Below are 57,671 nucleotides of genomic sequence, written 5' to 3'. Positions count from 1 at the left end.
GCGGGGCCAATTTCACGATCTTGTTGGCGGTCGTACTCGGTGCGTTGCGGTTGCTCACCCTTGGGCCGCGCGTCGGTGCCGCGGTCGCGGCCGCGGCGTTGCTGATGTTCATCGTTGTGGCACGTCCGGATCCGAGTGTGCTGCGGGCGGGAGCAATGGGAGCGATTACTTTGCTCGCCTTGGTAACCGGTCGCCGCAAGCAGGCACTGCCCGCGCTCTGCACTGCGGTCATCGGTCTGCTCGCGCTGTGGCCGGAACTGGCGGTGCGTGCCGGATTCGGACTGTCGGCACTGGCGACGGCCGGACTGATCCTGTTGGCACCGAGTTGGGCGGACTGGTTGCGCTCTCGCGGCTGGTGGCGGGTGCCAGCCGAGATCGTCGCCGTATCGGCCGCCGCATTCCTAGTGACGACACCGCTCGTGGTCGCGCTGACCGGGCGGCTCAGTGTAGTCGCGATTCTCGCGAATATCCTGGTCGAACCCGTAATCGCACCGGTCACGGTGCTTGGTGCGATCGGCACCGTATTCGCGGCGGCCTGGCCGCCGCTGGCCGAACTGATACTGCGCTGCGCGCAACCGCCCCTGTGGTGGTTGCTGTTCGTGGCCGAACATGCGGCGAACGTGCCGGGCGCGGAGGTCTCAATGCGCGGTGGTCTCACCGGTGGGGCCATCGCCTGTGCTGCAGTAGTTGTCGTTCTGCTGGCATTGCGGTCGGCGATGCTGCGCCGCCTCGCCGCTGCTGTACTGCTCGGTGTCGCGGTCGTGCTGATTCCGGTGCGGGTCTGGCATCCGGGCTGGCCGCCCGCTGGCTGGGTGTTGGCCGTCTGTGATGTCGGTCAGGGTGACGGACTCGCATTATCCGTCGGTAACCGCACGGCTGTGGTCATCGATGTCGGACCGGACCCGCGCATCATGCGCAACTGTCTGAACCGCCTGCGGATCAACCGAATCTCGCTCCTCGTGCTCACCCATCCGCACGCCGACCACATCGCCGGACTGGCCGGCGCCTTACAAGGTCGCACGGTCGATGCCTTGGCGGTCGGGCCCGGCGAACTCTCCGGAACCGCCGCCGACGTCGAATCGGCAAGCACCAGCGACCGCCGAATATCGAATTCGACCAGATCCGAGGTGGATTCAGTGGAGCCAACGGGTGCTTCCCGTGAGCGACTTGCCGAGGAACGGCACGCATCGGTCAGCGGACCGGAGCAAGTCGCCAGTCTCGCATCGCACGCTCACATCCCGGTGCTGGAGCTGTCCTCCGGAGAGGTATTGCGTTTCGGCGCTCTCGAATTGAACGTACTCGCCCCGGCACCACTCGCACACCGCCCGCCCGGCCCACCGAGCGCCGACGATGCCAACGACCGCTCGATCGTCATCGCCGCCACCACACCCGCGGGCCGGATCCTGCTCACCGGCGATATCGAGGCCCCGGCGCAACAACGACTGCTCCACTCGGGCGCTCCCGTACAGGCCGATGTTCTGAAGCTGCCGCACCACGGATCCCGAACGACCACAAAAGAATTCATCGCCGCAGTCCATCCCCGACTCGCCCTGGTCAGCGTAGGTGCCGACAATACCTTCGGCCACCCGAACCCGAGGGTGCTCGCTGATCTGGCCGACCTGGGTGTCGCCGTCGCGCGAACCGATCGACAGGGCGACGTACTGGTCCTGGGTGAGAGCCGTCAGCTGCGAACCCTGACCACCAGATGAGCCAGAACGCCGTCCCGATAATCCGCGCGCCGACACGGACAAGCTGGACCCCTGCGCCGCGTTCGGTCGGGGACCGGTGCGGTCGTGCGGGAGGATGTGTCGCCCTCCATCCTCGGCGTCCGTCGGCCGACCGCGCGCTGAGACGGCGGATCAGAGTTTCTGGTCAGCGGAAATGCGGGCGGTGCCGCATCTCGCCAACCCTGCGCCAACTGCTTTGCAGCGACATCGTCTTCGACGGCAGCTGCGGATCGGACTGGCCTACCTCGCCGCCGACGGTCCGCTGAGCATGTGCAGGCCTTGACGTCGGCATACGCGCCGGTGGCCGGCAGGAGAAGTTCCGGGCGGTGGACAAGGCTGATGTGGGCGGTGCCGTGAAGGCGGCGACCTCGTCGATCCGCCGCGCCTGATCCTCGAGGTCCGCCTGCTGGTCGTGCGGACGTGTCGGTGACGAACCGTAGGATGCTCGCGTGAGCGAGCGTGGCGAGCGAACCAAAGACATACCACCGTCGGACACTACGGAGCCGAGTACTGACGAGGTGCAGTCGTGAGCGAACGGACTGCGGCAGTGCACCTGGTGCTCGGTGATGAAGAGCTGTTGGTGGAACGGGCGATCGCGGGGATTACGGCGCAGGTGCGGGCGGATGCGCCGGACCCCGATGCGGTGCCCGTCGATCGGCTGCGGGCGGGAGATGCCAGCACCGCTGAATTAGCGGAGTTGCTGAGTCCGTCGCTGTTCGCCGAGGATCGGGTGCTTGTGCTCGAGTCGGCGGCGGAGGCCGGTAAGGAGGCGGTCGCGGTTATCACGGCCGCCGCTGGCGACCCGCCTGAAGGCGTCGTGCTCGTGGTGCTGCACTCCGGGGGCGGTCGGGCCAAGGCCCTGGCTCCCGCGCTGCAGAAGTCGGGTGCGCAGGTGCACGATTGCGCCAAGCTGACTAAGGCGGCCGAGCGGGTCGAGTTCGTGCGCGGCGAATTTCGTACTGCCGGGGTGCGGGTTTCGAGCGAGGTCGTGCAGGCGATGCTGGAGGCGGTCGGCTCGGATCTGCGGGAATTGTCAGCGGCCTGTTCGCAATTGGTCGCCGATACCGGCGGCAAGATTGATATCGCCGCCGTGCGCCGCTACTACTCGGGCAAGGCCGAGATCTCGGGTTTCGATGTCGCCGAACTCGCGGTCGCGGGGGATCGACCCGGTGCCATGGAGGCGTTGCGCTGGGCAACCGACCGCGGCGTACCGCATGTGCTGCTCGCCGACGCACTCGCCGACTCCGTCCATACCATCGCCCGCGTTGGCTCCGCGGGCCGCGGTGACCCGTTCAAGTTGGCCCAGCAATTGGGCATGCCGCCCTGGAAGGTGAAGAAAGCTCAGGCCCAAGCACGGGGTTGGAACCAGGCCAGCATCGGCACGGCCATGCAGGTAGTCGCCACATTGAATGCCGACGTCAAGGGTGGCGCCGCCGACGCCACGTACGCCTTGGAACACGCCCTCACACAAATCCTGGACCTGCACTCCGCAAGCTGAGTGGGTGCCACGAATGCAATCGCGCAGGGGCGTGTCTCCGAACGCAGTGGAAAGGCGTTAGTCCACCGTCGACGTCCGTTGAAGGCTCAGCGTGGGCGCAATAGGCAGCCGAGCTGAACCGTAATCCCGGAATTATCGCTCCGTTGCCGCCAGCTTCTCTGGCCATCGAGGCGGCTGAGCTCGGTGTGCGCTGATGGGGTGGGCGAACTGGCTCGCCCACCCCATCGGGTTGAATCTCAGTCGCGGCCTTCGATTTTCAGGTCGCCGAAGGTGACGCCGCGGGTCATCGGACGGGCCAGCATGTCGTGGGGGAAGCCCAGTTCGATCGCGCTGGCTTGTTCGAGCCGGTCCAGCTGGGCGGCATCGAATTCGACCTCGAGTGCTCCGAGGTTGTCCTCCAACTGTGCCGCCGTGCGCGCGCCGATGATCGGTGCCGTGACGCCCGGATTCTGCAGTGTCCAGGCGAGCGCTACCTGTGACGGTGTCTTACCTAGTTGTGCCGCGACATCTTTCACTACGTCGGCGATCACCAGGCCGCGTTCGCTGAGCGATCCGTTGGCGGCGGCCACGTTCTTGCGGGTGCCCTCGGGTGAGCCATCCGCGTCGTGATCCAAATCGGCGCGGCTGTACTTGCCGGTGAGCACGCCGCTGCCGAGCGGCGACCACGGCACCACACCGAGGCCGAGTTCTTGCGCCATCGGAATCAGCTCGCGTTCGACGGTCCGCTCGATCAGGCTGTATTCGATCTGCAGCGCGATCAGCGGGGACCAGCCGCGCAGGTCTGCGATGGTCTGCATGCGTGCGACCTGCCAGGCCGGTGCGTCGGATATGCCGACATAGAGCACCTTGCCGGCGCGGACCAGATCGTCCATCGCGCGCAGGATTTCCTCGACCGGGGTCAGGAAGTCCCAGGCGTGCAGGTACAGCAGATCGATGTAGTCGGTATTCAGCCGACGCAGACTGGCCTCCACCGAACCGACCATGCTCTTGCGGTGATTACCGCCGGAGTTGGGATCGGTGGGGCTGCGCAGCATCGTGTATTTCGTTGCCAGCACCAGACTTTCGCGATTAGCGGCACTGAACTCGCCGAGCAACTGCTCGGAGGTGCCGTTGGTGTACTGGCTCGCGGTATCGATGAAGTTGCCGCCGCGCTCGACATAGGTGTCGAAGATCTTGCGGGCCTCGTCCTTATCGGCGCCCCAACCCCAATCGGCGCCGAACGTCATGGTTCCGAGGGATAGCGGAGACACCCGAAGACCCGAGCGGCCGAGCAACCGGTAGGTATCGAGGGTGCGGGCTCCGGACATGTCGTGCTCCTGTCGTTCGTACTTCGTTTCCGGTGCCTTCGAGTCTGGAACGGTTCGAGAGCTCGGGTAAGGGAAGGTCTTTCCTGGGAAGGCCAGTCCTAGTCAGCCGTAAGATCGAGGGCAATGACGAGCACGGTGAATGCGACACAGCGGAGCGAGCTCAGGCACGCAAGCGGTAGCCTGCGCGACCACGCAGGGCCGGGGAGCTCCACGAATTGGGCACAAGCACTCGCGGAGTTCCTGCGCGCTCGGCGTGAGCGCTTGAATCCCGACGATCTGGGTCTGCCCCCGCGCAAACAGGCTCGGCGCACCCCGGGCCTGCGCCGTGAGGAAGTCGCCGAGTTGGCGGGTGTGAGCACCGACTACATCGTGCGGCTGGAACAGGGACGCGGATTACGCCCATCCGCGGACGTTCTGGAAGCGCTCGCCCGCGCGCTTCGCCTGGACACCGACGAGCGCGCCTACCTCTTCGACCTGGCCCAGCAGCGCCAGCCCAATGCCGGAAAACCGAGCACCGTCCCCGCGCCCGCGCTGGAGCTGCTGGTGCACGATCTGTCGCCGCTGCCGGCGATGCTGATCAACCACCGCTACGACATCCTGGCGTGGAATCCGGAAATGGCGCGGTTGGTCGTCGACTTCGGCGCCCTCCCGCCCCGGCAGCGCAACTCCATGTGGCTGTGCCTTTTGGATCCCGCGATGCGGGATTTCTACTGCGATCGGGATCGGATCATTCGCGCGGGCGTGGCCGATCTGCGCGCCGCGTGGGCGGCCCATCCGGACGATCAGGAACTGGCCGATCTGATCGCCGAGTTCACCGCACGCAGCGAAGAGTTCGCGCAGGGGTGGGCCAGGCACGACGTCCGGGTGCAGGGGCGCGGGGAGAAGCCGCTGCGCCACCCGGAGGTCGGGCCGCTGGTGGTCAATTTCGAAGTACTCATGCCGCTGCAGGATCCGGATCAGCGCATCATCATCTACCGCGCGGCCGATGCGGACTCCCAGGCCGCCCTGGACCGGCTGAACGGCGACGTGGATTGAGTACTCAGCGATCCGCACCCGCTCGGTGCGGGTGCGGATTCGCGGGGTTCTATTCGACCGAGCTGAGAACCAGCTCGATGTCGTCTTCGGACTCCTCGTACCGGCCCTCCCACTCCTCGTAGACCGGAATTTCCTCGTCCCGGGTGACGATCCACTCCAGCGAGTAGCCGCCTTCCTCATCGGGGACCATGACGTTCTCGATCTTCAGTCCGATGCCTAGGACCTCGGCTGCGCGGATGATGTCCGGCAGATCTTCGGAGCGAACCGGCGTCTGATTGGCGTACACGGTAACCATGCGCCGAATCGTAGCGGGAACCTCCGACATGTCGCTGCCCGATCCGCATTCGGCTCGAGGAGTGGGATGCCGCGATGACCTGCGGATGCTGGCATGACCGCCACTTTCCTGCCGATTTGCCAGGACAGTCTCGATGACACGGCACCTGCCGGGACGGTTCCGCTCAGCGCCCAGGGAGCGGCATCGCCACCGCGGCAGAAGATTGCTGAACTATTGCTGAAGAAATATCCGAATCCAGCCCACCGAACCGAAAAAGTGATCCTCGCAATAGCCGATCGGGACGACAAAAGCCGCCGTGGTCATCGTGGCCACGGCGGCTGCGTCAACGTATGGACGGTAGCGGTGCGATCAGAGCTTGTTCAGGCCCAGCGCGAGAGCCGACTTCTTGTTGGCGGCCTGGTTGGCGTGGATGACGCCCTTGGAAGCGGCCTTGTCCAGCTTGCGGCTGGCGCTGACGACCAGACCGGTGGCCTTCTCCTTGTCACCGGCCGCGAAGGCCTCCCGGACCTTGCGGATCTCGGTGCGCAGCTCGGACTTGACCGACTGGTTACGCAAGCGCGCCGCCTCGTTGGTGCGGATCCGCTTCATCTGGGACTTGATGTTGGCCACGCCTGTTTCCTCGTGTTCCTGTCGCTGGTGGACTGTGCTGAAAAGTTCGCGAGCGCGCGTTGACAACCGGAGTAATCAGGTAACGCGACGCCGAAGATCGAGGGTACCAGTCGCCGCGTCGCAGGCGAAATCACCACGGCCCCGGCACGCGAAATAGCCACCGCGCGAACGGCTCGACCGACAACGCTACCGACCGCGGTAAGCGCGCCTAACCGGGTTGATGATGCAAGAAATTTACTTGCGTCTCACATGGCATCGATGCTGCGTGTAGCACGATTTTCGCATGACTCCCGCCTCGCCGCTACGTTCGGCACGATCCCCCGCCCCGGCCCGTGGCAGGTCGAACGGGCATGCGAACGGCAACGGCACAGCAACCACATCCGGACTATTCCAGGGCTACCGACCCGGTCGGTACGTGGACGCCTTCGACGAGATGTTCGACAGCCAGGGCCGGGTGCGTCAGCCATATAAGGGAATCTTCTCCGCGCTCGCGCCCATCGACGTGGCCGACCTCGCGGCCCGTTCGGACGCACTCGATCGCGCCTTCATCGATCAGGGCATCACCTTCTCGCTATCCGGACAGGAGCGGCCCTTCCCACTCGATCTGGTGCCTCGGGTGATCGCGGCCGCCGAATGGACCAAGCTGGAGCGCGGGATCAAGCAGCGGGTCACGGCGCTGGAGCTGTTCCTCGCCGATGTCTACGGCGAGCAGAACATCCTGCGCGACGAGGTCATCCCCAAGCGGCTGGTTACCTCATGTCAGCACTTCCACCGCGAGGCCGCCGGTCTGGTGCCGCCGAACGGGGTGCGCATCCATGTGGCGGGTATCGATCTGATCCGCGACGAGCGCGGCGATTTCCGGGTGCTCGAGGACAATCTGCGCGCACCGTCCGGGGTTTCCTATGTCATGGAGAACCGGCGCACCATGGCGCGGGTCTTCCCGGATCTGTTCTCCTCGCACCGGGTCCGTGCGGTCGGCGACTATCCGACCCATCTACTGGCCGCGCTGCGCGCCTCGGCCGCGCCGAATGAGGCGGATCCGACGGTCGTCGTACTCACGCCCGGCGTCTACAACTCGGCCTACTTCGAACATTCGCTACTGGCCAGGCAGATGGGGGTGGAACTGGTCGAGGGCCGCGACCTGTTCTGCCGCGACAATGTCGTCTATATGCGGACGACAGCGGGAGAGCGTCAGGTGGATGTGATCTATCGCCGCATCGATGACACCTTCCTCGACCCCATGCACTTCCGGCCCGATTCGGTGCTCGGCGTCGCCGGACTGGTGAATGCGGCCCGGGCGGGCAATGTGGTCATCTCCAGCGCGATCGGCAACGGCGTCGGCGACGACAAGCTGACCTATGCGTATGTGCCGACGATCATCGAGTACTACCTCGCCGAGAAACCGGTACTGCCCAATGTCGACACCTATCGCTGCTGGCTCGACGACGAGCGCGAAGAGGTGCTCGACCGCATCGATGAATTGGTGATCAAACCTGTCGAAGGGTCCGGCGGTTACGGCATCGTGATCGGCCCGGTGGCGGCGCCACGGGAATTGGCGGCGATCCGGCGCAAGATCAAGTCGGATCCGCGGGGCTGGATCGCCCAGCCGCTGGTGCAGCTGTCCACCGTGCCGACCAAGATCGGCAACGAACTCGTTCCGCGCCACGTCGACCTGCGGCCATTCGCGGTCAACGATGGTGACGACATCTGGGTGCTGCCGGGCGGTTTGACGCGGGTGGCATTGCCGGAGGGGTCGCTGGTCGTCAATTCCAGTCAGGGCGGCGGCAGTAAGGACACCTGGGTGCTGGCCGGGCGCGCCTCGCCCGCCGACCGTGAGCTCGCGGGCGAGGAGTTGGTGAGCGACCCACCGCAGTCCGATCAACGCGAGGTCGGCCCGGAATTGACCCCGACGCAGTCGAATCAGCAACAACAGCAGCAACAACAGGAGCAGCGGCTGGGATCGATGCGGCAGAGTCAGCGGAAGTTCGGTGGGCCCGGATCCGACCGACAACAGCTCGGTGTGCCCGGGCAAATCCAGCAGCTCGCCGCGCCGCGCCGAATCCGCCAGCAGTCCGGGTCCGGGCCCGACCAGCGACAAGGCGGGGGAATGCGCTGATGCTGGCCCGCAACGCCGAATCCCTCTATTGGATCGGACGATACGTCGAGCGTGCCGACGACACCGCGCGCATCCTCGACGTCGCGGTGCATCAGTTGCTCGAGGATGCCACGGTGGATCCGGATCGCACCTCGCGACTTCTTTTGCGAGTGTTGGGAATCGAGCCGCCCGCGGTGGAACTAGATGTCTGGTCGGTCACCGACCTGGTGGCCTTCAGCCGCGACCATGGCAATTCCATTGTCGACTCGATCGCCAACGCCCGCGAAAATGCCAGGGGTGCACGGGAAGTCACCTCCAGCGAGATGTGGGAGTGCCTGAACGCCACCTATATCGGGCTGACGGCCACCGAGAAGGCCGCCCGCAGTCTGGGCCCGCACGAATTCTTTCACTACATCAAGGGTCGGGCGGCGATGTTCGCCGGACTCTCCGACTCCACGCTCAGCCGCGACGACGGTTACCGCTTCCTGCTGCTCGGTCGTTCCATCGAACGCGTGGATATGACCGTGCGCCTGCTGCTTTCGCGCGCGGGCGACCGCACCTCGTCACCGGCCTGGGTGACCGTATTGCGCTCGGCCGGTGCGCACGACACCTATTTACGCACCCACCGCGGCGCACTGGACGCCCATCTGGTCGCCGAATTCATCCTGCTCGACCGGCTTTTCCCGCGTTCGGTCTTCCATTCGGTACGGGTGGCCGAGGCCTGCCTCGCCGAACTCGATCAGCGCCCGACCAGCCGGGTCGGTGCGCGCCACGAGGCTCAGCGGCTGCTCGGTAGGGCCCGCAGCGAGCTCGAATTCCTGCCGCCCGGTGCGCTGCTGGAGGATCTGCAGAATCGCCTGCTTTCGCTGCAGAAGACCTGTCGCGAGGTCAGCGAGGCGATCGCGCTCCAGTACTTCCACGCCGCGCCATGGGTGGCCTGGACCGATCAGCGTGGCAGTCAAGATAACCATGCGCAGGTGGAGGGAGAGCTGTGAGCTGGCGAATCAGGGTAGTGCACACCACCGGTTATGTTTACGACGCCCCGGTCACCCGGTCGTTCAACGAGGCTCGGCTCACTCCGCGCGCGGATAGTAGGCAGAACGTCATCCTGAATCGGGTCGAGACGGTGCCCTCCACCCGGTCCTATCGTTATACCGACTACTGGGGCACCGCGGTCACGTCCTTCGATCTGCACGCCCCGCATACCGAATTGGAGGTCACCGGGTCCTCGGTGGTGGAGACCGAACCGTTCGCCGGTCCGGCCGAGGAGTTCTCCTGGGAGGAATTGCACTCCGCACACATCGGTGACCGTTTCGACGAAATGCTCTCGCCCACCGCCTATGTGCCGCAGAGCAAGAAACTGGCCGCTATCGCGAAACAGCTCGCGCGCGGTGTGCCGCCCGCGAAAGCCGTTGTGCGTGCGGCAGAATGGGTGCACGGCGAAATGCATTACATCGCGGGTACCACCTCGGTGCACACCTCCGCCGTACAGGCCTTCGCCGAACGTCAAGGCGTATGCCAGGATTACGCGCATCTGACCCTGGTTTTATTGCGCAGTATGGGGATTCCGAGCCGCTACGTCTCCGGATATCTGCATCCCGATCCGGCGGCCGAGATCAATACGACCGTCGCGGGGCAATCGCACGCCTGGATCGAGGCGTGGACCGGTGCGTGGTGGGGCTACGACCCGACCAATAATATCGCCATCAACGAACAGCACATTTCTGTTGGCGTCGGCCGCGACTATGCCGATGTGCCGCCGCTCAAGGGCATTTTCTCCGGCAGCGGTTCGACCGATCTGGAGGTCGTAGTGGAGATCACCAGGCTCGCCTAGCGCCGCACCGCCGTAGCGATCGCTTGCGGGTCGGTCGAAAGGGTCAGCGTTGTAGTGCTCACTCGTCTCGCGTAACGTCCAGTTTCATATCAGCCGTGATTTTCGTAGCAGGTCCCAGGTAGAAGCCCCGTTCATAAGGGGAAGATCCTCTCGGAAGGTGGCGCGTATGTCTCCCACTGCTCAGGAAGTCGTCGAGGAAGTCACCGAACTGGAGCCGACGCCGGAGGCCAAGAAGTGGGCCGCCGAAACGCTCGGCACATTCGTGCTGGTCATGAGCGGTGTCGGCACCGCGGTACTGGCCGGTGAGCGCGTCGGTGCGCTTGGCATAGCACTGGCCTTCGGCTTATCCCTGCTGTTTCTGGTCTACGCGATCGGGCCGATCTCCGGCTGCCACGTGAATCCGGCCGTGACCGTCGGGCAGTTGCTGCTCGGCAGGCTTTCGGTGATCTCCGCGGTCGGTTATGTGATCGCGCAACTGATCGGTGGGTTCCTGGCCGGACTCGTGCTGTTCGCGATCGCCAAGAATCTGCCCTCCTACGACCGTGCGGTCAACGGGCTCGGTGCGAACGGCTGGGGTAAGCACAGTCCGTCCGCGGTGCGCGGTCCGCTCGGACAGGTGGTGATCGAGAACGGCTACGGCCTGTCCGCGACGATCATCATCGAGGTCATGCTGACCGCGCTGCTGGTATTCGTGGTGCTGGCCTCCACCGACCAGATCTCCGATATTCCGCTGGCCGGACTGTCGATCGGCGTCACGCTCGCGGTCATCCACCTGATCTCGATCCCGGTGGACAACACCTCGGTGAATCCGGCCCGCAGCCTCGCCGTCGCCTTCTACCAGGACGGCGCCGGACCCCAGGTCTGGGTCTTCGTAGTGTTCCCGCTCATCGGCGGCGTGCTCGGTGCTTTGATCTACGGCCTACTGTTCGGCCGTTCCCGGGAAATGGTGTCTTGAATTCCGATCAATGCCAAGCGTATTCGGCGCATAGCCGGTGGGCGACCAGGTCGAAGGTCTTGCGGGCCAGGATCGCGCCTTCGCGGCGGATGCCGTCTTCCGGGACGTCGAGTACCCGATCGAGGCGGACCCAGCTCGGCCTGCCTTCGTGATCCCAACTGCCGCTGCCGATTCCGACCCAGTCGCGATCGTGGGCGCGCTCCGGATTCGACGACAGCATCAGCCCGAGCAGGGTCCGGCGGTCGCGGCCGACGACGAGCACCGGGCGATCCTTGCCGTTGTTCGGATCCTCTTCGAAGGGCACCCAGGTCCACACGATCTCGCCCGGATCGGCGCGGCCGTCCAACTGCGGGCAGTAGACGATCTGCCTGGCCCGCTCGGCGGTCGGTACCGGGGTCGATGCGGTCGGTCGGATCGCGACCGCTGGCGCCTTACGCGTCGCCAGCGACCCGACCGCGCGCTCGAGCAGCGATGAGCGCTGCAGCTTGTCGACCAGCTTCGGTCCCTGCTGCTTGACGATCTTGGGCCCCTGCTCCTTCGCGATGAGGCCTAACTGCTTGCCGAGCGTGTTCCAAGTTCGGGCCATCCTTGGATGGTAACGGCGCGATCTCGAGTTCTCATCAGCACTGTCTACCGCCCGGTAGCGCGTGTTCGCGCCTCAGGCGCCGGTCCGCTGCCGCGTCCGTGTCGAAAATGGTTGCAGCACAGGATATCTGCTGGTCGAGACGGTATCGAGGTTGCGATCCGCGCCGATCCGGGTGACCGAGTCGAGCATGCGTCGCACCCGGTCCTGGAACTCGTCCGCGTCGCGCGCGCCGTACCAGACCAGTGGATCGGTGAGTGCCGCCGCCGGAAACTGTTCCTCGACAATGGCATCGATGGCGGGCGCGCCCGGTGTGATCGCCCGGACCACCACGTTCTGGGTATAGCCGAATGTCGATTGCGTCTCGATGGCCACCGCGGTATGCCGTCCCTGCCAGTCGCCCAGCCATTGTTCCCGGGTGAGTTCGGCGGGCTTGCGCAGGAAGGCGAGGTTGCCGAAGCCCTCGGTGCGGGTGGGGACCGAATCATCGAGCCGCAGCGGCACCGACTCGGTCACCAGGTAGCCGTGTGTCGCGGTGGCGAATTCGGCGAGAATGTCGGCCGCGGCCGCGGCCTCGGGACCGTAGCTCTGTTCGACCCAGATCGTGACCGCCGCCGCGATCGGCGGGTCCAGCGTCACCATGCGCATCAGTGCGGTCTGGACTTCCGCATCGCGGACATAGACGGTGACACCCGCGACCCCGAGGTCGACCAGTTGCCCGGCCACCGTGGTGCGCAGCGATTCGCACCATGACTCGGTCGCCTCGGCATCGGATCGACGCAGGACGAAAACCAATTTCTCCACCCACCGAAAATACGGCGAATTCTTGGTTAGAGTCGGGCAATTCGTCGCGGGAGAAGGATCCAGCTGTGCAACCGCAGGTTTTTCCAGGGACCTACACCGACGAGCACGGTACCGAGCACATCATGTGGCGGATCGGGCCATCTCGGCACTGGGGTCCGAACCGGTTCGATATCCGCACAGTCATCCGTGGCGTTCCGGTGGCGGGTCCGGACTTCGACGCGCTGGGTCCCTATGACAAGACCGCAGCGCTTCGGGTCGGACTTCCCGTCGACGAGTGGGATGCCATCTCGGGCTGTGCCTTCTCCGGCGAACTGCCCTGCTCGGTGCAGGCGCACGACCAGCGGCGACCCGGTGTGATCCATTTCCGGCTGACACTGCCGCCAGGCGGGGTAGGGGAGTCGCTCGAACTCGCCATCGACATCGACGGGCTGACCTACCAGGGCACCGACAGATATTTCGAGGACGCGCTGTTCCGGCTCGGACAGCAGTTCCCGGACGATGTCCGTCTGCTCTCCTGCATTACCTGCCTGTTCTCCGACTACTCGCCGTACGGCCACGGCCTCACCGGCATGTGGTGTCACCGCGATGCCAAGGACCAGTACCTCGCGGTCCGCACCAAGGACGACTATTTCGAGGTGCCGGTGACCGAGCAGGTGCCCGAGACCTACCTGTGCACCGACTACAGGCACCGCATTCCGGGCACCGGCTATCGCGGCTGAACAGTGGTACGAAACCCACAACGGTGAACCGCTGACAGTGCCGCTACCTCGCGCATGGGACGATAGACGGCAGTTTGCCGATACCCATGAGGAGTGGAGTGCCCGCCAGCTTCGCCGACACGACGTTCACCGATCCCGCCCGGATCCGGAACTTCTGCATCATCGCGCACATCGACCACGGCAAGTCGACGCTGGCCGACCGCATGCTGCAGCTCACCGGTGTGGTCGAGGAGCGGGCGATGCGCGCCCAATACCTGGACCGGATGGATATCGAGCGCGAGCGCGGCATCACCATCAAAGCCCAGAATGTGCGGCTGCCCTGGCAGGTCGAAGGCACCGACTATGTACTGCATCTGATCGATACACCCGGCCACGTCGACTTCACCTACGAAGTGTCGCGTGCGCTCGAGGCGTGCGAAGGTGCGGTGCTGCTGGTCGACGCGGCGCAGGGCATCGAGGCGCAGACACTGGCGAATCTGTACCTGGCGCTGGACAAGGATCTGACGATCATCCCGGTGCTGAACAAGATCGACCTGCCCGCCGCCGATCCGGACCGCTACGCCGCCGAGATCGCCCATATCGTCGGCTGCGAACCCGATGACGTGCTGCGGGTCTCCGGTAAGACCGGTGTCGGTGTGGCGGAGCTGCTGAACGAGGTCATCAAGCAGGTGCCCCCGCCGGTCGGCGATCCGGACGCACCCGCGCGCGCCATGATCTTCGACTCGGTCTATGACACCTATCGCGGCGTGGTCACCTACGTCCGTGTGGTGGACGGCAAGATCATTCCGCGCGAGAAGATCAAGATGATGTCCACCGGTGCGACACACGAGTTGCTCGAAGTCGGCATCGTGTCCCCGGAGCCCAAGCCCACCCAGGGCCTCGGCGTCGGCGAGGTCGGTTATCTCATCACCGGCGTGAAGGATGTGCGCCAGTCGAAGGTCGGCGATACCGTGACCTCCGCGCGCGGCGGTGCCAGCGAACCGCTCACCGGCTATCGCGAGCCGCGGCCGATGGTGTACTCGGGTTTGTACCCGGTCGACGGCTCGGACTATCCGGACCTGCGCGACGCGCTCGACAAGCTCCAGCTCAACGACGCCGCGCTGACCTACGAGCCGGAGACCTCGGTGGCGCTCGGCTTCGGTTTCCGCTGCGGCTTCCTCGGCCTGCTGCATATGGAGATCACCCGCGAGCGCCTACAGCGCGAATTCGATCTGGACCTGATCTCGACCGCGCCCAATGTCGTCTACAAGGTGGAGATGGAAGACGGCAGCGAGCACGTCGTCACCAACCCGTCCTACTGGCCGGAGGGCAAGGTGCGCCATGTGTACGAGCCGGTGGTGAAGTGCACCGTCATCTCGCCGAGCGAATTCATCGGTTCGATCATGGAGCTGTGCCAGGGTCGCCGCGGCGAACTCGGTGGCATGGACTATCTGTCCGAGACCCGGGTCGAGCTGCGCTACACCATGCCGATGGCGGAGATCATCTTCGACTTCTTCGACTCGCTGAAGTCACGCACCCGCGGCTATGCCAGCCTCGACTACGAGGAGTCGGGCGTGCAGGAGTCGCATCTGGTGAAGGTCGACATTCTGCTGCAGGGCGAGGCGGTGGACGCGTTCAGCGCGATCGTGCACCGCGACGCCGCCCAGGCCTATGGCAACAAGATGACCACCAAACTGCGCGAACTCATTCCGCGCCAGCAGTTCGAGGTGCCCATCCAGGCCGCCATCGGCTCGAAGATCATTGCCCGCGAGAACATCCGCGCTATCCGCAAGGACGTGCTCGCCAAGTGCTACGGCGGTGACATCAGCCGTAAGCGCAAACTGCTCGAGAAGCAGAAGGAGGGCAAGAAGCGCATGAAGACCATCGGCCGCGTGGACGTCCCCCAGGAAGCTTTCGTAGCCGCCCTCTCCTCCGACGCCGCCTCCGATAAACCGAAGGGGCAGAAATAGATTCGCCACTCCGGCGGCGTCGGCACACTGCGGGATAGTGCCTCTCAGGGAACGACCATGAGGCAGGATCCGTTGTCAGGTGGGCAGAAACCGAGGATGCGGGCTGTGACTGTGCCGCACGACGACCCGACTCTTGTATCGGAGGAGGGGCCCATCCGCACGACTGAGTTCGAGTCGATCGCTCGTGCCGTCGAGCGTGAGGCCGAAGGCGTGCAGGTTGAGCTCATCGGCGGACGACTGGGGGTCAAACGTGCGCCCGATGGCGACCATGGCCGGATACTCAACTGGCTGCTCCTGCTGCTGATGCCGTTGAACCCGGGACGATTTCTCCATGTCATCGGGCAGGGCTTGGCAGTCGGGTCGTACCGCAAGGGGCGAGCTCGTCCTGACGGCATTCTGGCGCCACCTGATGCGTTCGCTGGCGCGGGTGAGTGGGCCGCACCGGATGCCGTGGTGATGACGGTGGAAGTCACCTCTCATGATTCCGACACCAACCGGCGCGATCGAATTGACAAGCCGATCGCCTATGCGCGAGCTGGGATTCCGCTCTATCTGCTCATCGATCGCGAGGCCGGCAAGGTAGTCGTGCACAGCCAGCCCGATGCAGATGGCTACCAGGACGTGCACAGCTACGCATTCGGGCGCGCGGTGAGCCTGCCGGAGCCGGTCGGCATCGCGTTCGATACCGAATCGCTCAAAGATATGGGCGACTGAGCCTCAGCCACCGTCCAGGGCGGCGATTCGGACGCGCAGGCGGACACCCCCCAGTGGGCTGCGGTCGAGTTCAGCTGTGCCGGAATGGAGTTCGGCTTGTTGTCGCACGAGAGCGAGGCCAAGGCCGGAGCCGGGGGAACCCGGGCCTTTGACGAAGCGGTCGAAGGCGGCGGGGCGCAGGGTTTCGGGGATGCCGGTGCCGTCGTCGTCGATGGTGATTTCGATTGTGCCGGAGTCGGCGCGGTGGGCGGCGATCGTGACGGTGTTCGCCTGACCGTGCTGGACGGCGTTGGCGACTGCATTGGTGACGATGAGCATGAGTCCACCCGGTAGCCCGTTCACTGCGGTCGGGGTGCATTCGGTGAGATCGATGCTGACCTCGGGGTGTCGGCGGCGGGCGTCTTGTACCGCGCGGTCGAGGGTTTCGCACAGTTCGAAGGGTTCGAAGGCGTCGGATTCGGTTAGTTCGCCGACCGCGAGTTGTTCCAGATCGGTCAGGGTGTTCTCGATCTGGCGCTCAGCGAGCAGAACATCGGCGAGTACCGCGCGGTGCTGATCGGCGGGTAATTCCTTGGTGGCCAGGACTTCCAGGTCGGTACGCATCGCGGTGAGCGGTGTGCGCAACTCATGGGCGCAGACCGCGGCGAAGTCTCTGGCGCTGGCGAGTGCGCGATTGGTGTCGCCGTGTGCCGCCTCCAGTCGGGTGAGCATGCGGGTGATGGCATCGGAAAGTTCCTCCGCCTCACGGGCTCCGCGACCGCTCAGCGGCGGGAGCTGCTCCAGGGTGTCGATGCCGTGCGTAGCGGCGGCCAGTCTGCGCAGTGGACGTGCGGCGTAACCGGCAAGGAACCAGCCGAGCACCGCGGCGAGCAGCACGCCCGCGATGCCGATCCCGACGCCGATCAACTGGCTGCGACGGATGGCCGAATCCACCAGTGCGCGATCGGGTTCGAGTCGGACCACTAACCCGGGCGCGCCTGCGACAACGGTGCGGACGTCACCGGGGCCCACGATCACGCGCCCGGGTACGGCAGGATCTAGTGGGGGCAGGGGGATGTCGGGCCCTAGTTGCGGGGCGGCGATTGCGGGATCCGATTGCGCGGTGGTGATTGCAGGTCGCGATTGCGGGACGGGGATCGCGGGACCCGGTCGCGGGGCAGGGGTTGCGGGATCGGGTTGTGGGGTGGTGATTGCGGGACTTGGTTGCGGGGCAGGGGTTGCCGGTTCGGGTTGTGGGGTGGTGATTGCAGGTCCCGATTGCGGGGCGGGGATCGCGGGACTTGACTGCGGGGCGGGGGTTGCCGGACCAGGTTGCGGGATGGCGATTGGCGGACCAGGTTGCGGGGCGCCGATGGTGGGATCTAGTTGCGGTGTGGGGCGGGTCTGTGGATCGGGGAGGGTTCGAATCACTACGTGCGGTGGCGTATCCAGTGGTGGTGCGATGGCGACGCCCATGGTCGAGACCGTGTCGTCGAACTGACGGGAACCGGTGGCGTCGAGAAGTGCCGTGTAGGCGATGCCGAGCGTGACCGCGACAAGCGCCGCGACCACCCCCGACACCAGCGCCACACGAGCGCGCAACGACAGGGACACTTTGGCTTTCGCAGACTTCACTGTCCGGCTCCACCGACTCGTCGGCGCTCGGGTCGTTGTGCTGGAATCGACGCCGCTGCTCGCTCACGATTGCGCTGCTCGCTCATGATTCCTCCGTAGCGCTCATGATTCCTCCCGCAGTACGAATCCCACCCCACGCACCGTATGGATAACCCGAGACGCACCGTGCGCCTCCAACTTCCGCCGCAGATAGGAGACGAACACATCCACCACATTGGTGTCGGTGCTGAAGTCGTAACCCCAGACCGCGGAGAGGATCTGCTCGCGGCTGAGCACGATGCCGATGTTCTCGGCCAGCAGTGCGAGCACCTCGAATTCCCGTTTGGTCAGCTCCACTTGCTGTCCGCTCGCGAAAACCCGATGCCCGGCCCGATCGATGCGCACCTGACCGACTTGGCGTTGGTCGTCACCGGACGGCCGGATCAGCGCGGGTCGACGCCGCAGCAACGCATGCAGGCGCGCGACGAGTTCGCCGAGGTCGAAGGGTTTGGTCAGGTAATCATCGGCCCCGCGCTCCAGGGCGGCGATGCGATCGCTGACCGCGGTGCGCGCGCTCAGCACACAGATCGGAATGTCGTTGCCCATCGCACGCAATGCCGTAACCACGCCAGCCCCATCCAGATTCGGCATATTCACATCGAGCACCATGGCGTCCGGCTCGGCGCTGCGGACCATCGACAGCGCCTCGGCGCCATCCCCCGCAGTGACCACGTCGAAGTCCGAGAGTTCGAGCCCCCGCCGCAGCGAGGCGAGAACTCGAACCTCGTCGTCCACGACCAAGATGCGTTGTCCGGTCATGGGGCCACCATAGAGCCGCCCCTCGGTCAGCTGCCGCTACTGCCGCTCGGCGCAGGACGGGCGGGCTGGATGTATACGACGCCGGGTCGAGCCGGTTCGCCGGGCCGGCCAGGCGCCACGATGACCGGTCCGGACGGATCGATATCCGGGCAGCCGGGCGGTGCGACGAGCGGCGGCAGCGGTGCGTCCGGAGCGCCGAGGCCTCGACGCTCCTGGATCACCACGTGGGGCTCGCCCGGGCCCTGCACGACGCACGTCACCGTCAGGTCCCCGTCGTCCGGCAGCGGCGGATGGGCCCAGGCGGCTCCTGCGACCAGCGCGGTCGCGGTGACGGCGAATGCGGTACCCGTGACGATCGTGGCAATGCGGGCTCGGCCGCGTCCGAGGGGTGCGGTCATGATGCGATCTCCTTCGCGTCGGTGCCGGGGCTGTTCCGGCGAGAACGACGCTAAGCAGCGCAACTTCACCATCTCTTGAGCAATCATTAGAAATCTCTTGCGGCGCAGCCAACTCGGGCTGTACGTGTGGTCGCCGACGAGTTAGTCTCGTCGACACGGTTTCGGGCCGCGGGTTCGGAGCGCTCGAGCAGGTCCGATGGCAACACCGGCCCCAGTTCGGGGTGCCCGCAGAAACAGGGCTTCCGTTCTGGTTTTTCCAATGGCAAGGTTATGTTGCTCGTCACAGTCGTATGCTCTGCGGACCTGCAGAATGTGACAGTTGGGTTTTCCGGAATATCGTTGAATGATCTTCACTCGGTCTGCCCGGCGTGGTGAGGATGCTGGAAACCTGAGAGTGGAGCTTGCATGACGAGTGACCTGCCCTTCGACAGCGATGCCACCGAAGCTGACGATCGTGCGGGCGATACCGCCTATCGCGTTGCCACCGGCGTCGCGCGGGTAGCGCGAGCGGGCGCGTACGTCACCGGCGGCGCGCTGGTCGCCACTAATGGTGGTCCCGCCCCCGTCCATCCCGGCGGCGGGCAACGGCTCGACAGCTGGACTTCGGCCTACACCCGTGACCCCGAACCGGGCGCGCCGAGTCCCGTGGTCACCTTTCCGGATCCGGACCCGGATTCGACTCCGCCCCCACCAGTGCATTCGTCGACGCCCACCCCGCGCGATGTCAGCGTCAACGCGCCGTTCACCATCCCGAATGTGCCCAATTCCGGCGTGTACATCGGGCCTGTGCCGCAGCAGCATTCAGTGCAGCCGTGGCAGAACACCGGGTACGGCAACAGTTATCAGCCCGGGCTCGGTCTCGGAACCGAGAGCGAACGGTCCGGACTCGATCTGCACAGCGATACACCGCAGTCCGGGCTCGATGTCGGTACCGCACACGTGCCGGGCGGCTTCGGCAAACTGCCCGGATTAGACTTCGGTCACGGCGATCACGGTTTCAACCTCCCCGACCCGAACGGCTTCCTCGCTCCGGGTGCGAATCCTTTTACTCTGCCCCGTGTTCCAGTGTCAGCCCACAACACGGCGATCAGCGAGTCGGTGAGCAGTGATGCCGAAAGCACCGACGACGGCGATGCGGACGCGAGTCACCTTCCGTACTACGGCGGAAACATGTTTCACAGCGGCGCCACCGGGGGTAATGGTGCGCTGTTCCACGGTGACGACGCGTACTACGGCAACCACGCGTTCGACGGAAGCGATGCATTCCACGGCGCCGATACGTTCCACGGTGTCGGTAACCCGGAGGCGGTCGGCGTCTTCATCGATGCAGCGGCCGCTTTCAGCGTGCACACCGAACTCGAAGTCGACTTCAGTGTCGGTCCGCACGGGATGTACCTGGCCACACAGTCCAAGGTCGAGGTCGACGGTGCACTGAAGGTCGAGGTCGGCGCAGGTCGGGTCGGTGACAATATCGACAGGTTCTCCGATTGGCTCGGCCAAACCCCCGGCAGCGCCGGACGTTCCGGCCTCGACAACTCCGGTGCGCATGGCACGGTCAACCCGGTCGGCACCCAGCCCGTGGGCGGATCCCAGTACTCGGCCGTGCAGCCCGTCGCGGTGCAGCCCGTGCAGCCGTTCGCGGCGCCGCTGCCCGCTCCGATCGCACCGGCCGTCGCGCCCGTAGCGGTGGCCCCCGCCGTCGTCGCGCCCGCCGCGGTTGCCGCTCCGGTCGCCGCCACCCCGCTGCAAACCACGATTCAGCCGGATGTGGCGAGCACCCCGGTCGCCAATGTCCTTGTCGCGCCGCCGGGTCCGTCGCCGCTGACCGCGCCCGCCGCGACGGTGCCCGCCCTGTTCGAGCCGAGACCGGTTCCGGCGAAGCATCCGGTCGTGGTCGACGATTCGCATCCGACCACCACACCGGTGACCAGCACCCCGACCACCGTCACCAAGACGGTGCCGATCCCCGCCGACAACACCACCGGGCATCCGACCAAGACGCCCGATACGGGAGCCACCAAGCCCGGCCACACGACGGTTCCGGACACCGATGCCACTGGGACGACGAAGATCCCGACGGCGACCCAAGCGCCGACCACCCAGGCTCCCACCACGCACGCGCCGACGCACACCACGACACCGGACGACGACGATGTGACGCTTCCGAGCACCGGCAACGGCGGCACCAGCACCGGCCACACCGGCGGGACCACTCCGAGCACCGTCAACGGCGGCAATTCCATCCCGAACACCCACACCACTCAGCCGGACATCGACGACCCGACCGTGGACGTCCCGACCGTCTCGGTGCCGACGGTCACCCACTCCGCACCGACGGTCGTGCCGACCCCGGATATCGATATCCCGACCGCGAACTCCCCGGCGCCGATCCCGACTCAGCAGCCGCACGTCCCCGCGCCGACGATGCCCGCACCGGTCACGCCGGTGAAGCCGCCGACGCACCCGATCGCCGCCGAAATCAGCGACCCGGCCGATTTCGGGCACCCGGTATACGAGCCCGATCATGCGTCGATGAGCCTCATGGCCGCTGGGCTGTCCACCCCGCTGCTGCACGATCCGGGTATGGACGACGGCCACCATCTCGTGCCGGGCCTGGATATCACGCTGATCTAGGAAGCCGGATGGGGGTCGCGCGCACCCGTCGCGCTCGAGCATGTCATCGTCGAACGCGATATCCGCAAGACAGTTAGGAGGAGCGGTTGTCTGCCGCAGCCGGGCTGGAGGCCGCCACGGTGAAACATCCGGAGGCGATGGCGCCGGTCATCGGAATCCTCGATCGACTGCAGGAGATGACTCGCTCCGCGGGCCGGCAAGACCTGGGTGGCCGACTGAGTATGGTTCGGGCCAGGGTCAGTGATCCACGGCTGCGCCTGGTGGTCGTAGGTGCCGCGAAGAACGGTATGAGCACCCTGGTCAATGGCCTGATCGGGGCGCGGGTGAGCGCCACCGAGAGTGCGCTGAGCGTGCCGGTGATCGCGGAGTTCGGACCGGAACCGACCGCCGTGCTGGTGAAATCGCTTGGTGCGGGCCGGATCGAACGTCAGCCCGTCGATCCGCTGGATCCCGGGCCCGCGCTGGCTGCCGACGGGGTGATCCGCGCCGAATTCACCGAGCCGAGTCCGCTGCTCGCCGAGGGCCTCGTCCTGATGGACGCACCCGGCTCGAACGGCGACGATCACACCACCTGGTCGATGATCGCCGCAGCGGATGCCGTGCTCTACGTCGGTGACGCCGGAACCGAGTTCAGCGCGGAACAGATCGACTATCTCGTGCGCATCCAACAGCTGTGTCCGACGGTCATCTGCGCGCTGAACAAGATCGACCTGCACCCGCACTGGCAGCACACCCAGCAGCGCAATCGCGAGCTATTGGACGCGGCCGGTCTCGGCTTCGCGGTGGCACCGGTCTCCGCGCTGCTGCACTTGCAAGCGGGCAATTATCAGCGCGATATCGAATCCGGCGTGCCCCAACTGGTCGACCACCTGCGCGACTACGTGCTGGCACGGGCCGACAGCCTGGTGCTGGAAGCCGCGGCCAACGACATCCGGCTGGTCGCCGACCATTTGGCCGTGACTCTGCGGACCGAGGCCGAGGCGCTGCGCGATCCGCGCCGCCGGGTGGAGATCACCGAGCAATTGGTCGCCGCCCGCGACCAGGCCGATCAGCTGCGACAGCGCTCGGCCAACTGGCAGGTCACCCTCGGTGACGGCAGCACCGAGCTGATGGCCGATATCGAACATGATCTGCGGCACCGGCTACGCAGCCTGGTGCGCGATGCCGAGGCCGAGATCGTCCGGACCGATCCGGCCCGCCGCTGGGAGGATTTCGGCGCGGATCTGGACGCGCGCATCTGCGAGGCGGTCGAAGAGAATTTCGTGGTGGCGCACTACCGGGCGGTGGAACTGTCCGAACAGGTGGCCGCCAAATTCCCCGCCGATCATCGCACTCCGCCGCTACCGGATCTACGCCTGGAAAATCCCGGTGAAGTGCTCGACCATGTGGCGCCGTTGGAACCGCTGATCAGCGGGAAAGCCGGTTTCCTCGGCCAATTCCTTACCGTCATGCGCGGGTCCTACGGTGGTCTGCTCATGGTCGGTGTGCTCACCAGCCTGCTGAAGATGCCACTGGTGAACTGGTACTCGGCCGCCGCCGCCCTCCTGCTCGGCGCCAATGCCCTGTGGGACGACCGCAAGGCCCGCAAGCAGCGCCGTCAGGCCGAGGCCAAGGTTTCCGTGGCCAGGCTGATGGACGATGTGATCTTCCAAGTCGGTAAGGAATCCCGAAACCGGTTGCGAGCCGTGCAACGCACCCTGCGCGATCACTTCACTGATATCGCCACCGACGTACTCCACGCCGCCGACGAACGTTTACGCGTCGCGGAGGTGGCCTACGGCAAATACGGCGACCACCGTGAAGAACGCATCGCCGACCTGGATGTGCAACTCGGCAGGTTGCGCGGACTGCGCGCCGAGGCTGATGGGATCAGCGCGGCCGCGTAGGTCGGAGGCGGCGCTGCCGCGGAGGCACCGCGTTTCACGCTCGAGCCTGCACCGACTCGTGGCAGGCGACAACGCTGAGCCGAGGTCGGCGAGCGCGTCCCTGACGTCGGTAGAGAAGTCAGCGACTGGCGGACGGGACGACTCCGCTAGCGGGTTATGAGCCAGGCGATGACCACGAGCACGAGCAGGGCGATCAAGGCGAGTTGAACGCGGGAACGCGGCATCAACGCGCCCCGCTCTGCGCGGTCTCGCGCACCGCCACCCGCGGCGCGATCGGCTCGGGCATCAGGACAGGCTCGGGGCCTACGACATCCTCCGCGGTAAATGCCGTCGAGGTCGCACGGTTACGGCCGAGCAGTTGCAGCGAGATCCGCAGCAGCCGGTCCAGCAGGTACGCGATGGCGAAGCTGACCGGAACCATACCGACCAACACCACGATGAACTGTGGGATAAACGGCAATCCCGCGACCCACAGCTCGAAGCCGTCCCACCACCCTGCAATCTGATGCACGGCACCAGCCTAGCGCTGTACCTTTGGCAGCGCCTTCGGCGCTGCGTGTTCGCGGGCTCTGTCTGATTGCGGCGCCTGCGGCGCATGCGCTTCGACGACTCGGACGCGAGACGGGCCGCGAACTCCTCGCTCGTAAGACTCGCTCCGTGGTGGTTGGGGATGGTGGGGGCGTTCGGCGCCTGATGCACGCGCGCAGCAAGGCCGAGTGCCGCGCCTGCAGCAGAGCGCTTCGACGGCTCGGATGCGAGACGGGCTGCGAACTACTCGCTTAAGACTCGCTCCGTTGTGGCTGAGGTCGCGTGGCAAGTCTCGTGGTGCTCAGGCGCGCTGGTCGGGTTTCGGCGCGCTAGGTGGACGACGCGGGCGGGCGGGCCGAAGATGAGGTATGGCGTCTTCCGATGATCTGACCGTCGACGAACCTGCCGACCTGCCTGTGCTCAGTCAGCTGACCCAGGTGCACCAGCACGCCACCTATCCGCCGATCGACGATTACGCATTCCTGTCCGACTGCGAGACCAGCTGTCTGATCGCCAGCAATGGCGGCGTCGAGTGGATGTGTGTGCCACGACCCGATTCGCCGAGCATCTTCGGTGCGATGCTCGATCGCAGCGCCGGACATTTCCGGATCGGCCCGTACGGAGTCAATGTGCCCGCGGCACGGCGGTATCTGCCTGGCGGCATGATCCTGGAAACCACTTGGCAGACCGAGACCGGCTGGCTGATCGTGCGTGACGCACTGGTGCTCGGTCCATGGCACAACAACGATCAGCGCAGCAAGACTCATCGCCGTACGCCGATGGATTGGGATGCCGAGCATGTCCTGCTGCGCACGGTGAAGTGTGTGAATGGCACGGTCGAGCTGGAGATGAGCTGCGAACCGGCCTTCGACTACCACCGCGCTCCGGCCCGCTGGGAGTACACCGGCAAGGTGTACGAGGAGGCCACCGCGGTGCGCACCACCGATCCGACCGCGGGCCCGACGCTGGTGCTGACCACCGACCTGCGGCTCGGACTCGAGGGCCGCGAGGCTCGCGCAAGGACCAGGATGAAGGAGGGTGACGAAGTGTTCGTCGCGCTGACCTGGTCGGAGCTACCCGCACCGCGCACCTTCGAAGAGGCGGCGCAGAAGATGTGGCAGACCACCGAATGCTGGCGGCAATGGATCACCCTCGGCGATTTCCCGGATCATCCGTGGCGCAATTACTTACAGCGCAGCGCGCTCACGCTCAAGGGGCTCACCTACGCGCCGACCGGTGCGCTGATGGCCGCAGCCACCACTTCACTGCCGGAAACCCCTGGCGGCCAACGCAATTGGGACTACCGCTATACCTGGGTACGCGATTCCAGCTTCGCGCTGTGGGGTCTGTACACCCTCGGCCTCGACCGCGAGGCCAATGACTTCTTCGCCTTCCTCAGGGACGCCACCACTGGCGACAACGGTGAATCCGTTCCGCTGCAGGTGCTCTACGGTATCGGCGGCGAACGCGACCTCACCGAGAGCACGCTCGACAATCTGACCGGCTACGACGGCGCCAAACCGGTGCGTATCGGCAACGGCGCCTACAACCAGGACCAGCACGATATCTGGGGCACCATGCTCGACGCGGTGTACCTGCACGTGAAATCCCGGCAACAGGTGCCGGAGTCGCTGTGGCCGCTGCTGGAGCGCCAGGTCCAGGCAACCATCGCCCACTGGCAGGAACCCGACCGCGGCATCTGGGAAGTACGCGGTGAGCCACAGCATTTCACCTCATCGAAAGTAATGTGCTGGGTGGCGCTGGACCGCGGTGCGAAACTGGCCGAACTGCACGGTGCATACGAGCGGGCCACCGAGTGGTACACCATCGCCGACCAGATCAAGGCCGATATCCTCACCAACGGCGTGAATGCCGACGGAGTCTTCACCCAGACCTACGGCGGCGACACCCTCGACGCCTCACTGCTGCTAGTGGTGCTGAACCGCTTCCTGCCGCCCACCGATCACCGGGTCCGCGCCACCGTGCTCTCGATCGCCGACCGGCTCACCGAGAACGGTCTGGTGCTGCGCTACCGGACCGAAACCACCGATGACGGGTTGACCGGTGCCGAGGGCACCTTCACCATATGCTCGTTCTGGCTGGTCTCCGCGCTGGTGGAGATCGGCGAATTGCAGCGGGCCCGGCATCTGTGCGAGCGACTGCTCGGCTACGCGAGCCCACTGCGGCTCTATGCCGAGGAAATCGATTCGCGCAGTGGACGTCATCTCGGCAACTTCCCGCAGGCATTCACCCATCTGGCCCTGATCAACGCGGTGACGCACGTGATCAGGGCCGAGCAATCACACACCTCCGGCGCCTTCCAGCCAGCGCATACACCGGTGAGCCGTCCCACTTAGGCGGTGGGGGACGAGCGATGTCGACTCCAGCTTTTGGGGCGATCAAACCCTGTCAACGAATGCGTCGATCCAACCGTTCTCGTCGACCTCACTCAATGTTCCATCGGCCAAGTGGACTATCGGCTGACTATCCACGGGAGCCAGCGCAAGCTTGCGCGAGTTCCCGTGTGGCGGATTATCAAGCTCGACAGCATCTTCTTCGTTTCTGCCTTCATGGTTCAGCAGGAGGCTCACTCGTGTCCAACACACCGCATCGAGCCGAACGCACGCGGCGTTCTGCATCACGCTTTTGCTCGCACGCTCGAACAAGCCGCGGTTACGTCGCGCCGCATCATTTGACTCCTCGGAGGAATCATTCGTGATCGAAGCCGAATACAAAGCGCGACTGTCCAACCCGGAAGCGGTCCGAGAGCGGCTGCGCTCGTTCGCAGCTGCCGATGAAGTCTGTTATGAAGATGCGTATTTCGATACTGCGGACCGGTCGCTGAACGAGGCAGATCGCGAGCTTCGCCTTCGCACGATCACCGCAGTCGGCGGCGCGCAGCAGCATTTGCTCACTTTCAAGGACGCGGCCGTCGAGGAGTCGACGAGGTCGAAGCCGGAGTATGAGACTCACGTGAGTGACCGGAAGGCCATGGCGGACATCGTGGCTCGGCTCGGCTACGGGCCGTTCATAGCATTCACCAAGCAGTGCGAGAACTTCCGATTCAAATCCGCTGGCCGAGACATTGTTGCGACTGTGGTGACAGTCCCGGAGGTCGACGGGACTTTCCTGGAGCTCGAGACTCAGGTCGAGGATGATGACGTCTTGGATGCACTGCGGGATCTGAGGTCCGTTCTAGCGGAATTGGGCGTCTCACCTGACGAATTGACCACCGAGCTGTATACGGACGTAGTTGCGAAGAGTCGGGGGCTGTAGGCAACGACTTGCCGACCGCCGCACATCCTCCGGATAGATGCGAGGAAATGATTTGCAACTTTCGAAAGATATGCGGTTAAGCACTATTCGCGCATAGTCGGCATTCGCGCATAGTCGGCGCACGGTCGCTGTCGTTCGATCGGCGGTTGTTACTCGTCGGCTTCCCGATCGGTCCCGGTGCGCCAGTCGTTGAACCGCTTGCCGATCTTGGAGACAGTCTCGCCGACCTCCTGACCGACCGTGCTCACCGCCGATCCGACATCGTGCCCGAGATTCCGCACGGTGCGGATCAGCGGATCTTCCGACTGGTCGAAGTTCTGCCGATAGGTGCGCGCGGCCCCCTTGATCTCCTCGCTGATCTTGGTGTTCTTATCGTGTTCGCGGCGTGGGTAATCCCCGCCGAGCATGCGGTTGTATTCGCCGGATTGGATCCAGCGGCGCAGTTCGGCGGCCCGCAGCACCGAGAACGGATGACTCTGCAGTTCGAGATTGAGCAGCTTCAGCACGCCGTCGCGCAGATCGCCGGAGCGCTCGTAGTCGTCGGCCTGCTGCAGGAATGCGCCATGGTTCATCTCCTTGATCCAGGTGCCGCCCGCTGTCTTCATGTGCACCCGCACCGATGCCTCGACATCCTGCCCGCACAGCAGCCCGGCCCGGTCGCCGGACAGTTCGGACTTGCGGCTCCACTCCATCAGCGCGGCCACGATCGCGCGCAATGCCCAGCCGCCCACCGGCATCCAGCCCAGATTGGCCGAAATGCGCAGCAGATGCATGAGCATGGTGCGGTACACCGCATGTCCGGATAGCGCGTGCCCAATTTCGTGACCGACGACGAAGCGCAACTCCTCGGTATCCATCAGATCGATCAGTCCGGTCGTCAGCACGATGAACGGCTGGTCCATCCCGATGGTGAAGGCGTTCACCTGCGGACTCTGCAATACGAACATCTCGGGGGTGATGCGCGCGTCCAGGATTTCCATACAGTCCTGACGCAGCTGGTGCAGCGAACGGAACTGCCGCTCGTCCACCCGAACCGCGGTCGCCAGATACAGCAATCGGTGCTGGCGTTCCTGCAGCAATCCGGACAAGGTTCGCAAAACGGTATCGAACCCGGCGAGTGAGCGCAGCGTCACCAGCGCGGTGCGATCCGCGGGATGTTCCCACGCGCGAGTGCTGATATCAGGGAATTTCGTGCGCACGCGGTCCGGGCTGGTAGTCATGGGATGAAACCCCCCTCTTCCAGGAACTTTGTCGGTGTTTGCCGCCTGCAAGCGGATAGCTGGCATTGATTCGAGCCGGTGGTACTTCCTCTGCTACAGTCTGCCCGTGTCTTCGATTGCCGTCCCGCAGGTCCGCCATGAATTGGCGTTGATCGCTGTCGGCAATCTCGCGGTCGCGGACATTCTCTGTCGCTGATCGGCGCCGGGCGCTGCTGCGCACCCATCTTTCTCTAGACTGGCGCGCAAACTTTTCGCAGCAGTGTCCGTATCCCCGACCTTCGGTCGACAAGTCGCGCCGCAGTTCTACCGACGCGACAACTAGTCCACGTCGCGGCGGAGCACAAGGAAAGGTTCCCACCCATGTCACCCAGATCCTTGCTCCTCGGATCGTCCCGATCGCACCGTCGCCCGGTGATCGCCGCGCTGACGGCCGTGGCAGCCGTCGTGCTCACCGCGTGCGGTGGTGGAGCGAGCGACACGGTGGGCGGTGGTGGGGCCGACGGTAGTGGCGGCACCCTGAACCTGTACGCCTACGCCGTCCCGAAGCCCGGTTTCGACAAGGTCGTGCCCGCGTTCAACAAGACCGACAAGGGTAAGGGCGTCACGATCAACGGCTCCTACGGCGCGTCGGGCGATCAATCCCGCAAGGTCAAGGACGGCGCCGAGGCCGATATCGTCAACTTCTCGGTCGAGCCCGATATCACCCGCCTGGTCGACGCCGGTCTGGTCGATCCGAGCTGGAATGCCGACGCCACCAAGGGTATTCCGTTCGGCTCGGTCGTCGCGATCGTGGTGCGCAAGGGCAATCCGAAGGGCATCAAGGATTGGGACGATCTGCTGAAGCCGGGCGTCCAGGTCGTGACCCCGAACCCGTTCAGTTCGGGCTCGGCCAAGTGGAATCTGCTCGCGCCGTACGCGGCCAAGAGCGAGGGCGGGAAGAACCCGCAGGCGGGTCTGGATTACCTGAGCCAGCTCATCTCCAAGGAGCATGTGCAGGTGCAGCCGAAGTCGGGTCGCGAAGCCACCGAGACCTTCCTACAGGGCACCGGTGACGTACTGCTGAGCTACGAGAACGAGGCGATCTTCTCCGAGCGCAACGGCGACCCCATCGAGCACATCGTGCCGCCGACCACGTTCAAGATCGAGAACCCCGTCGCGGTACTGAAGAACAGCAAGCATCTGGACACCGCGAACGCCTTCCGTGACTTCCTGTTCACTGCCGACGGCCAAAAGGCTTGGGCCTCGGCCGGATTCCGCCCGGTCGATCCGAAGGTGGCCGCCGACTACGCCAAGGACTTCCCGACTCCGCAGAAGCTGTGGACCATCGCCGATCTCGGTGGCTGGAAGACCGTGGACAAGGAACTGTTCACCCCCAACACCGGTTCGGTCGCGGTCATCTATGACAAGGCCACCAAGTAATTCGGTGATCTGAAACACCCCGCGGTGTGTGCGACGGGCCCGGAGGGGGCAGCTCGCGTAACCATAAAGGGCCCCGCGCACGCGGCAAATCGAAGCAGGATACTGGACGATCGTGACTGACAGCAGCAGCGCCGGGATCGGGCATGCGCCCGCTCCGGGCGGCTCCGAAGACGCCACATCAAAAGCGACAAGCCGGGACTGGTCGTGGCTGCGGGTAACCGGCTCGGTGGGTCCGCTCGGCATCGCCACCGCGGTGTTATGGCTCAGCATCATCGTGCTGCTACCGCTGGCGGCGCTAACGGTCACCTCATTCGATGACGGCTGGTCCGGGTTCTGGGATGCCATCACCGCACCCGCGGCCATCGACTCGCTGCGCATCACGGTGCTCGTCTCCGTCGTGGTGGCGATCATCAATGTGGTGATGGGCACGCTGATCGCATGGGTGCTGGTCCGCGACCAGTTCCCGGGCAAGAGCATCGTCAACGCGCTCATCGACCTACCGTTCGCGCTACCGACGATCGTCGCGAGCATCGTGCTGCTGTCGCTCTACGGTCCACAGAGTCCGATCGATATCCACCTCAATGCCACCCAGCCCGGTCTCGTGGTGGCGCTGGCATTCGTCACGCTGCCGTTCGTGGTGCGCTCGGTGCAGCCGGTGCTCATCGAGGCCGATCGGGAGGTCGAGCAGGCCGCGCTGTCCCTCGGCGCGGACAACTGGACCACCTTCCGCCGCATCGTTTTGCCGACGCTGGCCCCCGCCATCATCAGCGGCGGCGGCTTGGCCTTCGCCCGCGCCATCGGCGAATACGGTTCGGTGGTGCTGATCGGTGGGGCCATTCCACGCAAGACCGAGATGGCCTCGCAGTACATCCAGAAGCAGATCGAGATCGACCGGCCGGTGAACGCGGCGGCGGTCTCGGTCGCACTGCTGGTGATCTCGTTCGCGACCCTGCTGGTGCTGCGGCTGTGGGCCGAGCGTACGGCCCGCAAAGAGCAGGAGGCGGTATGAGACTGTCCTGGCCCACCCGCATTTCGCTGCGCGTAGTCGCACTCGGCTATCTGTTCATCCTGCTGGTGGTGCCGCTGATCATCATTCTGTGGCGCACCTTCGAGAAGGGGATCGGCGCGTTCATCGACTCGATCTCTACGCCCGCGGCGATCTCGGCCTTCCAGCTGTCGGTTCTCATCGTGGCGATCGTGGTCCCGCTGAACGTCATCTTCGGCATTGTCACCGCGATAGCCCTGGTGCGCGGCAAGTTCCCGGGTCGCACGCTGGTGCAGGGCATCGTGGATCTGCCCTTCGCGGTCTCGCCGGTCGTGGTCGGTGTCGCGCTGATCCTGCTGTGGGGTGCGGACGGCTGGTTCGGCGGACTCGAAGACATCGGCTTCAAGGTGATCTTCAATCTGCCCGGCATGGTGATCGCGACGATCTTCGTCACGCTGCCGTTCGTGGTGCGCGAGGTCGAGCCGGTGCTACACGAGATCGGCGACGATCAGGAGCAGGCCGCGGCGACCCTCGGCGCGTCTCGCTGGCAGACGTTCTGGCGGATCACCCTGCCCGCGATCCGCTGGGGTCTGACCTACGGTGTCGTGTTGACCGTCGCGCGTGCGCTCGGCGAATTCGGCGCGGTGATCATGGTGTCCTCCGCGCTACCGGGTAAGTCGCAGACGCTGACCCTGCTCGTCCACGGTCGATACATCAACGACCACAACACCTTCGGCGCCTACTCCGCCGCGACACTGCTGATGGGCCTTGCCCTCGTAGTCCTTCTGTTGATGACCCTCCTCGAACGTAAGCGGGGCACCAAGTGATTACCGTGACCAATGCGAAGAAGAACTATGGTTCCTTCGCCGCCCTGAACGATGTCAGCATCGAGATCCCATCGGGGGAGCTGACCGCGCTGCTCGGCCCTTCGGGTTCGGGCAAGTCGACCCTGCTGCGCTCGATCGCGGGCCTGGAGTCGCTGGACGCGGGCATCGTCACCATCGCGGGCAACGATGTCACGCACGTGCCGCCGCAGAAGCGCGATATCGGCTTCGTATTCCAGCATTACGCCGCGTTCAAGCATATGACCGTGCGCGATAACGTCGCCTTCGGACTCAAGATCCGCAAGCGACCCAAGGGCGAAATCGCCAAGCGCGTCGACGAATTGCTCGGCATCGTCGGCCTCGACGGCTTCCAGCACCGCTACCCGGCTCAGCTCTCCGGTGGTCAGCGTCAGCGCATGGCACTGGCACGCGCGCTCGCGGTCGACCCGCAGGTGCTGCTGCTGGACGAGCCGTTCGGCGCGCTCGATGCCAAAGTGCGCGCCGATCTGCGCACCTGGCTGCGCCGGCTGCACGAGGAGGTCCACGTGACCACCGTGCTGGTCACCCACGACCAGGAAGAGGCACTCGACGTCGCCGACCGGATCGCGGTGATGAACAAGGGCCGCATCGAACAGGTCGGCAGCCCGGAGGACGTCTATGACCGGCCCGCCAACGAATTCGTCATGTCCTTCCTCGGCGCGGTGGCCCGGCTCAACGGACATCTGGTGCGTCCGCACGATATTCGCGTCGGCCGCGATGCCAGCATGGCGCTGGCCAAGAACGAGGGCACCGCGGAATCAGCGGGTGTCACCCGTGCCACTGTGGAACGCGTTGTGCACCTGGGTTTCGAGGTGCGCGTCGAGTTGCGCAATGCGGCGACCGGCGATCTGTTCGCCGCCCAGGTGACCCGCGGTGACGCCGAGGCATTGCAGCTCAGTGACGGGGAAACCGTCTACGCGCGTGCCACCCGTATTCCGGAACTGCCTGCGGGATAAGGGCACTGTTCGGTTCGCCGCGCCTTGCGCGGTGACGCTCGGGTCCGCCGCTCACGCCGCGAATTCGACTCGCTTTATGGCTGCGGATTCCGTATCCGTGAAATCCGAGGCCATTATTGGCGTGTCGAAACCGAACTCCGGTTTCCATGTCTCATATTGTGCTGAATGCGAAACACACGCTAGTGGGTTCCGGTGAGTAATCGGAACGTAATTCGATGTGAGCATTCGCAATGGTCGTCGAACGCGGCCCGTATGCGGGCGGCGGGAAGTTGATCGATCACCATGTCAATTCGAAGACAGATGGTTCTCGCGCTGGCCGCCGCCGGCGCGGCGGTGATAATCCAATCCGGTCCGGCAATCGCCGCACCACCACCCGGAACGCCGGTCGTGCGCGCACCGGATGGCCCGGTTATCACCGAGATTCCCGCGGACTCGCCCGAAGTGGCCACGATCGATCCGGAATCGGTGGGGAAGCCGATCCCGAACTCATATTTCGGTCTGACTTCGGCGCAGTTGATACCGCACGGAATCGCGGGTGAGCAACGGCATTTCACGCCGAATCCGGAGCAATGGGATAACGCGCGAACGATTGTCGAAGTGGTCCTGCGGCGCGATATGCCCGCCTATGCGGCGGTGGTCGCGCTGGCCACCGCACTGCAGGAATCGTTGCTGCGCAATCTGACCGAGGCGGCCGATCACGACTCGCTCGGGGTGTTCCAGCAGCAGCCGTCCGCGGGCTGGGGTTCGCCCGAGCAACTCACCGATCCGCGCTACGCGACAAACCGATTCCTGGACGCACTGCTGGTCCACGCGCCGGACTACCAGGTGATGCCGCTGTGGCAGGCGGCGCAGGCAGCGCAGCGCTCGGGCTTTCCGACGGCGTACGCGCGGTGGCAGGAGCAGGCCGCGCAGATGGTGTCGCGATTGCTCGGGCCGCGGCAGGGACCGATGCCGCGGGCGGCGAGTGCCCAAGCGGTGCTGGGATGTTGCTGAATAGTTGCCCACGGCCGCAATGGTTTTGATAGCCCGCACCGGAATCGCTTGCGAATTCCGGTGCGGGCAATCCGAACTCGTTACTGGAGGGATATGCCCCTCGGATCGTGGACTGGTCGGTATCGAAACGGTTGTCGATCGGTTCGGCGCGGCGGGTCCGGCAATCGCGTCAGGTGGCTGTTTTCCCATGTGATAACGGGTATCTATCACCTGGACGGCATGGCGGCCACTAGCTGGCAAACATCAACAGGTCATCGTTGAATTCCGGCACGCCGTAGGGGATCTGGCGTCGGCGGCGACGCGTGGCGTGATGTGCCTGGTGAGGGGGTATAGGGGCTTTGCTACGCAACCCATGTCGGCGGCGGCGGTATCCGGACAATCGTATGTCCGGTAGTTGGCAAGCAGGTCGCGGAGTGGTTGCGTGAATAGCGTTCGAAGCAAATCGGCTCGGCGATCAGAGGATTGCGATGGCGATTGGTCTTGGTTTGAGCATAGGCACGGTGAACACGGTTTCCGCTCTGGCGGAGGAGGGTTCGGCCAAGGCTCCACCTGGTCGCCGCTCCGCCGTCCACCGCTCGCCCGCTGTCACCCGTCGCACGACCCTCACCTTCGACAGTAACGGAATGGCAAGGGTCGGCATGATTCCGCGGCATGGACGTGCCATCACCGAATTCGCCGATCTTGGTCAACGCAACGCCAAACGGGCCAGGGTCGCGCACCGTGCATTGACTGCGGCCGATCTGATCGCGGTCGTCGCGGACTGTCTGATTGCCGAGGCGCGGCGGGATCGGCAAGCGGTCGGCGCAGAGGTCGTGCTGACGCATCCAGTGGGCTATACCGAGGGCCAAGTGGGCGAGTTGCGTGCGGCGCTGGACGCGATCGGGCTGAGTCAGGTCGCGCTGGTGGCCGAACCCGTCGCGGCGGCCGCCTGGCTCGAGGTCGAGCGCGGGCCGCTGATGCCGGGCCTCGCGCTGGTCTACGACCTAGGTGGAGCCAGCCTGGATATCTCCCTGGTACGAGTAGGCGCGGGCTGTCCGCCCAATCCGATTGTCGGCGAACCGATCCGGTCGTCGGAATTCGGCGGCCGAGCCTTCGGTGCGTTGCTCGCCGCACGGGCTGGAAACGGGACCATGCCCGCCTCCGTCTCCGGTGCGGTCACTGGTAGCACCGCAGATGAATTGCGGGCCAACCATATTCGGTCCTCGCTGAAGTTGGTCTATCGCTGTCTGCGGATGGCGGATGTGACCATGGCCGATGTGGACTGTGTGCTGGTGGTTGGTGGCGCGGCTCGGCCGGTCGAAGTGGCCCAGGTGTTGGCCGGTGAACTGGCGCGTCCGGTTATCACGGCCCCGGATCCGGAGCGCACGATCGCCGATGGTGCCGCCATCATGGCGCGTCACGCCGCCGCCGCGGAAGAGGAGGCGGCCGGACATCACCATCGGCGCAAACCGCGCGGAGTACAGCGCGCAGCGGTGACGCGCGCCCTCATACTTTCCCGGCGTACCAGGCGCCGCTTGACCCGGGTGGCGATCGCGGCAGGGATGTCGGCCGCTGGAGTAGCGCTCGCGCTGGCGCTGCCCGCCGACACGGTGGTCGCGGGATTGTCGCAACTCGGGTTGCGGTAGAGAGGCAGACCCGGCGGCGTACCGCAGCGCCGCCGGGGCTGCCGAATATGCGCCAGGTTGACGTGACTCCTCGTAGGTGTAACTATGGGATACAGTAAATGTGTCTTACGAGGAGAGGCAGTGACGACGATGTCTACAGCCGTGACGCCCGCAGTTGATCCCGAACTCGCGAAGGCGCAGGAGTATGCCGCCAAGCTGCTGCTGCTCTCCGAAGGTTCGGTGAACAAGCACTTCGACCCCTTCGAAGACATCGACTGGGACAATCCGGATTTCGCCGCCGATGCCGGTGCGGAGCGCTGGGTGCTGCCGGTATCAGGTGATGCGCTGGGTCGCCACCCCTGGTACCAGGCGCTGCCGCTGGAGCGGAAGATCGCGATCGGCAAGTACCGCCAAGCCAATGTCGCCAAGGTCGGTCTGCAGTTCGAATCCATCCTGATCAGCGGCATGGTGACGCACAGCTTCGGCCTGCCCAACGGTTCGCCCGAATTCCGCTACTGCTCCCACGAAATGATCGAGGAGCACAACCACACCCTGATGTTCCAGGAGATGGTGAACCGGATCGGCATCGACGTTCCCGGTATGGGCCCGCTCGTGCGCAAATTCAAGTACATCGGCGCGCCGGTGGCCGCGCTGTTCCCGAATCTGTTCTTCATGGCCGTGCTCGCGGGTGAGGAGCCGATAGACCATATTCAGAAGGCGATTCTGCGCTCGGGTGAGGACGTGCATCCGATCATGCGCGGTGTGATGGCGATTCACGTCGCCGAGGAGGCGCGCCACATTTCCTTCGCGCACGAATTCCTCCAGCGGCACGTGCCCGAGAAGAATGCGGCCAATAAGTTGGTGCTCTCGATCGTCATGCCGATCGTGATGTTCATCCTAGGCCGTTCCATCTACACTCCGCCCCGGTCATTCTTCAAGGAGTTCGATATTCCGGACGAGGTGCGCAAGGAGCTGTTCTACGGCTCGAAGCAGGCCAAGCAGGAGTTCAGCGACTTCTTCGGCGATGTGCGCACCCTGGCCAAAGACATCGGCCTGATGAATCCCATCGGCAAGGCGGTCTGGAAGTTGCTGAATATCGACGGCCACACCACCCGCTATCGTTCCGAGCCGCTGCGCTCGGCCAAGGCCGGCTGACGTGCCGTACGTCGTCACGCAGTCCTGCTGCAGCGATGCGTCCTGCGTCTACGCCTGCCCGGTCAACTGCATCCATCCCACGCCCGACGAACCGGATTTTCTGACGGCGGAGATGCTGTATGTCGACCCGCAGGCGTGCGTGGACTGCGGCGCGTGCGCGAGTGCGTGCCCGGTCGATGCCATCACATCGTCGAAGAAGCTGACCGACGAGCAGAAGCCGTTCATCGAGATCAATGCCGACTTCTATCGGCAGGCGCGCCCGCGGCCGCTGCTGGCGAAGCCGGTGCCAGCGGCCGAGATCCACACCGAGCGTCAGCCGCTGCGGGTGGCCATCGTCGGATCCGGCCCCTCGGCGATGTACGCGGCCGATGAATTATTGACCCAGCCCGACGTCACTGTGACGGTCTTCGACCGACTTTCGTTACCCCACGGACTCGCCAGATACGGTGTCGCGCCGGACCATGCCAAAACCCGCCAGGTGAATAAGCTCTTCGATATCATCTCGGCGCAGACCGGTTTCGACTCGTACCTGAATGTCGAAGTGGGCAAGCATATTTCGCATGCGGAGCTGCTCATGCACTTCCATGCGGTGATCTACGCGGTCGGTGCGTCCTCGGATCGTAAGCTGGATATTCCCGGGGAGGGATTGGCGGGCAATGTATCCGCCACCGACTTCGTCGCCTGGTACAACGGGCATCCGGATCACGCCGAGCGAGCCTTCGATCTGTCGCAGCGTCGGGCCGTAATAGTCGGCAATGGCAATGTGGCGCTGGATGTGGCGCGCATTCTTGCGAGTGATCCGGAAGCGTTGGCGGGCACCGATATCGCGCCCCGTGCGCTGCGGGCGCTGCGGGAGAGCAAGATCGAGGAAGTGGTGGTGCTCGGTCGGCGCGGTCCGCTCGAATCCGCCTTCACCGTACCGGAATTCGTCGGACTGCTCGGCGCGGGTGTCGATATCGCCGTGGAAGGTGCACTGCCTGCGGTGACCGAGGAACTGCCGTATCAGATCGAGCAGAAGCTACGGCTGCTGCACAGCGTTGCCGAGCGGCCGTTCGGGGCGCGCAAGCGGATCGTCTTCCGGTATCTGTCCGCACCGACCGCGATTCTCGGCACGGACGAGGTCACCGGTATCGAGGTGAGCCGCAACGAACTCGTCACCGATCCGGATGGTCGCGTCCGTGCGGTGACGACGGGGGAGACCGAGCGGTTGGATGCCGGGTTGGTGCTCACGTCGGTGGGTTATCGCGGTATTGCTCTGCCCGGCTTGCCATTCGACGAGCAGGCCGCCGTCATCCCGAACCTGAACGGTCGGGTGCTGGAACAATCCGGTGGCGCGGTGCTGCCCGGGACGTATGTCACCGGCTGGATCAAGCGCGGTCCCACCGGCTTCATCGGCACCAACAAATCCTGTGCGCAGGAGACGGTTCGGCAGTTGGCCGATGATTTCAATGCCGGTCGGTTGCGTGAACCCGCCGGTAGTGCAACAGATTTCGACCATCTGGTGCACCGTCGGCGACCCTCGGTCGTGGCTCGGCGGACCGCGGCGCGAACTGGTATCGTGCGCCGTCTGCTCGCCCGCGCCTGAGCGGCGCACGCGCGCCCATGTCTCATTCGGGCCGTGTAACGGATTTCGCCCCCCACCGACATGGTGGTTGCGCGGTAGGGTCCGTGACGACGGTCGGCACCTCGGCGCACGGCGACGCGATGAGGGCGAATGCCGGACCGAGGTGCCGATTGGCGATTATTTGGCGGTGAACCCACCGTCGATCGCGAGTGCCGCGCCGGTGATGAAGCTGGCCTCATCGCTCAGCAGATAGGCGCAGAACGAGGCGATCTCCTGCGGGGTGCTGATCCGGCCGAGCGGATGCAGTGCGGCGATGGCCGCTTCACCCTCGGGCGTCGCGCCCATCGAGTTGCGGAAAGCTGGCGTGTCGACCGCGCCTGAGACCAGCGCGTTGACGCGAACGCCCTGTTCGGCGGCCTCCAGCGCCACCGCACGAGTCAGCCCGACGACACCGTGTTTGGCTGCCACATACGGTGCCACCGAACCCATGCCGACCACACCGAGGTTCGAGGCGTTGTTGAGGATCGCGCCGCCGCCCGAGGCGACAAGGGCAGGAACCTGGTGGCGCAGACCGTAGAACACGCTGGTCAGATTGAGTTCGAGATCGGCGCGCCACCCCGCATCGTCGATCTGCTCGACCGGGCCGAAGGCGTTGACGGCGCCCGCATTGTTGAATGCCGCGTCCAGACGGCCGTATTCGGTGAGTGCCGCCTGCGTCAGTCGGGCTACCTCGTCCTCGATGGTGACATCGGTCGGTATGAAGATCGCCCGCCCGCCCGCCGCGCGGATATCGGCGGCGACCTGCTCGCCCGCGTCTTTGCCACGAGCGCCGAGCACCACTGCCGCGCCTTCGCCTGCCACTCGTACGGCCACCGCCTTGCCGACACCCGAGCTGGCCCCGGTGATGAGCACGACCTTGTCCGCGAAACGTGTAGACATCGTTGCCGAATTCCCTTCTGGTCCTGTCAATTTCATGGTCCGATGCGATCGCACGGGACGCTGGTTCGTCCGTGCGCTCGCTCATCGCCGAATCCAGTCAAGTGGTTGGGAAGTCGTAGCGCTGGCGGAAATCAGCCGTAGCGTTTGATGTGTCACGTTCCTATGTCGGCATGCTCGTACTATGAAATTTGGAGCTATGGCAACGATTTGGTTACCGACCAGTCGGTGTGGGTTGTCGGTTCTGGGCGATTCTCTTCCGTAGGGTGGATCGGAGGATCGAATCGAGTTACTGCGAGGTAGCGGAATCTGGCTTATCGCAGCGGAATCGGGCCTTCGGTCGCGAAACGCCGAACGTCTAGGGGTCTGGATGAATCTTTCTCACGCGATCTAGCTGGGAATTTGACGCATGGTCAACGGAAGCCAAACGTTTCATATCAATTCGACATCCGAATCGATCCGGTAGCAGCTAACCTGTGGGTGCTGTTTGGGAAGCGACCGCGGCCACACGGATCTCCTGTGTGATGGACGTGGTCTCGGTGCGTTGACGGGATAGCGAATGACTACAGGTCTGGGTTTCAGCATCGGTTCAGTGAACTCCGTTTCCGCCATGGTGACCGGCGAGCGACCGTTGTCGTCGGTGCGGACGCGCCGTACGGCGGTGACCTTCGACAGTGCTGGCGGCATCCGAATCGGGGGAATCCCCCAATTCGACATGGCGGTAACGGATTTCGCTGATCTGGCGCGCGACCCGGAGTCGGTCGTCGTGGGCGGACGACTCTGGTCGCCCGCGAACCTGGTCGCTGCCGTGGTGAACGGCCTGCTCGAATCCTTCCCACCGACCGCGGGAGCCGTGGCCACCTATCCCGCATGCTATTCCGATAAGCAGCTGTCTCTGCTGCAGCAGGCCTTGAATCTGGCCGGTGCCGCCGATGTGCTGCTCATGCCCGAACCCGTCGCCGCCGCGGAGTGGCTCGAACGGGAACGCGGACCGCTGGAGTCGGGATTCGTGCTGGTGTACGACCTCGGTGGGTCAAGCCTCGATGTGTCGATGGTCCGGGTCGGGTCCGACTGGGAGGATCATCCGATCGTCGGAAAGTCCGTGCGCTCGTATGATTTCGGCGGTCGGCCGCTCGGTTCGATGATCGCGCGCTATGCCCGGGTCGCCGATCCCGGCGACAACGGGTCGATGCTGCAGATGACCTCGATTGTCGATATCACGAGTATGCGTGACCAGCACATCCGGGATTCGCTCGATGTGGTGCACGAATGTGTGGAATCGACAGGGCGGTGCCTATCCGATATCAGCTGCATCCTGCTGGTCGGCGGCGCCACCCGTCCGGTCGAGGTCGCGCGTACCCTCGCTGAACTCGGTCGACCGGTGGTGATGTCGTCCGATCCGGGCCAGACCGTCGCCGTCGGCGCCGCCAGCTATGCGGCCCGCACCTTTGCCCCGCTCGCAACCGGCGGACGGCATCGAGCACCGAAGGTCGCCGTATTCTCCAGTGCCGCCGTGGCTTCCGCGGTCGCGGTATCTGCCGTCACAGTATTCGGCGGTCCGAATATTTCGCCGATGCCGTCCCTGGTGGATGCCTCACCGGGCATCTTCCCGATGGACAATTTTCTGTTCGAGCCTGATGTCGAGGCGCTCGCCGAGGCCGGTTCCGCGGCTGTCGGCTGGGCTACCACGGCGGCGGGCTTCGGCTCTTCCGGGCGCCCGGCATACGGGATCGCGCCCGTAGTCCATACAACGCCTCTCGGGCCATCGATCGGTCCATCCGTCGCCGAGGCGCATGGTGGCCGTCACAACGAATCACCGGGTCGAACAGCGCATTCCGGTGGCGTCACCTATGCCAACCCGGCGCAATTCCTGAATCCCTTGCCCTTCATCCGAACTCCGAAGGTGCCCCCCACCGAACTCGTCATTGGCACGCCTGTTCCGAGCGTCAGCCTTCCGGGTTCGGTTCCCGCCCCTGCTAATTCGGCGCCCCCGGGCACCGGGACGAGCCCGGGCACCGCAACTCCGGCAACCGGCGGTACCTCGACTGGTGACGGTGCGCCAGGTACGACGACGGGCGAAACATCCATCGGGACGGGCGGTCCCACCTCGGGCGGCAGCGGGCCCGGCGGCGCGGGTAATGCATCCGGTGGTTCGGTTTTGGGCACCAGCGGTTCGACGGCTGGGGATTCCACGAGTGGCGGTTCGTCGGACAGTACCTCTGGTGGTTCGACAAGTACTGGCACTTCAGGTGGTGCTACCGGTGGCGGTACCTCGGGTGGTTCCGCGAATGGTGGTGGCTCGGGCGCGAATGGTGGTGGTGCTTCGGATGGTTCGGCTTCCGGCACCAGCGGTTCGACGGCTGGGGATTCGACGGGCGGCGGTTCGTCGGACAGTACCTCTGGTGGTTCGACAAGTACTGGCACTTCAGGTGGTGCTACCGGTGGGGGTACCTCGGGTGGTTCCGCGAATGGTGGTGGCTCGGGTTCGACCGGCGGTCACTCCTCGGGTGCTTCGGACACGACTGGTGGTGGTGCCTCGGTTGGCTCCACGAATGGCGGTGCCTTGGGAGGCGCGGCGAGCGGTGGTGCCTCAGTTGGTTCGACTGGTGGTGGTACGTCAGGCGGTTCGACGAGCGGCGGCACGCTCGGCGGTTCGATCGGAGGGGCCTCCGGCATCGGAAAGCCGTCCGGCGGAACCACGTCCGCCGGAAGTGGTTTCGGTGGCACCTCATCCGGCGGTATCTCCTCACACGGTTCCGGCGGCTTCGGCGGTGGCGGTGCCCGCAGGTAGTCCGCGGTAGGGCTCCTCGGGCCCCCGCAGCGCCTCCCCAGCGCGGAGGTGCGCTGCGAACTGCGATCGTTCACTGAGCGCGGGCCTAGGAGGCTGATATGGCATTTCGTGCCGAGGCCCTTGGGTGGATCAGTGTGTGGCGGCTGCGGTGGGCCGGGCCTGTCAGTGGTCTGCGAGCTCGAGCGGTGGGGCAGCGTCTGCGAATGATCACTGGGCAGCTTCGGCGCTGAGTGAAAGCCGCTGGTCGGCAGAGTTATTGGGCCCGCGGCGGACTGCCACGTGCCGTGTGGATCCGGCCCGATTTATCGGGTCCGCACTTCTCGAGGCACTCGTGCGGGGCGGGAGTTCGGTGAAGATGTCCGGATGTTGACGTGCCGGGGTATCGGCGTGGGGTGGGGCACATTCGGACCGGTCGAATTTCGGTGACGCTGAGTGCCATAGCGATGCACAATGAGTTGGTGGTACACGGGGGACCTCAGCTTATTGCGCTGGATGTCGATGGAACGTTGCTGCAGACGGGATCGCCGGTCAGTGAACGGGTGATCGATGCGGTGCGTGCGGCAGTGGGGGCGGGGGCGCATGTGGTCGTGACCACCGGGCGGACATTGATGACGACACGGCCTGTACTGCGCGAGCTCGGCCTGGTCGACGGACATGCGTTGTGTTCCAACGGCGCGGTGCACATCGATGTGGCGAAGGGGGAGCCGGTGGCGGTGCAGAGCTTCGATCCGGGCCCCGCGGTCGCCGCCTTGCGCGCGCTGTTTCCGGAGATGATCTTCGCGGTGGAGAAGGTCGGCATCGGTACCTGGGCGACGGGGGCGAGTCCGAGTGAATTCTCGATCGGCGAATACGTTCTCGTCGATCACGGCGCTTTGAGCAGCGAGCCGACCCCGCGACTAAACGGCTGGTTGCCCGACGGTTCCCTGGAAGAGATGAGGCGCCTGCTCACCCGACTGCGGGTACCCGATGCGAGCTGGGTGCACGGCGAATTCGGCCCGTGGCTTACTGTTTCGCGCCGCGGCGTCTCCAAGGGTTGGGCCTTGGAGAGGCTACGCACCGCACTCCGCATCCCCCGCGCCGCCACCCTCGCCATCGGCGACGGCTACAACGACCGCGAAATGCTGCGGTGGGCAGGACATTCCGTAGCAATGGCGAATGCCCCGAACGAGGTCCGCACCTGGGCCGACGAAGTCGCCGATGATGTCGCCGAAGACGGCGTCGCCAAAATACTGGAACGTTGGTTCGTCCACTGACCCGGACCGATGATCACTATGCGTTGGTAGTGGCAAACATCGAGAGACACCTCAACCGAAGCATGGTAAGCATCGCGATGGGGGAAGTTCACCAGCGGACACCTCAACCAACGCATTCTCTGGCAAGGAAGCCTTGGGTGGGTGGAGGACGGCGAGCACTTCCGCCACCATTGCCTGCGTCAGAGCAAAGCGCGCCTCGGGAGACGTCGGTATGTGCGGAAAACCTCGAGGGCATCGCAGCCGCGAACACTCCGCCATCGCATCTCGGGTAACGCGGAGACAGTGCTTCAGGAGCGGCTGAGGATCTCCAGGTAGTGGGGGTTCTGCATGATGCCGAGGATATTGCCGAAGGGATCGACCACTGATGCGGTGATGAAGCCGTCGCCGCGTGGGGTGATCGGTTCGTATTCCTTGGCTCCGAGGGCGAGCAGACGGTCGAAGCTTGTCTGCACATCATCGACATGCCAGTGCAGGATGGACCCGCCGGGCGCGTTCTGTGCACCAGCGGGGGCGAATTGGCGGTTGATGATTCCGAGTTCGTGCTGGTAGTCGCCGATGCGGAATTCGTAGTAGCCGCCGGGCACCGTGTAGTACGGGGCGTAGCCGAGCAGGTCGGTGTACCAGTCCTTCGCGGCCTCGAGATCATCGGCATAGAACGAAACGGTGGCCATTCCTCGCAACATCTTGGTCTCCTCTGATCGGGGTTTGTGTGATCTATCTTTGCGTTCAAAGTGCTCACCGAATGAGCACTTTTTTCGACAGAATTGTGCTCATGCGAGCAGACCGATTGGTGGCGACCCTTTTGCTGATGCAGTCCCGCGGACGCGTGACGGCTGCCGAGATCGCCGCCGAACTCGAGGTTTCGGTCGCGACCGCGCGTCGCGACCTGGAGGCCCTCTCGGCCGCGGGAGTTCCGGTCTATCCGCAGCCCGGCCGTGGTGGCGGCTGGTCGCTGGTCGGCGGTGCGCGCACGGATCTCAGTGGCCTCACCGAACCCGAGGCGCGGGCGCTGTTCCTACTGGCCGGACCGTCCGCGAGCGCGGTACCCGAGGTCAAATCGGCGCTGCGCAAACTGGTGCGCGCCCTCCCACAGACGTTCCGCACCGATGCGCAGGCCGCTGCCGACGCGATCGTGATAGATCCCGCGCGCTGGGGCGAGCGCGATCAAGCGCGGCCGAAGCTCGTCGAATTGTTGCAGCGCGCGGTGGTCGAGCGCCGCAAGGTGCGGCTGACATATGCACGGGCGGGAGAGCGCATCCGGCGCGTCGTCGCCCCATGGGGCCTGGTCGACAAGGATGCCATTTGGTATCTCATCGCAGAAACCGATCGCGGCAGGCGCACCTTCCGCGTCGACCGCATTGTCGATGCCGCGATAACGGACGAAATCGCGCACCGCCCAGCCGATTTCGATCTGACTACGGCCTGGGAGGAGGTCGTCGACGAGGTCGAACAACGTCGTGCCGCGACATCGGCCACCGCACTCATCGCGTCGCAACTACTTCCGATTCTGTGCAAGCAGCAGGGACGACACTGTGTGGTGGACGGGCCGGTCGCCGATGGACGCGTCCAGGTCCGCATTACCGCACCGACGCCGCGCATGATCGCCCAACAATTGGCGGGCTGGGGTGCCGAAATCGAGGTGCTGGCACCGCGATCCGTGCAGTCGGAGTTGGCCGTGCTCGGCGCCGAACTGGTCGATCGATACGGCGAGTGACCGCCCCGCACATCGAATCCGGCGGCTCGATTCGTGCACCGCGACTGATCGTGCTGTGTGCTTCGGAGAAGACCACTGGGCCGCGCCCGAGCAGACGCGGCCCAGTGCCGGTTCCGATCAGTGTGCGGGTTCGAGAAGCAGCCCGTGCAGCGCGCGCACTATTTCGGTGGCCAGCACCGCATGCCCGCTCATCGTGAAGTGGATGAGATCGGCGCTCATCAGATCCGGTCGCAGCCGCAGCGGATGGTCCCATAACTCCACCAGCACGGCGTCGTATCGCGCGGCCAGCTCCCGGGTGATGTCGTTGAGCGCCGCCATCCGTTCCCGCATCGGGCGCATCGCCGCCATCCGATCCACCTCCCACACATCGGCGAGGGTGAAGGTGCCGACCTGTGCCCCGCTGCGGGCCAGCGCGCCGAAGATCGCGTCGAGATTCGCGCGCAACTCGTCGAGATCGCCGCCGGGAGCGAACAGATCGTTTCCGCCGCAGCTGATGTACACCAGGTCCGGCGTGAAATCGAGCACCTGTGGCAGCTGGTCGGCGCGCACCTGCGCGGATGTCGCGCCGATCCGGCCGGTATTCAGATACGCCAGAGCGGGATTCGCCGCCGTCAATACCGTGGCCACGCGATCGGCCCATCCTACGGTGTCGTATCCGGGACTCGGATCGCCGACGCCCTGGGCGATCGAATCGCCGAGTACCGCATAGCGCTGCCAGGGGGCGTCGGCGAGCAATTCGAGTGCGGCGCTGCTCGACAGCAGCATCGGGTCGTTGGCTTCGGTGCGAATATCGTTGGGTATCACGGTGACTCCTAGCTCTGGGCGGAAGGGACGCGCGCCGGAATCGCGATGACCAATGCGGACGCGACACCGACGCCCGCACAAACGGCGAACAGCGTGTGGAAAGCGGCCAGTGCGTCATCGGCATTGGCGGCGAATACCGCGGCAAGCACCGCGACGCCGAGCGCACCGCCCACCTGCCTGGCCGTCAAATTCATGCCGATCCCGGCCGCAAAGCGCTGCGGCGGAAGCGAACTCGCCGCCGCGGTGCCGAGCAGCGTCACAACAATCCCGACGCCACCGCCGCCGAATAGCCCGGCCGGCACCCACGCCGACCACAGCGCCGGTGTCGGCCCGAAGGCGTCGGTGCTCATCCACACATTGGTGCCGGTGTACATCAGCGCCCCGAGGACACCGAGCCAGCGCCGAGTGCTCGCCGCCGTGACGCGACCGGCGATCGTGGCGGTCACCATCGAAGACACCGCGCCCACCGTCAGTGCGGCCGCCGAACCGAGCACCGAGTACTGCCAGATCGCATCGAGGAACAGCGGTCCGGCGAGCAGCCAGGCGAACATGGTCGCACCGAATACGAACGAGGCGGCATTGGCCAGTGCATATGGCCTGCTCTGCCACAACTCGACGGCGATGGCCGGATTGTGGTGCCGTGCGGAGCGAACCAACGCGGCCAGGATCAGCAGCGCGCCGACGCCGAGCGCGGCGAGTGTGCCCGGCGCGGTCCAGCCCCACTCCTGCCCCTCGGTGACTCCGGCGACGACACCGCCGAGTCCCAGAGCGATGGCGATGGTCCCGATCGGGTCGGGTAGCACACTGCCGGGTTGGCGGGTGTCCGGCACCGGAATGCGCAAGCCAGGCGCGATCAGCACGATCGCCACCGGGATATTGATGACGAATACCGCCCGCCAGCCGAATGTCTCGACCAGCGCGCCGCCGATAGCCGGTCCGACCACGGCCGCGAAACCGCCTGCCGCAGACCAGGCTCCGATGGCGGCGCCGATCTTCTCCCGCGGCGTAACGGTGAGGACGAGGCCGAGCGCGGACGGCACCATCAGCGCTGCCGTCGCACCTTGCAGCAGGCGTCCGGCAATGAGCCAACCCGCGGTGGGGGCGAGGCCGCACAGCAGGGATGTCATGGCGAAACCGACCAGTGCGATGAGGAACAGCCGGCGTCGTCCGAGGGTGTCGGCGAAGCGGCCCGCCGGGGTGAGCAGTGCGGCGAAGGCGATGGCATATCCGCTTACTACCCAGGTCAGCGTGGTCGTCGCGGTGCCGGGGAAGTCGCGGGCGATCGAGGGGAAGGCGATATTGACGACGGACAGGTCCAGGAAGGCGATGAACGCCGCGCCACAGGCGATGACAAGCGTGCGCACGGCGGCCTTCGAGGTCGGCGGACTATCGGTCCGCACGGACACTTCGGTCATGAGGGCAATCCTTCGGGTGGGGCGAATTTAAACGTACGACCGTTCGTGCAATAAAAGTACGACCGTACGTTCGTATTTGCAACCCGGAAGTGGAAGAATGACGCCATGGCAGAGTCGACAAGCACCGCGCAGGACACCGATCAGCGCCTAGCCAAGGGGGCTCGCTCCCGGGCCGCGATTGCCAGACATGCCGCCGACGTGGCCTCCATCGAGGGGCTGACGGGCTTGAGCATCGGCCGTCTCGCGACCGATCTCGGTATCAGCAAAAGCGGCATAGCCACCCTCTTCGGCACCAAGGAAGCACTGCAGGTCGCCGCGGTGAAGGTGGCCCGTGAGGCCTTTGTCGAACGGGTGATCGCGCCGAGCATGACCGAACCGCGCGGCCTACCACGCCTGCGCGCGATCATGGACCGCTGGTTCGACCACATCACCGAGCCGACATTCCCTGGTGGCTGCTTCCGCGTGGCCACCATCGCCGAATTCGACAGCAAACCCGGCCCCGTCCGCGATGCCATCGCCGAGGATCACAGCGAATGGCTCGACTTCTTGGCCAAGCAGATTCGGCACGCTCAGGAACAGGGCGATCTCACCGGCCGCGATGCCGACGCCGTGGCCTTCGAATTCGACGCGGTGATCAGCGCGGCCAATACCGCCCGTCAGATGGGTGATGAGCGCGGTGTCGCCACCGCGTATGCCATCGTGAACGGGCTGCTGCTGGGCTGAGATCCCCTGCGGTGCAACCGTTTCAGCGATACTTAGGTGTCGCGGTTCAGCACCTGTGCTGGATCAGCCGAAGCGGGTGCCTTGAATCGCGGCAAGTCGGTGACGAGCTCGGAAGGCTGAGGACTTGTTCGCAATACTGTGCCGTCGGGACGGACGAGGGCACAGTGCCAGCGCCCGAGCCAGCGTCGCAGGTCGGTCCGAGCGATAACGATGACCCCGCCGCGTTGTTCGATTTCGCGGCGCTGTGCCGGTGTCGGTTGGACAGCGGTGATGATCACGAAACGGCCCGCCGCGATATCGTCGAAACGACGTCCGTCGATAAGTGCGTTCGGGACGAGTTTGCCCGCCAGGCCTCGGCAAAAGCGATGCGCCGCCACAAGTTCGGATCGGTGCAGCGGCGGCGTCTGCCCATTGGTGAGCAGTTCGGCGAAGCCTGGCAGCCGGTGCAACCGCGGCGCGATGAGTCGGCGCAGCAGATTGCCGAATTCGCCGCCGTCGGTCATGGCCCTTCCGGTGAACTTGGCGAGCCGAATCATCGCGTGCGCGTGCGGTTTGCGTTCGATTTCGTAGGTGTCGAGTACGGTCGCGGGCAGATCTGCGGTAAGGACGCCCGCGAGCTTCCAGGCGAGGTTGACCGCATCGCGTAGTCCAGCGCCCATGCCCTGCCCGATGAACGGTGGGGTCAGGTGGGCGGCGTCGCCGAGCAGGAAGATTCGGCCGCGACGCCAGCGGTCGGCGAGCTGGGCGCGGAAGGTGTACTCCGCGACTCGCACGAGCCGCAGCTCCTCGGAGGGAGAGTTCCCGGTCCACGGCGCGATCAGTGGGCGCAGGCTCGTCGAATCGCCGTAATCCGCCGCGGTTTCACCAGGACCGAGTCGGAATTCCCAGCGGTAACGAGTCGTTCCGATCCGCATATAGGTCGCGGCCCGAACAGGGTCGCAAACCTGGTGTACGCCTTCCCATTCTCCGAAATCGGCAGTTGTATCCACATCGACGACGAGCCAGCGCTGCGCGAAGTTCAGGTCGCGCAGCGTGGCACCGATCGCGGAGCGGACCACGCTGTTGGCGCCGTCGCAGCCGAGCGCATAATCGGCCAGGACCGACTCGACGGCACCGGTGACACGGTCGGTGAAATCGACACGCACGCCGTCGTTTTCCTGTGTCACGCCGACTACCTCGACATTGCCGCGAAGGCTGATGCCGGGATACCGGCGCATATTCGCGCGCAGTATTGCTTCGAACTCCGGTTGGTCGAATAGGTTCGCCTCCGGGTAGCCGTTGGCTCCGCCCGCCGGATCGCGATCGAATTGAGCGAGTACGCGCATGTCCGGATCGATCAATCGCAGGCCGAGCGCGGGGCGCGAGATCGCGTCGAAGTCTGCGCCGACGCCGAGACGTGCCAGGATCCGTCGGATTTCGCCGTCGAGATGGACCGCCCGTGGCTGCGGGTATATGCCGTCCCAGCGTTCCAGCACCAGGGTTTCGATGCCGTACTGGGCCAGTAGTGTCGCCGCGGTGAGGCCCGTGGGGCCCGCACCGACAACGACCACAGGAACCGAGTTCACCGGCTCGCTCCACTCACGAGATTCATTGCCGGACCGCGACTTTCCAGCGGATGGCATACCGGCCGAGCACCTCGGCTACGCCACTCTCGACGGCGGGGTCCACGTCGACGGTCGCGACGATCGCGCCGTCTTCTACTGCCGCCGTGACGGCCCGCACTCCGGCGACTTGCGCTAGTGCGTCCTGCAGTTCGCGTCGAGTCGCATCGGCGCGCAGCCCGAGCTTGTACGGCTTACCGACATCGGTAATGGGCAAAGCATCGAGGACCACAACGGATTTCGGCAGTGCGGCTCGTTCGGGGACCTGCTCACTCGCCCAGGCGAGTAGTTCGGATTCAGTGACATCAGCACCAGCTCCGAGCGTCACATAGGCGACAGGTACTTCACCGGCGTGGACATCGGGGCGTCCCACCGCACTGGCGGCGGTCACCTGCGGATGTGTCAGTAGGGCGTCCTCGATCAGCGCCGGGTCGATATTGTGCCCGCCACGGATGATGAGATCCTTGGCGCGGCCGTGCAGGTGGATGAAACCGTCCGCATCGATGTGCGCTAGGTCGCCGGTATCGAGCCAGCCGTCGACCGTGGTGCCGAGTCCGTCGAGGATGTGGCCGTGCTCATCGCGGCCGGTCACATAACCGGCGAAAATTGTTGGGCCACTGATCTCGAGCACTCCGATCACGCCGGCTGGCAGCGGCTGCCGGTCACCCGCACGAACGACACGCACCTGCTGATAGGGCATCCGCTGCCCGACCGCACCCGGGCGCGGAACATCCGGATAGCTGCGGGCGGTCGCGAAAGTAGCCTCGGTGAGTCCATAGCCTTCGACCAGGGTGACATCGGTGTGCGACTGGAAGTTCGCCCGCACCGCGGACGGCAGCGGTGACGCGCCGACCATCGCGTAGCGCAGACTGCTGATATCGGCGTCGACGGGGCATTGCGTGAGCACCGCATAAATGGTGGGCACCGCACTCATCGCGGCAATGCGATAGTGCGCCACGATCTTCCAGAATTCGCCGTACAGCGCGAGATCGCGGTAGCCGAGTGGTCCGGCCCACACCACCGGCTGTCCCTTGAACAGTGGCGCGAGCAGCGTCACCACCAGGGCATTGACATGGAACAGAGGGAGTGCGGCGAAGATCGTCGCATCCGCGTCGAGCAGGGAGTTGGCGGCGATCATCCACGCATTGGCGATCTCGCCGGAGTGGGTGTGCGCGGCGAGTTTCGGTACGCCGGTGGTGCCGCCGGTGTGGAACAGTGCGGCCAGATCGTCGGATACCGGGAGCGGCCCGGCGAATCTGTCCGAATCATCATTGGCGGCAAGCTCATCCAGATAGCCGATGTGCACCCCGCCGATCACCGGCAGCGGGTGCGGCTCGGCGGCGCCGGTGGGACGCAGCACCAGTACGACTTCGAGTAGTCCGTCATGTGCCAGCTCGAGCGCGGATTCCCAGGTGTCGGTGGCGAGTTCGGGGCCCGCCACGATCAGCACGCTGGCGCCGGAGCGCCGCAGCAGCTCCGGGATGTGCCGACCGGACATCGCACCATTGATCGGTGCGGCGATGCCGGCCAGCTGCGCGGCGAGCGTCGCGGGAATCAACTCCGCGCAGTTGGGCGACATCAATGCGACCGCGTCCGCGCGCCGGATGCCGAGCCGGTGCAACAGATTCGCATAGCGGTGCACGTCGGCTAGGAGCTCGGAGTAACTGCGCCGCAATGGCTCTCGCCACCGAGCCGCCTCCGGAAGTATGGTGAGCGCGTTTCGATCGGGCCAGAGTTCGCTGGCCCGGACCAGCAGTGCGTAGGTCGATTCCGGCAGGCCGCGTTCGGCCAGTGGCACGGATTCGATTTCGGCCAGGTCGCTAGGTCCCGAGTAGCGCGGCCACAGCAGGTCCACTGTCGTCATTTTCACCGCGCGTACCGCACAACCGTGCGCTGGCGACCCAAATCGATCGCGCCGTCATCGGTGGCCACGGTAGCCTCGACGACATCGCCGTCGCGCAGATACTTCGGATTCTTGGCCTGACCTTTGAAGAACAGCTTCCACTTCGTCGCTGCCGGGAGCAGCGAGGCAATGATCTCGACCGGTTTCGGCGGGGCGCTGATGGCGGTGCCGATGGGGGTACCGGTGAGCAGCAGATCACCGGCATCGAGCCGCTGGAACCGGGTCAGCGCCCGCAGCGTCTCGACGGGGGTGTAGATCATATCGGCGACCGTCATGTCCTGGCGCACTTCCCCATTGACCCACAGTCGCAACCGCAGATCGACGAATCGCTTCAGCTCGTCGGCGTCCAGCAGCACCAGCGCCGGACCGACAGGTGTGAAGGTCGGATACGACTTCGCCTCGTAGAACTGGGTTTTCGGTAACTGGACATCGCGTGCCGAAACATCATTGGTCACAACGAGTCCGGCGACGTACTCGGCGATTTTGTCGGCGCTGATGGTGGTCCCGACCGGCATCTCCTTACCGAAGACCAGTCCGATCTCGACTTCGTAATCCAGAAGTCGCACATGCGCGGGTCGGATGACATCGTCGAGCGGGCCGCTGATCGAACCGGAGGATTTGCGGAAGAACGTCAACGGCACGGTTGCCGGATCTGCGCCCGAATCCCGCACGTGGGACGCGAAATTCGTCATCTGTGCGACCACCCGGCACGGCGCGGTCACCGGTGACACCAGCGCGAGGCTTTCAATAGGGACGCTCTCGGTATTCGATGCGGCCGCCGTCAGCGCCCGCCGGTCGGCGAGCAACTGACCGGTGGTGGTCGCCGCGGTATCCACCCGCGCGGCCCCCGTCGGCGTCGACACCCACCAGGCGTCGGCGGTTCGGAGAACGGAAATACTCATGAATTGGCAACTTTCAGTAGACCGCGCAGGCGGTGTAGGTCGAATTCGTTGTCCGCGCGCAGCGCGTCGACTATGCCGCGCAGTTCGCGAACCGAGTCCCGGCCGGGTTTGAGGCCGAGGAAGTCCTTGGTGGCGGGCGGTCCCCATTGGGCCAGCCCGGATGCCGTCATCGGCGCCCAACCGGGCTCCAGCGTGGAGTCGAACACGTCACCATCGCTGAAGTGCTCGACCATGAATCCGTCCGGATCGCGCCAGTAGTCGAAGATCTGGCTGCCCTGGATATGTCTGCCGATGCCCCAGGACCGCTGGTAACCGTGGTCGAGCAGGTATTCCCCGCCTGCGGCCAGGACATCGAGGTCGGCGACCTGATAGGCGGAGTGCACGTACCGGTTGACTGGGCCGAGCACCAGCGCGAGCGTGTGATGGTCGGCGGGGGTGCGGCCGCGGTCGCAACGGATGAAGCTCATGATCGGGCCGCGGTCGCGTTGTTTCGGGTAGTAGAGGAAATCACTGACGATCAGGCCCAGGTGTTTCAGATACCAGTCGAGCGTCTGCCGGTAGCGGGTCGTCTGCACCACCACATGCCCGAGCCGCTGCACCTTCGCCGGTTCCCGTGGTGGGCGTTGGGTCAGGTTCCTGCGCGGCGTTTCGTGACCGAAATTGAAAGTGTGCGGCTGCTGGGCGGGCAGGGCGGCGAGCGCAGGGGTATCGGCGACCACCCGCACCCGCGATCCGCTTGGGTCAGGTAGATCGACGGCGACGCCACCGATGCTCTCCGGCAGTGGTACCGGCTCGGATCCGGTGGCTTGCGCGAGCCGGAGCAGGTCCGTCGAGCCTGCCGCTTGGAATGCGGGGCCGATGAACCTCGACCGGCTGCCCCGCCGGATCACCACACACGGCGCACCCGGGTCCGTGCCACGCAACTGCAGTTCATCCGCGGTGCGCAGCACGGTCGTGAAACCGAACGCACAAGCGAAGATTTCGGCGGCCGCCAAGTCGGGCTTCTCGAACTCCAGCCATGCCAGGTCGTGCACCTTGATGATCGGATTCCTGGCCCGCCCTGGATGCTCTCCTGTTTCGGCGCCGAACTCGCTGTGCAGACCCGTATGCGGGTCGTGCTGGTCGATCATCGGCCTCTCCCTTCACTGACTGAATATATCGTCACTTACGAGCAAGTATTCAGTCAAGAAGTATTGAGGAATTCGTCATTACTGACTCGAGGGTTAGGATGGTCGGATGGACCAGGGAGAGGTGATGAGCGAGCAAACCGGTACCGAACCCAATCGTTTGGAGCGGCGCAAGGCGCGCACCCGGGCGGCGCTGGTCAGCGCCGCCCAGTCCTTCCTCGCCGCCGGGAAGCCGAATGTGCCGATCCTGGAGATCACCCAGGCCGCCGATGTCGGGATGGGGTCGTTCTACAACCACTTCGAAAGTCGCGAGGATCTGTTCCGCGCCGCGATCGAGGAGGCGCTCGATCGGCACGGCTCAACCCTCGACATGCTGACCGAGGGGATGGAAGATCCCGCGCATATCTTCGCGCAAAGCTTCCGGTTGACCGGGCGTCTGCACCGCAGAAGTCCCACGTTGAGCAAGGTGCTGCTCAATCATGGTCTGGCCCTGGTCAGTTCCACCAAGGGCCTCGCGCCTCGCGCGCGCCGCGATATCGAGGCCGCGGTTCGCGCGGGACGGTTCCGGGTCCGCGATGTGGAACTCGCCATGACCATTGTCGCCGGTGCCTCGCTATGCCTGGGGCAACTCCTGCACGACAATCCGGACCGCGACGATGCCGCGGCCGCGGACGAGGTCACCGAGGATCTGCTGCGCATGTTCGGCATTTCCGCGGACGAGGCGCGCGAGATCTGCGCACGGCCCTTGCCGTCGATCGATGCGTTGCCGGACACAGCGGCCTGAAGCCTCGAAGCCGCAGCCATCGCGCTAGAAAAGCCCTCCCGCATTGATATCGGCTGCCCATCGGCACCCACGCCCGAAAGCTGGTGCGGCGCGACCGCGAATTCGAAACGTCCACGCCGGAAAGAGGGTTCCGCAGCCGCCGCGCACGTTGTGGTGCTCCAGAACAGGGTGCGCGCGCCCGCGCGCTGCAAGGTGGCCGCGGTCGTCGGCCCGGCATTGCTCGCGCCGATAAGGTGGCCGCGGTCATCAGCCCGGCATTGCCGCGCCGATGACGATGGCGTCGTAATCAGTTACGCCTGCGTCGCCGCACGCTGCAACTGCTCGGTGGCCTCGGCCTTGATTCGCTCGAACTGCTCACCCATTCGTGCGGCCAACGCCTGCGCGGCCGAGAGTGGACGCACCATCACCATGAAGTCGTCGATCTTGCCGTGCTCGTCGAAATGCAGGAAGTCACAGCCGGTGAGCTGCTTGCCGTCGACGGTGGCCTCGAAGACGAAGGCGTGGTCGCGGCCATTCGCGTCGGCGATCTCGCGGACATAGTGGAAGTCCTCGAAGACACCGATGACGGCGCGCAGAATGGCCGCGGTGATCGCCTTGCCCGGATACGGCTTGAACCCGACCGGGCTCGTGAACACCACATCGTCGGCCAGCAGTGCCTCGATAGCGGCTTCGTCCCGGGTCTCCACGGCTGCTCGGAAGGGGTGCATCGCTCCGCCTCTCATAGTCAATTATTTGTCTATAAGATTCGAACAATATCCGCGTACCTTGGTTGATGTCCAGAGATGCTTAGACAAAAATGTGAATATTCAGCGAGAGTGCTAGCCTGAGCGGATGGCGTTACGTGACGCGGTGCTCGCGGCTCTGCTGGAAGGGGAGGCGTCCGGTTATGACCTGGCCAAAGGCTTCGACGCCTCGGTGGCCAACTTCTGGATGGCTACGCCCCAGCAATTGTACAAGGAACTCGAACGGATGGCCGCCGACGGTCTGATCGAGACCCGAGTCGTGCAGCAGGAGCGTCGACCGAACAAGCGGCTACACGCCATCACTGCGGCAGGGCGGGCCGCATTGCATACGTTCATCGCCGAGCCCGCCAAGCCGACCGCTGTTCGCGACGAGTTGATGGTCAAGGTGCAGGGCATGGATACCGACGATGCGCCGACCGTGCGTGCCGCGGTGGCCGAGAAGCTGGAATGGTGCAAGGCGAAACTGGCCCGCTACGAACGCCTGCGCGCCCGCCTACTCGACGGACGCAGCGAGCATGCGTACCTGGCCGAGGCCGAGCGCATCGGTCCCTACCTGACGTTGCTGCGCGGAATCTCCTTCGAGGAGGAGAACATTCGCTGGGCGGAGTTCGCGCTGGCCGCCATCGATAGGCGTACCTGAGGCGTTGAGTCGTTCATAGTCGCTCGTCCGAACGGAACTGCTCGCAGACCGTTCGGGGGAAGATCAGGCAGAGACCCTCGATGCAGCGGTGAGTGCGGTGTCGTAACGGTCCCAAACTATTTCGGACAATGCCGTATCCGGCCCGATGACTTGCGCATGCGCCACATCGGGCGCGGCGGCCAGCAGACGATCGGTGAGCAGCCCGGGCGCGAGGAACCACGGCGCGACGAGCACCTCTTCGGCACCCCGAGCGCGCAGACGCGAGATCGCCTGGGTGATAGAAGGTTCGGTGGTCGCGAAGCATATCTCGGTAAGCCAGCCGGTCATCCCCGCGAGTTGTCGCGCAACCTCGCCGGTCCGCGCATTCGCCGCCGCCGATGCCGCCCCAACCGCCGCAACGACGACTCCCAGCGGCCCTCTGTCACCCGCGGGTCCCAGCGGGCGCATGTCACCCGTGGGTTCCAGCGCGGCCAGTGTGCGGTCGCGCAGGGTAGTGATGAGTCGCGGGTCCGATCCGAGAACATCGGCTTGGGTCAGCCCGAGTTGCGGGTGCGCGGTGCGGGCGGCGGCGAGCAATCCGGGGAGATCGACTCGCGCGTGGTATGCGCTGCCGAGCAGCAGCGGTGCTACGACGGCATGCCTATGTCCCTGCGCGGCAACGGCATGCACGACCTGCTCTACCGATGGCGCATTCAGATCGAGGAATGCGAGCCGCACATCGATATTCGGTCGCGCGGCGGCGATATCGGCGACGACCGCCGACATGGTCGCGGCCGAGCGCGGATCACGACTGCCGTGCGCCACCGCGATGAGTGCCGGTCTCGGTTGCGCATATCCGCTGATCGGCGTAACGCGAACAGGCCCGAACATCGGTCTATTCGGTCCGCGCCCCTGATCCGCCAACCGTTCCAGTTCCGCCCACATGGATCCACCCGGCAGCTGCGCCACCGAGCCGATACCACCGGGCGAATTCACCTCAGACTCCGACCTCGACCGCGGTCAGCACGTCACCGACCAGACCGGCGGCGAGAGTATTGCCACCCGCCGGATCGATGAGTAGGAAGCTGCCGGTGTGCCGGTTGACGCGGTAGTCGTCGGCCGCGATCGGCTCGGCGACGCGCACCGAGATGCGACCGATATCGTTGAGCGCCAACGACTCCGGGCTCGGCTCGGCGGTCAGGTTCTGCTCGTCGAACCGCTCGACGATAGCCCCGACGATCGCCTGAGTGGTCCGGGTGCCGTGCTTGAGCAGCAGGCGCGCGCCGGGACGCAGCGGCTTATCGCCGAGCCAGCAGACGGTCGCGTCGAAGGTGTCGATCGGTTCCGGCGCATCGGCGGGGGAGGCGATGATGTCACCGCGCGAGATGTCCACATCGTCGGTCAGGATCAGCGTGACGCTGCGGCCGACCTGTGCGACGGCGAGCTCACCATCTGGCGTATCGACGCGCTCGACGGTGGAGCGAATACCCGAGGGCAGCACTACGATTTCGTCGCCGGGCGAGACCGAGCCCGCCGCGATCTGGCCCGCGTAGCCCCGGTAGTCCGGGTATTCGGCGGTGCGGGGGCGGATTACGTACTGCACCGGGAAGCGCAGGCCGATGGCGTGTGCGCCCGAACTGTCGGCATCCACCGGCACCGATTCGAGGTGCTCGATCAGCGAAGGTCCGTCGTAGTACGGGGTGTTCGCCGAGCGCGAGGCGATATTGTCACCGTGCAGTGCGGAGACCGGAATCTCGAGCACATCCTCGGCGGCCCAGCCGAGTGTGCTGGTGAGGGTATTGAATTCGGCCGAAATCGCGGCGAATACGGTCGCCGGATCATCGACCAGGTCGATCTTGTTCACCGCGAGCACCAGCTTCGGCACGCCGAGCAGTGCGAGTACCGCGGCATGGCGACGGGTCTGCTCGATGACGCCCTTGCGCGCGTCCACGAGCAGGATCACCAGCTGCGCGGTGGACGCACCGGAGACGGTATTGCGCGTGTACTGCACATGCCCGGGGGTATCCGCGAGCACGAAAGACCGCTTGGGCGTTGCGAAGTAACGGTAGGCGACATCGATGGTGATGCCCTGCTCGCGTTCCGCGCGCAGCCCGTCCACGAGCAGCGAAAGATCTGGCGTGGCAAGACCCTTGTCCACCGACGCGCGGGTGACGGCGTCGATCTGGTCGGCCAGTACGGATTTCGTATCGTAGAGCAGGCGTCCGACCAGGGTGGACTTACCGTCGTCGACAGAACCGGCGGTGGCCAGCCTCAATAGGTCGGACATATCAGAAATATCCCTCTCGTTTGCGGTCTTGCATCGCGGCCTCCGACACTCG

General features: G+C 65.2%; 51 protein-coding genes (1 of these 51 cut by a window edge). 30 read left to right on the top strand and 21 right to left on the bottom strand.

What is annotated here, in order from left to right; translation table 11 throughout:
• Together ACIBG0_RS16850 and holA are read left to right on the top strand one after the other, a co-directional pair.
• A protein-coding gene (locus ACIBG0_RS16850; protein WP_397033343.1) for a ComEC/Rec2 family competence protein crosses the window boundary here: on the top strand, positions 1 to 1,709 show its 3' portion. The gene continues 841 nt to the left of window position 1, outside the view; only the last 1,709 of its 2,550 coding nucleotides appear in the window; the start codon falls outside the window, past its left edge; the stop codon is at positions 1,707 to 1,709.
• Positions 1,710 to 2,253: 544 nt separating this feature from the next.
• Positions 2,254 to 3,225, top strand: coding sequence for a DNA polymerase III subunit delta (holA, locus tag ACIBG0_RS16845; protein WP_397033341.1), 972 nt, complete (start codon positions 2,254 to 2,256; stop codon positions 3,223 to 3,225).
• A gap of 236 nt (positions 3,226 to 3,461) precedes the next feature.
• Here holA and ACIBG0_RS16840 read toward each other — a convergent pair whose 3' ends face one another.
• Positions 3,462 to 4,532, bottom strand: a complete 1,071-nt coding sequence (locus ACIBG0_RS16840; protein WP_397033339.1) for an aldo/keto reductase — start codon at positions 4,530 to 4,532, stop codon at positions 3,462 to 3,464.
• Positions 4,533 to 4,655: 123 nt separating this feature from the next.
• Here ACIBG0_RS16840 and ACIBG0_RS16835 point away from each other — a divergent pair, with 123 nt between their 5' ends.
• Entirely contained in the window at positions 4,656 to 5,567 is a 912-nt protein-coding gene (locus tag ACIBG0_RS16835; RefSeq protein WP_397033338.1) for a helix-turn-helix domain-containing protein, read from the top strand.
• A 49-nt stretch (positions 5,568 to 5,616) separates the two neighbouring features.
• Here ACIBG0_RS16835 and ACIBG0_RS16830 read toward each other — a convergent pair whose 3' ends face one another.
• Together ACIBG0_RS16830 and rpsT are read right to left on the bottom strand one after the other, a co-directional pair.
• A complete protein-coding gene (locus ACIBG0_RS16830) occupies positions 5,617 to 5,862 on the bottom strand; it encodes a hypothetical protein (RefSeq protein WP_397033336.1) in 246 nt (81 codons plus the stop codon).
• Positions 5,863 to 6,210: 348 nt separating this feature from the next.
• Positions 6,211 to 6,471: a 30S ribosomal protein S20 gene (gene rpsT, locus ACIBG0_RS16825; RefSeq protein WP_397033334.1), complete on the bottom strand. Its 261-nt coding sequence runs from the start codon at positions 6,469 to 6,471 to the stop codon at positions 6,211 to 6,213.
• 433 nt (positions 6,472 to 6,904) lie between these two features.
• Between rpsT and ACIBG0_RS16820 the strand changes: the two genes are divergently transcribed.
• The 4 genes from ACIBG0_RS16820 to ACIBG0_RS16805 all read left to right on the top strand — a co-directional run bounded on the left by ACIBG0_RS16820 (position 6,905) and on the right by ACIBG0_RS16805 (position 11,355).
• On the top strand, positions 6,905 to 8,587 hold the full coding sequence (locus ACIBG0_RS16820) for a circularly permuted type 2 ATP-grasp protein (protein ID WP_397033420.1): 1,683 nt from the start codon (positions 6,905 to 6,907) through the stop codon (positions 8,585 to 8,587).
• Entirely contained in the window at positions 8,587 to 9,561 is a 975-nt protein-coding gene (locus tag ACIBG0_RS16815) for an alpha-E domain-containing protein (RefSeq protein ID WP_397033332.1), read from the top strand. The genes ACIBG0_RS16820 and ACIBG0_RS16815 overlap by 1 nt, the downstream gene beginning before the upstream one ends.
• Positions 9,558 to 10,400 (top strand): transglutaminase domain-containing protein, encoded by an 843-nt coding sequence (locus ACIBG0_RS16810; protein ID WP_397033330.1) that lies wholly within the window; start codon positions 9,558 to 9,560, stop codon positions 10,398 to 10,400. Before ACIBG0_RS16815 ends, ACIBG0_RS16810 begins: the two co-directional genes overlap by 4 nt.
• Before the next feature lie 166 nt (positions 10,401 to 10,566).
• Complete coding sequence (locus tag ACIBG0_RS16805; RefSeq protein ID WP_397033328.1) at positions 10,567 to 11,355, top strand: aquaporin; 789 nt, start codon at positions 10,567 to 10,569, stop codon at positions 11,353 to 11,355.
• Between the two features lie 7 nt (positions 11,356 to 11,362).
• On the opposite strand, the gene ACIBG0_RS16800 is transcribed toward ACIBG0_RS16805, so the two are convergent.
• Entirely contained in the window at positions 11,363 to 11,941 is a 579-nt protein-coding gene (locus ACIBG0_RS16800) for a type II toxin-antitoxin system PemK/MazF family toxin (RefSeq protein WP_397033326.1), read from the bottom strand.
• Between the two features lie 72 nt (positions 11,942 to 12,013).
• Entirely contained in the window at positions 12,014 to 12,742 is a 729-nt protein-coding gene (locus ACIBG0_RS16795) for a hypothetical protein (protein WP_397033324.1), read from the bottom strand.
• 65 nt (positions 12,743 to 12,807) lie between these two features.
• Between ACIBG0_RS16795 and ACIBG0_RS16790 the strand changes: the two genes are divergently transcribed.
• From ACIBG0_RS16790 to ACIBG0_RS16780, 3 genes are all read left to right on the top strand, one after another.
• Positions 12,808 to 13,461, top strand: a complete 654-nt coding sequence (locus ACIBG0_RS16790; RefSeq protein ID WP_397033322.1) for a DUF6304 family protein — start codon at positions 12,808 to 12,810, stop codon at positions 13,459 to 13,461.
• 86 nt (positions 13,462 to 13,547) lie between these two features.
• A complete protein-coding gene (lepA, locus tag ACIBG0_RS16785) occupies positions 13,548 to 15,410 on the top strand; it encodes a translation elongation factor 4 (RefSeq protein ID WP_397033320.1) in 1,863 nt (620 codons plus the stop codon).
• 105 nt (positions 15,411 to 15,515) lie between these two features.
• Positions 15,516 to 16,124, top strand: coding sequence for a Uma2 family endonuclease (locus ACIBG0_RS16780; protein WP_397033318.1), 609 nt, complete (start codon positions 15,516 to 15,518; stop codon positions 16,122 to 16,124).
• A gap of 3 nt (positions 16,125 to 16,127) precedes the next feature.
• On the opposite strand, the gene ACIBG0_RS16775 is transcribed toward ACIBG0_RS16780, so the two are convergent.
• From ACIBG0_RS16775 to ACIBG0_RS16765, 3 genes are all read right to left on the bottom strand, one after another.
• A complete protein-coding gene (locus ACIBG0_RS16775; protein ID WP_397033316.1) occupies positions 16,128 to 17,738 on the bottom strand; it encodes an ATP-binding protein in 1,611 nt (536 codons plus the stop codon).
• Positions 17,739 to 17,840: 102 nt separating this feature from the next.
• The gene (locus ACIBG0_RS16770) at positions 17,841 to 18,536 is read right to left on the bottom strand and encodes a response regulator transcription factor (RefSeq protein WP_397033314.1); all 696 of its coding nucleotides are present in this window, start codon (positions 18,534 to 18,536) and stop codon (positions 17,841 to 17,843) included.
• A gap of 26 nt (positions 18,537 to 18,562) precedes the next feature.
• Positions 18,563 to 18,934, bottom strand: a complete 372-nt coding sequence (locus tag ACIBG0_RS16765) for a hypothetical protein (protein WP_397033312.1) — start codon at positions 18,932 to 18,934, stop codon at positions 18,563 to 18,565.
• Between the two features lie 405 nt (positions 18,935 to 19,339).
• Here ACIBG0_RS16765 and ACIBG0_RS16760 point away from each other — a divergent pair, with 405 nt between their 5' ends.
• Positions 19,340 to 21,568, top strand: coding sequence for a hypothetical protein (locus tag ACIBG0_RS16760; RefSeq protein ID WP_397033311.1), 2,229 nt, complete (start codon positions 19,340 to 19,342; stop codon positions 21,566 to 21,568).
• Positions 21,569 to 21,654: 86 nt separating this feature from the next.
• Positions 21,655 to 23,454 (top strand): hypothetical protein, encoded by a 1,800-nt coding sequence (locus ACIBG0_RS16755; RefSeq protein WP_397033309.1) that lies wholly within the window; start codon positions 21,655 to 21,657, stop codon positions 23,452 to 23,454.
• A gap of 223 nt (positions 23,455 to 23,677) precedes the next feature.
• On the opposite strand, the gene ACIBG0_RS16750 is transcribed toward ACIBG0_RS16755, so the two are convergent.
• Positions 23,678 to 23,965 (bottom strand): hypothetical protein, encoded by a 288-nt coding sequence (locus tag ACIBG0_RS16750; RefSeq protein WP_397033308.1) that lies wholly within the window; start codon positions 23,963 to 23,965, stop codon positions 23,678 to 23,680.
• Positions 23,966 to 24,350: 385 nt separating this feature from the next.
• Between ACIBG0_RS16750 and ACIBG0_RS16745 the strand changes: the two genes are divergently transcribed.
• The 3 genes from ACIBG0_RS16745 to cyaB all read left to right on the top strand — a co-directional run bounded on the left by ACIBG0_RS16745 (position 24,351) and on the right by cyaB (position 27,258).
• Positions 24,351 to 26,339 carry a glycoside hydrolase family 15 protein gene (locus tag ACIBG0_RS16745; RefSeq protein ID WP_397033306.1) on the top strand — a complete coding sequence of 663 codons (1,989 nt, stop codon included), beginning with the start codon at positions 24,351 to 24,353 and terminating at the stop codon, positions 26,337 to 26,339.
• A gap of 111 nt (positions 26,340 to 26,450) precedes the next feature.
• Positions 26,451 to 26,678 (top strand): hypothetical protein, encoded by a 228-nt coding sequence (locus ACIBG0_RS16740; RefSeq protein WP_397033304.1) that lies wholly within the window; start codon positions 26,451 to 26,453, stop codon positions 26,676 to 26,678.
• A 19-nt stretch (positions 26,679 to 26,697) separates the two neighbouring features.
• The gene (gene cyaB / locus ACIBG0_RS16735) at positions 26,698 to 27,258 is read left to right on the top strand and encodes a class IV adenylate cyclase (RefSeq protein WP_397033302.1); all 561 of its coding nucleotides are present in this window, start codon (positions 26,698 to 26,700) and stop codon (positions 27,256 to 27,258) included.
• A 149-nt stretch (positions 27,259 to 27,407) separates the two neighbouring features.
• Here cyaB and ACIBG0_RS16730 read toward each other — a convergent pair whose 3' ends face one another.
• Positions 27,408 to 28,478, bottom strand: coding sequence for a M48 family metallopeptidase (locus tag ACIBG0_RS16730; protein WP_397033300.1), 1,071 nt, complete (start codon positions 28,476 to 28,478; stop codon positions 27,408 to 27,410).
• Positions 28,479 to 28,584: 106 nt separating this feature from the next.
• Here ACIBG0_RS16730 and ACIBG0_RS16725 point away from each other — a divergent pair, with 106 nt between their 5' ends.
• From ACIBG0_RS16725 to ACIBG0_RS16685, 9 genes are all read left to right on the top strand, one after another.
• Complete coding sequence (locus ACIBG0_RS16725) at positions 28,585 to 28,674, top strand: Ms4533A family Cys-rich leader peptide (RefSeq protein ID WP_373864843.1); 90 nt, start codon at positions 28,585 to 28,587, stop codon at positions 28,672 to 28,674.
• A gap of 164 nt (positions 28,675 to 28,838) precedes the next feature.
• Complete coding sequence (locus tag ACIBG0_RS16720) at positions 28,839 to 29,897, top strand: sulfate ABC transporter substrate-binding protein (protein ID WP_397033298.1); 1,059 nt, start codon at positions 28,839 to 28,841, stop codon at positions 29,895 to 29,897.
• A 208-nt stretch (positions 29,898 to 30,105) separates the two neighbouring features.
• Positions 30,106 to 30,906 carry a sulfate ABC transporter permease subunit CysT gene (cysT, locus tag ACIBG0_RS16715; RefSeq protein WP_397033419.1) on the top strand — a complete coding sequence of 267 codons (801 nt, stop codon included), beginning with the start codon at positions 30,106 to 30,108 and terminating at the stop codon, positions 30,904 to 30,906.
• Positions 30,903 to 31,709 carry a sulfate ABC transporter permease subunit CysW gene (gene cysW / locus ACIBG0_RS16710; protein ID WP_397033296.1) on the top strand — a complete coding sequence of 269 codons (807 nt, stop codon included), beginning with the start codon at positions 30,903 to 30,905 and terminating at the stop codon, positions 31,707 to 31,709. The genes cysT and cysW overlap by 4 nt, the downstream gene beginning before the upstream one ends.
• Positions 31,706 to 32,701: a sulfate/molybdate ABC transporter ATP-binding protein gene (locus ACIBG0_RS16705; protein ID WP_397033294.1), complete on the top strand. Its 996-nt coding sequence runs from the start codon at positions 31,706 to 31,708 to the stop codon at positions 32,699 to 32,701. The genes cysW and ACIBG0_RS16705 overlap by 4 nt, the downstream gene beginning before the upstream one ends.
• 282 nt (positions 32,702 to 32,983) lie before the next feature.
• On the top strand, positions 32,984 to 33,694 hold the full coding sequence (locus ACIBG0_RS16700) for a hypothetical protein (protein WP_397033292.1): 711 nt from the start codon (positions 32,984 to 32,986) through the stop codon (positions 33,692 to 33,694).
• A gap of 500 nt (positions 33,695 to 34,194) precedes the next feature.
• Positions 34,195 to 35,319 (top strand): Hsp70 family protein, encoded by a 1,125-nt coding sequence (locus tag ACIBG0_RS16695; RefSeq protein ID WP_397033290.1) that lies wholly within the window; start codon positions 34,195 to 34,197, stop codon positions 35,317 to 35,319.
• A 129-nt stretch (positions 35,320 to 35,448) separates the two neighbouring features.
• Positions 35,449 to 36,453, top strand: a complete 1,005-nt coding sequence (locus ACIBG0_RS16690) for a diiron oxygenase (protein WP_397033288.1) — start codon at positions 35,449 to 35,451, stop codon at positions 36,451 to 36,453.
• Position 36,454: 1 nt separating this feature from the next.
• A complete protein-coding gene (locus ACIBG0_RS16685) occupies positions 36,455 to 38,038 on the top strand; it encodes an FAD-dependent oxidoreductase (RefSeq protein ID WP_397033287.1) in 1,584 nt (527 codons plus the stop codon).
• 156 nt (positions 38,039 to 38,194) lie between these two features.
• Here ACIBG0_RS16685 and ACIBG0_RS16680 read toward each other — a convergent pair whose 3' ends face one another.
• Positions 38,195 to 38,956 carry an SDR family NAD(P)-dependent oxidoreductase gene (locus tag ACIBG0_RS16680; RefSeq protein WP_397033285.1) on the bottom strand — a complete coding sequence of 254 codons (762 nt, stop codon included), beginning with the start codon at positions 38,954 to 38,956 and terminating at the stop codon, positions 38,195 to 38,197.
• A gap of 589 nt (positions 38,957 to 39,545) precedes the next feature.
• Between ACIBG0_RS16680 and ACIBG0_RS16675 the strand changes: the two genes are divergently transcribed.
• Entirely contained in the window at positions 39,546 to 41,744 is a 2,199-nt protein-coding gene (locus tag ACIBG0_RS16675; protein ID WP_397033283.1) for an Hsp70 family protein, read from the top strand.
• A 443-nt stretch (positions 41,745 to 42,187) separates the two neighbouring features.
• Positions 42,188 to 42,997 (top strand): HAD family hydrolase, encoded by an 810-nt coding sequence (locus tag ACIBG0_RS16670; protein WP_397033282.1) that lies wholly within the window; start codon positions 42,188 to 42,190, stop codon positions 42,995 to 42,997.
• 287 nt (positions 42,998 to 43,284) lie between these two features.
• On the opposite strand, the gene ACIBG0_RS16665 is transcribed toward ACIBG0_RS16670, so the two are convergent.
• A complete protein-coding gene (locus ACIBG0_RS16665) occupies positions 43,285 to 43,680 on the bottom strand; it encodes a VOC family protein (protein ID WP_397033281.1) in 396 nt (131 codons plus the stop codon).
• Positions 43,681 to 43,769: 89 nt separating this feature from the next.
• On the opposite strand from ACIBG0_RS16665, the gene ACIBG0_RS16660 reads away from it, so the two are divergent.
• Positions 43,770 to 44,711, top strand: a complete 942-nt coding sequence (locus ACIBG0_RS16660) for a helix-turn-helix transcriptional regulator (RefSeq protein ID WP_397033279.1) — start codon at positions 43,770 to 43,772, stop codon at positions 44,709 to 44,711.
• Positions 44,712 to 44,828: 117 nt separating this feature from the next.
• Here the strand turns inward: ACIBG0_RS16660 and ACIBG0_RS16655 are convergent, their stop codons facing one another.
• Positions 44,829 to 45,515 (bottom strand): SGNH/GDSL hydrolase family protein, encoded by a 687-nt coding sequence (locus ACIBG0_RS16655; RefSeq protein ID WP_397033277.1) that lies wholly within the window; start codon positions 45,513 to 45,515, stop codon positions 44,829 to 44,831.
• A gap of 8 nt (positions 45,516 to 45,523) precedes the next feature.
• Positions 45,524 to 46,930 carry an MFS transporter gene (locus ACIBG0_RS16650; RefSeq protein WP_397033276.1) on the bottom strand — a complete coding sequence of 469 codons (1,407 nt, stop codon included), beginning with the start codon at positions 46,928 to 46,930 and terminating at the stop codon, positions 45,524 to 45,526.
• Positions 46,931 to 47,035: 105 nt separating this feature from the next.
• Here ACIBG0_RS16650 and ACIBG0_RS16645 point away from each other — a divergent pair, with 105 nt between their 5' ends.
• Positions 47,036 to 47,653: a TetR/AcrR family transcriptional regulator gene (locus ACIBG0_RS16645; protein WP_397033274.1), complete on the top strand. Its 618-nt coding sequence runs from the start codon at positions 47,036 to 47,038 to the stop codon at positions 47,651 to 47,653.
• 32 nt (positions 47,654 to 47,685) lie between these two features.
• Here the strand turns inward: ACIBG0_RS16645 and ACIBG0_RS16640 are convergent, their stop codons facing one another.
• Genes ACIBG0_RS16640 through ACIBG0_RS16625 form a run of 4 tightly spaced genes read right to left on the bottom strand, consistent with a single transcriptional unit; the run spans position 47,686 to position 53,189 of the window.
• Complete coding sequence (locus ACIBG0_RS16640; RefSeq protein ID WP_397033272.1) at positions 47,686 to 49,275, bottom strand: bifunctional 3-(3-hydroxy-phenyl)propionate/3-hydroxycinnamic acid hydroxylase; 1,590 nt, start codon at positions 49,273 to 49,275, stop codon at positions 47,686 to 47,688.
• Positions 49,241 to 51,118 (bottom strand): acyl-CoA synthetase, encoded by a 1,878-nt coding sequence (locus ACIBG0_RS16635; RefSeq protein WP_397033270.1) that lies wholly within the window; start codon positions 51,116 to 51,118, stop codon positions 49,241 to 49,243. The genes ACIBG0_RS16640 and ACIBG0_RS16635 overlap by 35 nt, the downstream gene beginning before the upstream one ends.
• A gap of 2 nt (positions 51,119 to 51,120) precedes the next feature.
• Positions 51,121 to 52,059, bottom strand: coding sequence for a fumarylacetoacetate hydrolase family protein (locus tag ACIBG0_RS16630; protein WP_397033268.1), 939 nt, complete (start codon positions 52,057 to 52,059; stop codon positions 51,121 to 51,123).
• Positions 52,056 to 53,189 (bottom strand): VOC family protein, encoded by a 1,134-nt coding sequence (locus tag ACIBG0_RS16625; protein WP_397033266.1) that lies wholly within the window; start codon positions 53,187 to 53,189, stop codon positions 52,056 to 52,058. The genes ACIBG0_RS16630 and ACIBG0_RS16625 overlap by 4 nt, the downstream gene beginning before the upstream one ends.
• A 124-nt stretch (positions 53,190 to 53,313) precedes the next feature.
• On the opposite strand from ACIBG0_RS16625, the gene ACIBG0_RS16620 reads away from it, so the two are divergent.
• Positions 53,314 to 53,970, top strand: a complete 657-nt coding sequence (locus ACIBG0_RS16620; RefSeq protein ID WP_397033264.1) for a TetR/AcrR family transcriptional regulator — start codon at positions 53,314 to 53,316, stop codon at positions 53,968 to 53,970.
• A 290-nt stretch (positions 53,971 to 54,260) separates the two neighbouring features.
• Here the strand turns inward: ACIBG0_RS16620 and ACIBG0_RS16615 are convergent, their stop codons facing one another.
• Positions 54,261 to 54,677: a nuclear transport factor 2 family protein gene (locus ACIBG0_RS16615; protein WP_397033263.1), complete on the bottom strand. Its 417-nt coding sequence runs from the start codon at positions 54,675 to 54,677 to the stop codon at positions 54,261 to 54,263.
• 124 nt (positions 54,678 to 54,801) lie between these two features.
• Here ACIBG0_RS16615 and ACIBG0_RS16610 point away from each other — a divergent pair, with 124 nt between their 5' ends.
• Positions 54,802 to 55,353, top strand: a complete 552-nt coding sequence (locus tag ACIBG0_RS16610; protein ID WP_397033261.1) for a PadR family transcriptional regulator — start codon at positions 54,802 to 54,804, stop codon at positions 55,351 to 55,353.
• A gap of 63 nt (positions 55,354 to 55,416) precedes the next feature.
• Here ACIBG0_RS16610 and ACIBG0_RS16605 read toward each other — a convergent pair whose 3' ends face one another.
• Positions 55,417 to 56,223: a sirohydrochlorin chelatase gene (locus ACIBG0_RS16605; protein WP_397033418.1), complete on the bottom strand. Its 807-nt coding sequence runs from the start codon at positions 56,221 to 56,223 to the stop codon at positions 55,417 to 55,419.
• Between the two features lie 106 nt (positions 56,224 to 56,329).
• Positions 56,330 to 57,619 carry a sulfate adenylyltransferase subunit 1 gene (locus ACIBG0_RS16600; protein WP_397033259.1) on the bottom strand — a complete coding sequence of 430 codons (1,290 nt, stop codon included), beginning with the start codon at positions 57,617 to 57,619 and terminating at the stop codon, positions 56,330 to 56,332.
• Between the last annotated feature and the right edge of the window lie 52 nt (positions 57,620 to 57,671).

This window comes from Nocardia sp. NPDC050630 (assembly GCF_044457245.1).
In the GTDB taxonomy this organism is placed as follows: Bacteria; Actinomycetota; Actinomycetes; order Mycobacteriales; family Mycobacteriaceae; genus Nocardia.
Note: the sequence above shows the minus strand (reverse complement) of the source record. Positions and strands in the feature narration are given on the sequence as shown.

Coding starts and splice junctions, on each gene's coding strand:
- ACIBG0_RS16840 (WP_397033339.1), bottom strand. CDS start 4,532: ATGTCCGGAGCCCGCACCCTCGATACCTACCGGTTGCTCGGCCGCTCG.
- ACIBG0_RS16835 (WP_397033338.1), top strand. CDS start 4,656: ATGACGAGCACGGTGAATGCGACACAGCGGAGCGAGCTCAGGCACGCA.
- ACIBG0_RS16830 (WP_397033336.1), bottom strand. CDS start 5,862: ATGGTTACCGTGTACGCCAATCAGACGCCGGTTCGCTCCGAAGATCTG.
- ACIBG0_RS16820 (WP_397033420.1), top strand. CDS start 6,905: ATGTTCGACAGCCAGGGCCGGGTGCGTCAGCCATATAAGGGAATCTTC.
- ACIBG0_RS16815 (WP_397033332.1), top strand. CDS start 8,587: ATGCTGGCCCGCAACGCCGAATCCCTCTATTGGATCGGACGATACGTC.
- ACIBG0_RS16805 (WP_397033328.1), top strand. CDS start 10,567: ATGTCTCCCACTGCTCAGGAAGTCGTCGAGGAAGTCACCGAACTGGAG.
- ACIBG0_RS16800 (WP_397033326.1), bottom strand. CDS start 11,941: ATGGCCCGAACTTGGAACACGCTCGGCAAGCAGTTAGGCCTCATCGCG.
- lepA (WP_397033320.1), top strand. CDS start 13,548: ATGAGGAGTGGAGTGCCCGCCAGCTTCGCCGACACGACGTTCACCGAT.
- ACIBG0_RS16770 (WP_397033314.1), bottom strand. CDS start 18,536: ATGACCGGACAACGCATCTTGGTCGTGGACGACGAGGTTCGAGTTCTC.
- ACIBG0_RS16765 (WP_397033312.1), bottom strand. CDS start 18,934: ATGACCGCACCCCTCGGACGCGGCCGAGCCCGCATTGCCACGATCGTC.
- ACIBG0_RS16760 (WP_397033311.1), top strand. CDS start 19,340: ATGACGAGTGACCTGCCCTTCGACAGCGATGCCACCGAAGCTGACGAT.
- ACIBG0_RS16745 (WP_397033306.1), top strand. CDS start 24,351: ATGGCGTCTTCCGATGATCTGACCGTCGACGAACCTGCCGACCTGCCT.
- ACIBG0_RS16730 (WP_397033300.1), bottom strand. CDS start 28,478: ATGACTACCAGCCCGGACCGCGTGCGCACGAAATTCCCTGATATCAGC.
- ACIBG0_RS16720 (WP_397033298.1), top strand. CDS start 28,839: ATGTCACCCAGATCCTTGCTCCTCGGATCGTCCCGATCGCACCGTCGC.
- cysW (WP_397033296.1), top strand. CDS start 30,903: ATGAGACTGTCCTGGCCCACCCGCATTTCGCTGCGCGTAGTCGCACTC.
- ACIBG0_RS16700 (WP_397033292.1), top strand. CDS start 32,984: ATGTCAATTCGAAGACAGATGGTTCTCGCGCTGGCCGCCGCCGGCGCG.
- ACIBG0_RS16690 (WP_397033288.1), top strand. CDS start 35,449: ATGTCTACAGCCGTGACGCCCGCAGTTGATCCCGAACTCGCGAAGGCG.
- ACIBG0_RS16680 (WP_397033285.1), bottom strand. CDS start 38,956: ATGTCTACACGTTTCGCGGACAAGGTCGTGCTCATCACCGGGGCCAGC.
- ACIBG0_RS16670 (WP_397033282.1), top strand. CDS start 42,188: ATGCACAATGAGTTGGTGGTACACGGGGGACCTCAGCTTATTGCGCTG.
- ACIBG0_RS16665 (WP_397033281.1), bottom strand. CDS start 43,680: ATGTTGCGAGGAATGGCCACCGTTTCGTTCTATGCCGATGATCTCGAG.
- ACIBG0_RS16660 (WP_397033279.1), top strand. CDS start 43,770: ATGCGAGCAGACCGATTGGTGGCGACCCTTTTGCTGATGCAGTCCCGC.
- ACIBG0_RS16650 (WP_397033276.1), bottom strand. CDS start 46,930: ATGACCGAAGTGTCCGTGCGGACCGATAGTCCGCCGACCTCGAAGGCC.
- ACIBG0_RS16645 (WP_397033274.1), top strand. CDS start 47,036: ATGGCAGAGTCGACAAGCACCGCGCAGGACACCGATCAGCGCCTAGCC.
- ACIBG0_RS16640 (WP_397033272.1), bottom strand. CDS start 49,275: ATGCCATCCGCTGGAAAGTCGCGGTCCGGCAATGAATCTCGTGAGTGG.
- ACIBG0_RS16635 (WP_397033270.1), bottom strand. CDS start 51,118: ATGACGACAGTGGACCTGCTGTGGCCGCGCTACTCGGGACCTAGCGAC.
- ACIBG0_RS16630 (WP_397033268.1), bottom strand. CDS start 52,059: ATGAGTATTTCCGTTCTCCGAACCGCCGACGCCTGGTGGGTGTCGACG.
- ACIBG0_RS16625 (WP_397033266.1), bottom strand. CDS start 53,189: ATGATCGACCAGCACGACCCGCATACGGGTCTGCACAGCGAGTTCGGC.
- ACIBG0_RS16620 (WP_397033264.1), top strand. CDS start 53,314: ATGAGCGAGCAAACCGGTACCGAACCCAATCGTTTGGAGCGGCGCAAG.
- ACIBG0_RS16615 (WP_397033263.1), bottom strand. CDS start 54,677: ATGCACCCCTTCCGAGCAGCCGTGGAGACCCGGGACGAAGCCGCTATC.
- ACIBG0_RS16610 (WP_397033261.1), top strand. CDS start 54,802: ATGGCGTTACGTGACGCGGTGCTCGCGGCTCTGCTGGAAGGGGAGGCG.
- ACIBG0_RS16605 (WP_397033418.1), bottom strand. CDS start 56,223: ATGTTCGGGCCTGTTCGCGTTACGCCGATCAGCGGATATGCGCAACCG.
- ACIBG0_RS16600 (WP_397033259.1), bottom strand. CDS start 57,619: ATGTCCGACCTATTGAGGCTGGCCACCGCCGGTTCTGTCGACGACGGT.